This is a genomic window from Streptomyces sp. NPDC056452, assembly GCF_042796085.1.
Taxonomy (GTDB): domain Bacteria; phylum Actinomycetota; class Actinomycetes; order Streptomycetales; family Streptomycetaceae; genus Streptomyces.
Genome location: NZ_JBHTRI010000020.1, coordinates 57,672 through 114,473, shown reverse-complemented (window position 1 = coordinate 114,473; position 56,802 = coordinate 57,672). Strand labels below are relative to the sequence as shown.

Genomic DNA, 56,802 nt, shown 5'->3' with positions numbered 1-56,802 from the left:
CCCGCTCCATGAAGGTGATCGGCACCTCGACCACGTGGTAGCCCGCCTCGACCGCCCGACGGGCCAGGTCGACCTGGAAGCAGTAGCCCTGCGAGGCGACCTCTTCGAGGCCGAGGCCGTCGAGGGTCGGGGTGCGGAAGGCGCGGTAGCCGCCGGTGACGTCGCGCACCGAGAGGCCGAGGAGCATCCGGGAGTAGAGGCTGCCGCCGCGGGAGATCATCTCGCGATGCCTGGGCCAGTTGACCACCCGGCCGCCGGGCACCCAGCGCGATCCGAGGACGAGATCGGCGCCCTTCAGCGCTGTCAGGAGCCGGGGAAGCTCCTCGGGCTGGTGGGAGCCGTCCGCGTCCATCTCGACCAGAACGCCGTAGCCGTTCTCGGAGCCCCAGCGGAAGCCCGCCAGATAGGCGGCCCCGAGCCCTTCCTTGCCCTTGCGGTGCAGGACGTGCACCTGCTCGTCGCCCGCCGCGAGCTCGTCGGCGACCTTGCCGGTGCCGTCGGGGCTGTTGTCGTCGGCGACCAGGATGTCCGCTTCCGGAACGGCGGCGCGCACCCTGGCGACGATCAGCTTGATGTTCTCGGCCTCGTTGTAGGTCGGAATGATCACCAAGACTCTGCCGAGCGGGCCGAACTGCCTCTGACCGCCGTCGTTCACTACTGCCCCTTAAAGTCCGTACGCAGGTGCACACCATATCCAGCGCGCCGCGGCCGGACTCCGACGCGGTCACGAGGTGACACGCGAGGCGCCCCCGCGGGACCGGACAGAAGCGTGGAACTGCGGACAGAACTGCGGATCGGGGCCCGGCGTCCTTCGGGCCGACCTGGGACCCGCTGGCTGCGGGTCGACCGAATGCCGTTGTCTACTGAACCTCCGGGCCCCACCCGGGTCGCACCCGCCGTCCGGCCGAAACCTTCCCTCGCCCCCGAGGCGCGGGCGCTGAACCTGGCTGTCAGTGGTGGTGCGCCGGTGCGGCACACCACCCCATGACCCAGCGGCGTTCGACGACTGCGTGGAGGTTTGACCGGGCGGACGTCCAGTGGTGGACCCGGCCGAACCTACCGGCCCGTGGGCGCTGTCTGTCAACAGCCGTTTGACCTGCGGCTTTTACCTAAAACGCCTGGTCAGTGCCGAGGGCCCACAGGTCGCGGCAGAGTGCGCGCAACTTCGATCGGCGGTACGAAACGCAGCGACGTCACTCGTTCGGCCTTACGTAGACAGTTTGTCCGAAGACCACGGTGCGCAGGCATACGGGAAGCTCACTCCCGGGAGTGAGATCGGGCAGGCCAGGGGTGCCGGAACGGGGGTCGGTCGACCAACGGGAGACCCTGTCGTCGGGGGCCTGGACCACCAGCTCACCGGTACGCCAGACGGCGTAGTCGGCAGGTGCACCGGGGACGAGGACTCCCGCGTCGTCGCGGCCGACCGCCCGCCAGCCACCGCGGGTGTGGGCCGTGAAGCCCGCCCGTACGGAGATGCGGTGCTCCGGCGTCCGGTGGAAGGCCGCGGCGCGCACGGTCCCCCACGGGTCCAAAGGGGTGACCGGGCTGTCCGAGCCGAAGGCGAGGGGCACACCGGCACGCAGGAGTGCCGCGTACGGGTTGAGCGTGCCGGCCCGCTCGGCACCCAGCCGCCCGGCGTACATACCGTCCGGGCCGCCCCAGGCGGCGTCGAAGGCGGGCTGGACGGATGCGGTGAGTCCCAGCTCGGCAAAAGCGGCGATGGTCTCGGGGGTGAGCATCTCGGCGTGTTCCACCCGGTGCCTGGCGGCGCGGATCCGGGCGAGTCCGAGAGCCTCGGAGGCGGCCCGTACGCCCGCCACCACCGCGGAGACCGCGGCGTCGCCGATGGCGTGGAACCCCGCCTGCAGTCCCGCCTCGGTGCAGGCCGTGACATGCGCGGCGATCTGCGCCGCGTCCAGGTGGGCGGTGCCGGTGTGGGGCGCGTCGGCGTACGGCTCGTGGAGGAAGGCGGTGTGCGAGCCCAGGGACCCGTCGACGAAGAGGTCCCCTGCCGCGCCGACGGCTCCGAGCTCCTGGATCCGGGCGGCACCCTTCGCGTCCTCGATCCGCTCGGCCCAGTATCCGAAGACCCGGGGGCCCGACTGTTCGGCGGCGATCTTCAGCAGCGCGGTGAAGTCCTCCTCGTCCGAGATGTCGGGGCCGGCGCACTCGTGCACCGTCCCGATACCGAGCGAGGCCGCCTGCGCGAGCGCGGCACGCTGGGCCTCGGCACGCTGCTGCGGAGTGATAGCGCCGTGGGCCGCGGCGCGCACCGCGTGGTGGGCGGCGCCCGTCAGTGGAGCATCGGGGTGGTAGCCGGTGAGCGCGGTGACGCCGGGGACGAGGTCCAGGAGCGCCGTGGTGACCACTGCGGAGTGCACATCGACACGGGGCAGGTAGACCGGCAGCCCGGCGGCCGCCGCGTCGAGTTCCGCGCGCGAGGGGGGCCGCTGTTCGGGCCAGCGCGTCGCGTCCCAGCCATGACCGAGGACGACCCGCTCCCCCGGGTGGCTGTTCACGTACGCACGCACGAGCCCGAGGGCGTCGGCGAGCGTGCGCGCGCCCGAGAGGTCCAGCCCCGTGAGGGCGAGCCCGGTCGACGTGGTGTGGACGTGGGAGTCGGTGAACGCCGGGGTGACCAGGGCCCCTTCCAGGTCGATCACCTCGTCGACGCCGCTCGCGAAGGCGTCGGCAGCCCCTTCGGAGCCCACCCAGGCGACATGCCCGCGTTCGACGACCATCGCGGTCGCGAAGGGGTCGGCGGGGCTGTGGACGTCTCCACCGCGCAGCAGCACGGTGCGGTGGTCGCTCTGAAGGGCGGTGCTCTCGGTCATGGGACCAGTCTCGCGCCTGCCCGGACCGCTTCGGTCCGCGCCCCCCTCGACCGAGGGCCGCGCTCCCCTCGACGAAGGGCAGCACCTTCCCCGGCGGAGGGCAGCACTCCCGAGCCCCGCGCGCCTCAGATACGCGGAGGGCGGGCCTCGTACGGCGTGGAGAGGGCGACGGTCGTACGGGTGGAGACACCGGCCAGCGAACGGATCCGGGTCAGCAGGTGCTCCAGCTCCAGGGGAGTGGCGACCCGCACCTTGAGGATGTAGTTCTCGTCGCCCGCGACGCTGTGGCAGGCCTCGAGCTCAGGGACACCGGCGAGACGTTCGGCGATGTCGTCGGGCGCGCTCGGATCGAACGGCTTCACCGAGATGAACGCGGTGAGGGGCAGGCCGACGGCTTCGGGATCGACGACCGCGGCATAGCCGCGGATCACCCCGCGCTGCTCCAGCCTGCGGACACGCTGATGAACGGCCGAGGTGGACAGGCCCGTGGCCTTGCCCAGGTCGGTGTAGCTCATCCGCCCGTCCTTGACGAGCAACTCCACGATCTGACGGTCCAGCTCCTCCATGCGGATCAACCTATGGCCCCAGGTCCCTCCAAGCACAGTCGTGGAGGCTCCGGAACTGCACGTTCGGGGGCCATGTGACGAATGCCACAGGTTTACGGGTGGGTAGCCGACGGCCTCGCGGTTACCGCCCACTTCCGACGGGAAGTGCTTGCTGTGGTCGAGGCCGTGGCGCCTTGCCGGCCCACCCGAGGGGGGAACAACCCATGCAGAGCCTGAAGCTCACCGGACGTACCGAACCGGAGCCCGTCGATTCCGACGAGGACACCGCTCCCGACGCGTACGACACATTCGAGATGTACCGGGTGATCTGCCCGGACTGCTCCCAGCCGATCGCCCTGCTGGCGGACGAGGACGTCCTGCCCGAGCACGCGCTGTGCCCCACCCCGTGGAATCCGTTCGTCCTCACCGTGTGCGCGGGCACGAGCCGTGCCGCCGCGGACGCGCGTCCGGCCGATGAGTCCCTCGATGCCCAGGAGCAGGAGACAGCACTGCTGCTGACACTCCCTCAGGGGCTCGACTGGCGGATGCAGCCCTTCTCGCACGCCGGCGGTCCCGGATCCCGCCCCCTGCGGGTACCGCAGATGCGGCGAGACGCCGCCTGACGTTCCCTGCGCGTCGTACATCTGTGCCGCACCACGACGGCATGCCGTCGTGGTGCGGACGGTTCCACCGGCCGGTTCCTGCGCCTGTACAGCCCGGACATCCCCGGGGGCAATCGCACGCGCCCTCCGGGGCCCGTGCACCCGAGGAACGGGCGCACGAATCGCCCGGACAGTGACCCGGCACCCTGCCCGGGCGTTGTTTCTGTATGAGCATGCTGCACTCGACAGCCGGACCGGTTCGCCGCCGCCTGACCGCTCCGACGCCCGAAGAATCGGTTCCTCAGCCCGGCCCCGCGTCCCGGGAGGCGGCACAGCAGCCCGTGCCGCACACGACCGACCCGCCCATCTACCGGGCGATGCTGCGCCATTGGGAGAGTACGGGCCGGACGCTGCCGGGCCGCCAGGACCAGGAGTGGAACCGGATCATGACGACGCCGGTGTGGTCGGACCGGCCCGTACGGATCAGCGCGTCTCGGGACCCGCGAGATGGCGGGCGATGACCATGCGCTGGATCTGATTGGTGCCCTCGACGATCTGCAGCACCTTGGCCTCACGCATCAGGCGCTCGACGGGGAAGTCGAGGGTGTAGCCGTAGCCCCCGAGCACCTGGACGGCGTCGGTGGTCACCCGCATGGCCGCGTCGGTGCAGAACAGCTTCGCCATCGCCGCCTGCCGTGAGAACGGCAGGCCCGCGTCGCGCAGGCGCGCCGCCTCCAGGTAGAGCGCCCGTCCGGCCTCGATCTGGGTGGCCATGTCGGCGAGCATGAAGCGCAGTCCCTGGAAGTCCGCGATGGGACGGCCGAACTGGCGTCGCCCCGTCGCGTATCCGACGGCCTCGTCCAGGGCCGCCTGGGCGACCCCGATGGCGCAGGCGGCGATCCCGAGCCGCCCCGAGTCGAGCGCGGACAGGGCGATGGCGAAGCCCTGCCCCTCGTCACCGATACGGCGGTCGCCGGAGATCCGTACACCGTCGAAGTGCAGCTGGGCGGTCGGTGAGCCCTTCATGCCCATCTTCTTCTCGGGTACGGCCGCGTTGAGCCCCTCCGCGTCCCCCGGGACGAGGAACGCGGTGATCCCGCGGGCGCCCTCCGCCCCGGTCCTTGCCAGCACCGTGTAGAAGTCGGCGATGCCGCCGTGCGTGATCCAGGCCTTGGTGCCGGTGAGCACCCAGTCGTCGCCGTCCCGTACCGCCTTCGTGCGCAGCGAGGCGGCGTCGGAGCCCGAGGCGGGCTCGGAGAGGCAGTAGGCGCCCAGCAGACCGCCCGAGAGCATCGCCGGGAGGTGGGTGGCCTGCTGCTCCTTGGTGCCGTATCCGGCGAGCGCGTGGCAGGCCAGGGAGTGGACGCTGACGCCGAGCCCGACGGTGAGTCTGGCCGCGGCCAGTTCCTCCAGCACCTGGAGGTACACCTCGTACGGCTGGTCGCCACCGCCGTGTGCGGAGTCGTACGGCAGTCCGAGCAGTCCGGACTCGGAGAGCAGGGTGAAGACCACGCGCGGGAAATGGCCCGCTTCCTCCTCCTCCGCCGCCCTGGGAGTGATCTCCTTGGACACGATGTCGCGGACCAGCTCGATGAGCTGCCGGGACTCCTCGGTGGGCAGGCGGCGTTCCACCGGCTGCGGGGCACTGTCGGACATGACGGCGCTCTCCTCCCTGTCGGGCGTTGCGGCGGTCGCGCGCGCGGGGTGTGAGCGGCGCCGCCGGGTGGTCCCGGGCGATGCCCGGAAATCTATGACTCCCCAGCCGATCCTGCCTTCTCGGATCACGAGAGGCGCTGGCCAGCGGCTGTGGCGCGTTGAGTATGCCCGATCGGAGCGCTTGCGTCACCGGGTACCTGGCGTCCTTGATCAGGGAAATTGGTCCGAACCATTGACCCAACTGGTCTAGTCCATCTACGGTTCCCCCACTGCTTATCGCGTCCATGCCAAAGCATGGATTCGGTCCGCACCCCCACACGTCAAGCCCTCCCCCACGAGGAGCCACAATGACCGGACTTCACCGTCCACGCGCCCGCTTCCGGGCGCTCGCAGCGACCGTCTGTACCGCCGCGCTCGGAGCCGCCCTTCTCGGCGTCACCGGTATGTCGTCGGCAGGTGCGGCCCCCACCGCCTCCGCACCTGCAGCCGCCGAGGCCGCCCCCTCCGCCGCCGGCGGCAAGGTGGTCGGATACTTCACCAACTGGGGTGTCTACGAGCGCAATTACCACGTCAAGAACATCGAGACGTCCGGCTCGGCCGACAAACTCACGCACATCAATTACGCCTTCGGCAACGTCCAGGGCGGCAAGTGCACCATCGGCGACAGCTACGCCGACTACGAGAAGGCGTACACGGCCGACCAGTCCGTCGACGGCGTCGCGGACACCTGGGACCAGGAACTGCGCGGCAACTTCAACCAGTTGCGCAAGCTGAAGAAGCTGCACCCGGACCTGAAGATCATCTGGTCCTTCGGCGGCTGGACCTGGTCCGGCGGGTTCGGTGAGGCCGCGCAGAATCCGGCCGCCTTCGCCGAGTCCTGCTACAACCTGGTCGAGGACCCCCGCTGGGCCGACGTCTTCGACGGCATCGACATCGACTGGGAGTACCCGAACGCCTGCGGCCTGAGCTGCGACACCAGCGGGCGTGACGCCTACGGCAACCTTCTGTCCGCGCTGCGCACCAAGTTCGGCACCGGCAACCTGATCACCTCGGCGATCACGGCCGACGGCTCGGACGGCGGCAAGATCGACGCCGTGGACTACGCCGGTGCGGCGAAGTACCTCGACTGGTACAACCCGATGACGTACGACTTCTTCGGCGCGTTCGCGGCCAAGGGGCCGACCGCCCCGCACTCCCCGCTGACCTCCTACCCGGGCATCCCGACGGAGGGCTTCAACAGCGACGCGGCCATCTCCAAGCTCAAGGGCCTGGGCATCCCCTCGGAGAAGCTGCTGCTGGGCATCGGCTTCTACGGCCGCGGCTGGACGGGCGTCACGCAGTCGGAGCCCGGCGGCACGGCCACCGGGGCCGCCCCGGGGACGTACGAGGCGGGCATGGAGGACTACAAGGTCCTGAAGAACACCTGCCCGGCCACGGGCACGGTCGCCGGCACCGCGTACGCCCACTGCGGCACCAACTGGTGGAGCTACGACACCCCGGCCACCATTGCCACGAAGATGGCCTACAAGAACCAGCAGGGCCTGGGAGGCACCTTCTTCTGGGAGCTCAGCGGTGACACCACGAACGGCGAGCTGATCAAGGCGATCAACTAGCCGCGACGGGGTAGACGCACGACAGGGCGGGCGAGGGGCGGGGTGCCGGGCGGGCGCCTCGCCCCTCTCGCGCGCCCCCGCGCCGCGATCGTCCGCGTCACATGAGTCCGGCCTGGGTGACGAACATGGCGAGCACGACCACGAGCGTCCAGCCCAGGATGTGCTCCAGCACCTTCGGCCCGTCCTTGGGGCCGCCCGTGCGGGCGCGGCGGGCGTGGGTCGTGGTCTCGGCTGCGGTCGCGCTCATGGCATCTCGCTCGGTCGTTCGGCAGTGGTCGTCCCCCGTGACCCGACCACAGTGCCAGCGCGGCCGGATCACGGGTAGAGACCCGGATCACTCCCCCACGGCCCGAGGGCCGCGCGTGCGGCGGCCCTCCGTCCCGAATCCCCGCTGCCGTACGGGATCCGGGACGGGGCGGGCTCGGAGGGAGCGTGCCGACTGTGCGGGACACCACACGGCACCTCGGCGCCGGAGCAGGTCCCCGAGCGCGAGGACCTTCGCGGTCCGCACGGCCTGCGGCTCACACGGCTGAATCGGTGCCGAGTCCCGTCCGCGTCCGTTCCGGCCCGCCCGGGTCCTGATCCTTGCATTTTCGCCATATCTGCTTACAGATCGGCCCGGAAACGGCAGACTGCACAGTGCGTGGGATGCCTTGGGGGGTGCCTGTGAGCCGTGCACTGTCACGTCTGCGTCCGGCCGGCGCACCGAGTGCGCCACGTGTGCGACCGGAAGACGTCAACGACATCTACCAGTACAGGATCGCGGCGCCATGACCTCTGCGACAGTCGACTTCTTCATCAGCTACACAGGTGTCAACGCGGACTGGGCGGCGTGGATCAACGACGCCCTCGAGGACGCCGGCTACCGGACCGTTGTCCAGTTGCTGGACTTCACGGCGGGCGGGAACTTCGTCGCCGACATGGACATGGCCCTGCACAACGCCGAACGGATCATCCTCGTCCTCTCCCCCGCCTTCCTGAAGTCCGGGATGACGAGCGCCGAGTGGACGGCTGTCTTCAGGCGGGATCCCGACGGCTCGCGCCGCCTGATCGTCCCGGTGATGGTGGAGCCCACGTCGGTCGAGGGACTGCTCGGTCCCCGCACGCGCATCTCGCTTGTCGGGCTGGACTCGGACACCGCCCGTCGCACCCTTCTGGACGGCCTGCGGCCCGCCCGCTCCCGCCCCCGTTCCCGCGCTCCCTTCCCGGGTGCTCGATGACAGTCGACTTCTTCATCTCCTACGCCGACGACGACCTCACCTGGGCCGAATGGATCGGCTGGCAACTGGAGAACGAGGGATACACCGTCCGCCTGGGGGCCTGGGACCATGAGATCGCCGGGGGCAACAGCGTGCTGGCACGTGACCGGGACCTCCAGGTGGCGAAGCGGCTGATCGCCGTTGTTTCGCCCTCCTACCGCCTCTCGCCGCAGAGCAGCGCGGAGTGGTCGTCCTTCCTGCGTGACGACCCGTCCGGTGAAGGCCTCACCGTCGTTCCGGTGCAGGTCGAGCCTGTCTCTCGAAGTGCGTTGCTGGGCAATCTCACCCCCGTGGTCCTGCACGGCCTGTCCGAGAAGCAGGCTTCGGCCGCACTCGGAGAAGCCGTCACCCGGACACGCCTCAAGCCCTCCCAGGAACCGGGATTCCCGGGACGCGGGGCACCGCAGTTCCCCCGGCGCGGCATTCCTGCCCGCATGCGCGCCGACACGAAGTTCCTACTGGCCCTGCTGCTCTTCGACGGCGCCTTCTTCTTGTACGGCGCAACCAGTTACAACGGTGACGGGGGCAGCGGCGACCTGAAGCGGGCGGTCTTCGCGATCGTGGCGTTCGTCTTCACCATCGGCACTGTCAAACGATGGTTCACACGCCGCTTTTGACCCCGGATCGACCGCGTACGGCGGCGTGGCGATCGGATCACCTGGGATCCCGGCTCTATTCCGCGGAGGGCAGGATACGAATCAGCGCACCGTCTTCGGAGTAGTACGAGTACTCACCGAGCGGGATACCGCAGTCGCCCCGTTCATCGGTGAAGGAAATCTGATCCCCGGTTCGTGGATCGATCACCACCAACTGGCCGTTCGCCTTTACGGCCACACCTGAGGCGTTCGCCGCGCACACCTCGATGCCGGGCAGGCTCCACAGCTTCTTCCCGTCGGCCAGGGAGACACCCAGGTCCTTCTGCACTTCAGGGCCCAGCCCGTCCTTGTTGACGGCCGCCAGATCAGGGATCACCACGACACCGGCCTTCTCGGCGAGGGTCACCTGCTGACTGACCGGCCCGGTGTACGACGTTCCCTTGATCTCCCAATTCACCTTGCCGTCGGCCAGTGACCGGGACTGCAGCGCAAAGGACATCGGGCTGCCGGAGATGCGGCGGGCGAGGAAGAGAGTGGACCCGTCGGCCGAGGTGGCGAACTCTCCTGGCACATCGGACAGGTCGGAGATGATGTCGTGGTCCGGGAAAGAGAAAAGTTCTCGCCCGGTTGCCGGATCGGTGACCGGTACCGAGTCCATCCCGTTCAAGCAGTTGGCGCACACCCCGTCGTACACCAGGATGGTGTTTCCTACAGCACGGGGAAAGATCCCGTACCCGAGCGCCCGCGAGGTGCCGTCGGTGAGACTGACGACCCATTCGCCATAGGCCAGCCACTTCTCGTTCTTGGTCACCGTGGCGTCCTCCGCGTACTGGCAGCCCGCGAACTCGTCAGAATCAGCGACGAGCGGCCTGCGCCACCGCTCCTTGTACGTCTTCGCGTCGGTGGCGACGATCGACAGCGACTGGCTCGCCGGTTCCAGACCGGCGGCCGGCTTGTCCGTGACCTGGGCCCAGATCAGCGCACCCGAATCAGCCGCCGAACCGATGACGCCGAGGACACAGCCACCCGCGAATTCCGTGACACTCGACCGCGCGATTTCTTTCCCGTCCGCCGCATGGGTGATGATGTTCTCATCACCGACGGACACGAAGAAATTATGGGCCGGATGAACCTGCTTGACGTCATCGAGCACAGCGGATTCCGCGAACAATGCTTCTCCGCCGGATCCGGAATTACCCGCGCCCCCGGAGCCTTCGGAATCCTCGGATGCACCGGACGTCGTCCCGGAAGAGGCGGAATCCGCAGTCGGAGGACTCTTGTCGCCCTCCTCCTGGGAGCCACATGAAACCAAGAGGAGAAGTGCTGCCACAACGACAGGAATAGTTCTTTTGTGTGCCACTGCGGCACTCTAGCAGTGCAACTGGGCGGACGTGCAGGAAAGTTCAAAGTTCACTTTCCATGACGCCACACCGATCACGATGCCTTTTACATCCGGCGGAAAATGGTGCTGGAGTTACGCCCGGGTCACGCGGGGCCCTTGGGGCATTCGGGTTTCTCGCGCTGCCCGAATTCAATCCGCACGGCCTGCGCCACAAATCAAGCACTGTGAGAGTCAAGGTGACGGCGGGCCGGTACGGCCACCTCGCCCTGGACGGCCGGGAGCGCTGCCGTCAGGTCGTCGAGGCGGCCGTACGCCTCACCTCTCAGACCAGGCCCAGCGACCTCAGAACCCGCCGCTGACTCGATGTCGGGTCCGTCGGCCAGTAGACGTAGCAGACGCCGCCCGTACCGCTCCTGACCGCGCCGTTCGCGTCGTAGCGCTTCGTCCGCAGCCAGATATTTTCCCACTCGCGCCGAAGGTAGACGCGGCGCACGGCCCCGTTGTCCGGCGAGGCGGGGTCGTTGGCGATCCCATCGCCGTCGGCCGTGAAGCCGATGACGGTCATCAGATGGCCGGAGGTGCCGTAGCCCGCCCCGGTCAGCTCCGTCTTGAGGAACGACTGGGACGTTATGACCGGGACGCCGGCACCGACCAGCTTCTCCAGGTCCTCGAGCGACCCCAGCCGCGTGACGACCGCGTTCATGTCCTTGTACGTGGCCGCGTAGGCGGCGTTGAAGGGCCAGTTGCCGCAGCCGTCGTACTGGTAGTCGAAGGTGTAGCGGGCCGCGTGGCAGACCTGGGGGTCGGCGAGGCCCGGCTTGACCCAGGACAGGTCGTCCGCGGTGGGCTTGCGTCCCCAGTACTCGATGATCATCTGCGAGGAGGTGGGGCTGCACCAGGCCTCGCCGCCGTTGTCGTACTCGGGGTACTGCCCCACGTGGACGTTCTGCGAGTAGCGGGGCACCGGCAGCTCGCGGACGAGCCCGGGCGCGGCAGCCGGGACGGTGAAGCGGTCCGGGACGTCCGAGGCCATCGCGCCGACGCGGTGGACCGTGGGCGTGAGGCGGCTGCCCGGGGTCCGGTGGAGGGTGAGCCGGAGCCGGTACGAGACCAGGCGCAGCCCGCTCGCGGCGTCGTCCACCGAGAAGGTGTCGGTCCAGACCGTGCTTCTGCCGTCGGTCTGGTCGTCGACGGAGGTCCGCCGGATGTCGGTGTCGCCCGAGGCCCAACGGCCCATCACGTACCAGGGGGTGTCGGTCCCGTCCGAGTACCGGCCGCGCAGCTCGACCTGGATCCATGTACCGGCCGGGGTGCGGGCGTTCCAGGAGGCGATCACCTCGGTGGCCGGCACCGTGGAGCGGTGGACGGGTGAGGTCCAGGTCGCGTACTCCCAGGTGGTGGTCCTGCCGGTGTGCGGGTCGGCGTAGTCGGTGGTCCCGGCGGGGGCCGAGATCACCAGCCCCGGCCTGCGGCCGGCGACGGCGCGCGTGCCCTCGGAGGAACCGAAGCGCCAGTCGGTGTAGGTGTTCCAGAATCGGTTGTCGACGAGCGAGGTGACCGCCGGGGTGGGAGAGGTGCGGGCGGGAGCGGCTGCCGCGGAGCCTGCGGCGGACACCGCACCTGCCCCGGCCGCGAGCGCGGCGGTCAGCACGGTTCTGCGCGAAGTCGGTCTGGTCATGGGCGAGACCCCCTGTCGTGAGCGGATATGGGGCTGCGGATGCCGATCGGTGCGCCAACTATTGCGGGTCCGGACCGGATCCGGCCAGCGATTCGCGCCGCGTCGCGTGATCAATATTGGTCTGGTCCACTGGCGTGACCTGCGAGGGCTCGGGCCGGCTGCGGGGCGTCGCCTAGGCTGGAGACATGAACGACCTGGCGGACCACGCCCGCCGCCTGCGCTCCCTTGCCCCCTCCTGCGGGCCGGTGCGGCTGATCGCGGTCGACGGCCACGCGGGCTCGGGCAAGACGACCTTCGCGGGCCGGCTCGCCGCGGCTCTGGACGACGCCCCCGTGCTGCATCTGGACGACCTCGCCACCCATGACGAGCTCTTCGCCTGGACCGACCGGCTGCGGGCGCAGGTCCTCGGCCCGCTCTCGCGCGGGGAGACGGCGCACTACACCCCGTACGACTGGACCGGCCGGCGCTTCGGGCCGCCGCGGGCGCTGGCGCCCGCCCCGGTGATGCTGATCGAGGGGGTGGGCGCGGGCCGGACCGCGGTGCGTCCGTTCCTCGCGGGGCTGCTGTGGCTCGAAGGGGACAGCGACAGGTCCTGGGAGCGGGGCCGTCGCCGCGACGGCCCCGCTCTCTCGGAGTTCTGGGACGGCTGGACCGTCGCGGAACTCGAGCATTTCGCCGACGATCCCTCGTACCCCTTCGCGGATGCGCTGATACGGCAGTTGCCCGAGGGGTACGCGTGGCTGGAAGCGCCTCACGCGACAGCGGGAACGAGTCGCATCATCACGCACAGTGAAGGTTGAGGGTCGCCATACCGAGCAGTCGGAATTCGCTCCCGGAGTGCTCCAACTCGGCTTGACCGAGGGGCCGTACAGGTCTTACGTTCTCAATGTGCGGCTTTTCGGAGCCCTCACAGACGCGGAGCCCCCGGTTGTTCCCCCGTGATCGGGGGCTTCGTTCTGCCCTCGGGCACCCTTTCCCGCCGCCCGGTGGCGCGTTCCGCTCACACTCGGTCACGACCCCGATGCGCCGGTAACGCCCTTCGCCGCTCACTCCCTGTGCAGGTACGATGCATCTCGGTGCGGTCAATTCCCGTCCCCGACACAGTGATTCGGCACGCTCCGATGGGCATGCTGTGCGGGCGGGACATTCTGGGGGCACGGTTTGTGGGGGACCTGATGGACATCGGCACGCAGGGCGCACAAGCCCCCGCCGACCTTGCCTGGCTGCGCGGCGTGGACGCCTACACAATGGGCGCCTACCCGCAGGCCGAAGAGGAATTCAGAACGGCGGTGCGCTTCGATCCCGGCATGGCGGACGGCTGGCTCGGCCTCCATGCGCTGCGGATCGACACCACCACCGCACTCTTACGCATGTACCGCCATCGAGACCGGTTCGGTGAGCAACGGGCGCGCCACCGGCGCACGCTCAACTCCTGGTACTGGCTGGGCTGGTGGGTGCAACCGGTGCTGGAGAGCCCGCGCGACCTGCTCCTCGCGCACGCCTCGCACTGGCTGGACGGCCGCCACGTACCCGAGCTGGACCGGGCGCTCGCGGGCCTCCCCCCGATCGACACGGATCCGCACGTGCGGTTCCTCCACGCGTGCCGCGCCTACCTGGTCAAGGACTGGGAGCAACTCGTACGCACCACGGAGCAGTTGGTCGACGATCCGCTGCTCGGCATCGAGGCCGGGCTCTTCGGCGGCATGGCTCGGGTGCGCCTGGAGATGTACGGGCACGCGGAGCCGCTGCTGTCCGCGGCCCTGATGCGCTGCCGCAGCGAGCAGCCGCAGCGCAAGGAGCTGCGCTACTGGCTCGCGCGGGCCCATGAGGGCACCGGGCGCAGCGCGGCGGCGCTGCCGCTGTACCGGGCGGTGCATCGCGTGGATCCGGCTTTCATGGACACCTCGGCCCGTCTCGCGGCCATCTCCGAGGGAGACGGGTACGACGAGGCGGCCGATCTGGCCGCGGTGTCGATGGCGGGCTTCGGACCGGACGGAACGGGCACGGAGGCCCAGGCCGACGGGGACTCGCTGCTGGGCACCGATCTGGTGGACGGGCGCGAACCCTGGCTCGGCGGGGACCCGCAGGACCTGCCGGGGGCCGGTGCGGCGCCGCGTGCCGACGGGGTGAGGGAGAAGTCTGCGGGACAGCCGGCGCCTGCCGCCTTCCCGTCGGGGCCGAGCGATCCGGGGCTGCTCGCCGAGGCCTTGGCGGAGCTGGAGCGCATGGTGGGCCTCGAACCTGTGAAGCGCCAGGTCAAGGCCCTGTCCGCGCAGCTCAACATGGCGCGGCTCCGCGCCGAGCAGGGTCTTCCCGTCCAGCCGCCGAAGCGTCACTTCGTCTTCTCCGGCCCGTCCGGGACGGGCAAGACCACGGTCGCTCGCATTCTCGGCCGGGTGTTCTACGCGCTCGGGCTCCTGGGTGGTGACCATCTGGTGGAGGCCCAGCGGTCCGACCTCGTCGGTGAGTTCCTCGGGCAGACGGCCGTGAAGGCCAATGAGCTGATCGACTCGGCGCTCGGCGGGGTGCTCTTCGTGGATGAGGCGTACAGCCTCTCCAACTCCGGTTACAGCAAGGGCGACGCGTACGGCGACGAAGCCCTGCAGGTCCTGCTCAAGCGGGCCGAGGACAACAGGGACCATCTCGTCGTCATCCTCGCGGGCTACCCGGAAGGCATGGACCGGCTGCTCTCCACCAATCCGGGCCTCTCCTCACGCTTCACGACCCGGGTGGACTTCCCCAGCTACCGCCCTCTGGAGCTCACCGCGATCGGCGGGGTGCTGGCCGCCGAGAACGGCGACGTGTGGGACGAGGAGTCCCTGGACGAGCTGCGCAGCATCAGCGGGCACGTGGTCGACCAGGGCTGGATCGACGAGCTGGGCAACGGCCGCTTCCTCCGCACGCTGTACGAGAAGAGCTGCGCCTACCGCGATCTGCGGCTCTCCGGCTACGCGGTCGCGCCGACCCGGGACGATCTGGCCACGCTCCGGCTGCCGGACCTGATGCAGGCGTACGGCGAAGTGCTCTCCGGGCGGGGACCTGTGGACCGCGGGAAGCCGGAGCCCGGGACGGTGTGAGAAGCAGGCCGGCGCCGGGCGGGGTGTACCCGCCCGGCGCCGATCCGGTTCTGTTCAGTGGTGACCGACCTGTCAGCCCAGTGGGGCCATGGCCTTGTGCTCCGTCGGCACCTTCACCGTGCGGCGGGGCACCGAGACGCGGTGCGCCGGGTCCCGGACCTCGCCGACGAGCATTTCCAGGACGTCCTCCATGGCGACCAGGCCGAGCACCTTGCCCGTGGCGTCGGCGACCTGGGCCAGGTGCGTCGCGGCGCGGCGCATCACGGTCAGGGCGTCGTCCAGCGGGAGTTCCGCCCGCACGGTCGCCATCGGGCGCCAGATCTGCTGCGGGACGGCCCGCTCGCCGTCCTCCAGCTCGAGGACGTCCTTGACGTGCAGATAGCCCATGAAGGGGCCGCCGCCCTCCGCACGGACGGGAAAGCGCGAGAAGCCGGTCCGTACGGTCAGCTCCTCGACCTGGCGCGGGGTGACGGACGGGTCCACCGTCACCAGGGACGCCCGGTCGAGAAGCACGTCCGTGACGGGCCGGCTGCCCATCTCCAGTGCGTCCCCGAGCCGTTCCTGCGCCTCGGGTTCGAGCAGTCCGGCCTGTCCGGAGTCCTCCACCAGGCGGTTGAGCTGTTCGCTGGTGAAGACGGCCTCGACCTCGTCCTTCGGCTCGACCTTGAAGAGCCGGAGCACGAGCCGGGCACAGGCTCCGAGCGCCGAGGTGACCGGCCGGCAGAGCCGGGCGAAGCCGACCAGGCCGGGGCTGAGCCACATCGCGGTCTTCTCGGGAGCGGCCATCGCCAGGTTCTTCGGGACCATTTCGCCGATGACGAGATGGAGGAAGATCACGGAGACGAGGGCCAGGGCGTAGCCGAGGGGGTGAATGAGCCCCTCGGGCATGTGCACCGCGTGGAAGACCGGCTCCAGGAGGTGGGCGACGGTCGGCTCGGCGACGGCGCCGAGGGTGAGCGAGCAGACCGTGATGCCGAACTGCGCGGCGGCCATCATCTGCGGCAGGTTCTCCAGGCCGTAGAGCACCTGTCCCGCCCTGCTCGATCCGTTGGCGGCCAGGGGTTCGATCTGACTGCGACGCACGGACACCAGAGCGAATTCGGCGCCGACGAAGAAGCCGTTCGCCAGCACCAGGAGTCCGGCGAAGAGCAACTGGACGAGACTCATCGCACAGCCTCCACCAGCGCACGGACGGGCTCCTGCGCCGCCGGTTCCGCCGCGCCCGTCAGCCGGACGAAGCGGACCTGCTCGGCGCGGTAGTGGCCGACCTGGCGGACGGAGATCCGCCAGCCGGGCAGCTCGGCCCGGTCACCGGGAGCGGGGATGCGTCCCAGCAGGTCGGCGACCAGTCCTGCCACGGTCTCGTACGGCCCTTCGGGCACGTCGAGGCCTATCCGCAGCAGGGTCAGTACCCGGCAGCTTCCCTCCACGTCCCAGCCGGGACGTCCGTCGTCGGCGACGACGGACGTCAGCTCGGGGCGGTCGGCGCCTTCCGCGTCGTGCTCGTCCCTCACCTCGCCGACGAGTTCCTCGATGATGTCCTCGAGGGTGACGACACCGGCGGTGCCGCCGTACTCGTCGACCACGACGGCGATCGGCTGCTCGTTGCGCAGCTGCCGGAGCAGCTGCTCGACAGGCAGCGTCTCCGGTACCAGGAGCGGCGGTACGGCGATCCGGCCCGCCGGGGTCCGCAGCCGGTCCTGGGCGGGGACGGCGAGGGCGTCCTTGAGGTGCACCATCCCCACGACCTCGTCGATGCGGTCCCGGTAGACGGGAAAGCGGGAGAGCCCGGTGGCCCGGGTGAGGTTGAGGACGTCCGCGGCGGTCGCCGACGACTGCAGGGCACTGACCTTCACCCGCGGGGTCATCACGTGTTGCGCGGTGAGGCCGGCGAGCGACAGGGTCCGCACGAAGAGATCGGCGGTGTCCTGCTCCAGGGTGCCGGCCTCGGCCGAGTGACGGGCGAGCGAGACCAGTTCGCCGGGGGTGCGCGCGGAGGCCAGTTCATCGGTGGGCTCGACACCGAGCAGCCGCACCAGCCGGTTGGCGACGGTGTTCAGCACAGTGATCACCGGCCGCAGGAGGGTGGCGAACCGGTGCTGGGGACCGGCGACGAACCGGGCGACCTGGAGCGGCCGGGAGACTGCCCAGTTCTTCGGTACGAGCTCGCCGATGACCATCTGGACGGCTGAGGCGAGCAGCATGCCGATCACGACGCTCACCCCGGGGACGGCCCCCGCGGGCAGCCCGGTGGCGGTGAGCGGTCCGGCGAGCAGCTGGGCGAGTGCGGGTTCGGCGAGCATGCCGACGACCAGCGAGGTGATGGTGATGCCGAGCTGGGTGCCGGAGAGCTGGAAGGAGAGTTCACGCAGGGCCGCGACGACGGTGCGGGCCCGGCGGTCGCCTTCGGCGGCGGCGCGTTCGGCGTCCGGCCGGTCCACCGTGACGAGCCCGAATTCGGCTGCCACGAAGAACCCGTTGGCGAGGATGAGAAGGAATGCCGCGCTGAGAAGCAGCAGGGGGGTGGTCATGCCGCCGCCTCCGGGGAGAGGGCGGCGCAGGTACTACCGGACGATCCGTCCATTGCTGGAGGGAGTCACTCCTTGGGTCGCAGGAATGCCCCGCAGGCCTGGGGGCCTCTGGTGCGGGGCGGGGCGCTCAGGGCGCCGCCGCCCTCCAGAGTAATCAAGATGCGGCTCTTCGGGGCAGGGGGCTCAGACGTTCTCCGTGGCGTCGTCCGTTCCGGTGCCGTGGAATTCCACGAGCGCGCGGAGTGTCCGTGCGTCACGAATGGCTTGTTCCCTGGCGATTCCGGGCTGGATTCCGAGGGCGGGCATGCTGGTGCCGTCGCTCAGGTCGAGGAAGACCCAGGGGTCGCCCGCCCGCAGATTGACGCGCAGGATCTCCGCCCAGGCCAGTCGGCGGGTCCGGGTGATGTTGACCACCCTGATCCCGGCCTCGTCGGCGACGATCTTCGGCCTGCTGAGCAGGGTGAGGACACCGAGGAAGAGCAGCGCGACGAAGACGAAGCTGGTCCGCTCCCCCGGGCTCAGGTGTTCGAGGATCAGGGCCACGGCGGTGATGACGACGAACATGGCCAGCCCCACGGTCAGCAGGACCACCCGGGTGAGGGTGGGCCTGAAGGTGACCGGGAGAGCGGGGAGTTCGGTCCGGGACGCGGGGGCGGACATGAGACTGTCGTCCTTCGGTGTGCGCTGGTCGGTCCGGGCCGTCAGAGGCGGCAGGCGTGGATGGCCGTGGTGAGGATGGCGCGGGCGCCGAGCTCGTACAGGTCGTCCATGATCCGCTGCGCCTCCTTGGCGGCGACCATGGAGCGGACGGCCACCCAGCCCTCGTGGTGCAGCGGGGAGATGGTCGGCGATTCGAGGCCCGGGGTGAGGGCCACGGCGCGCTCCAGGTGCTCCACGCGGCAGTCGTAGTCCATCATCACGTAGCTGCGGGCGACCAGGACACCCTGCAGGCGGCGCAGGAACTGCTCCACCTTGGGCTCGTCGGCGGGGGCGCCCTTGCGACGGATCACGACCGCTTCGGACGACATGATCGGCTCGCCGATGACTTCGAGTCCGGCGTTGCGCAGGCTGGTGCCGGTCTCCACCACGTCGGCGATGATCTGGGCGACACCGAGCTCGATGGCCGTCTCGACCGCGCCGTCGAGGTGCACGACCGAGGCCTTGACGCCCTCCTCGGCGAGGTGCTTGGCGACGATGCCCTCGTAGGAGGTGGCGATCGTCATGCCCTCGAAGTCCTGCGGGCCGGTGGCCGTGCCGGGCTTCGTGGCGTAACGGAAGGTGGAGCGGGCGAAGCCGAGCTGGAGGATCTCCTCGGCGTCGGCACCGGAGTCCAGCAGCAGGTCGCGGCCGGTGATGCCGATGTCCAGGCGGCCGGAGCTGACGTAGATCGCGATGTCGCGCGGCCGCAGGTAGAAGAACTCGACCTGGTTCGTCGGGTCGACGAGGACGAGTTCCTTCGACTCCTTGCGCTGCTGGTAGCCCGCCTCATGGAGCATCGCCATCGCAGGCCCGGAGATTGCACCCTTGTTGGGGACGGCGATGCGCAGCATGAGGTCAGGTTTCCTTTGTGCGGAGGGAGTTCCGGGAACGTGCGGGGGCGTGCTCAGAGGTGGGCGTAGACGTCGTCGAGGGAGATTCCGCGGGCGACCATCATCACCTGGACGTGGTACAGCAGCTGCGAGATCTCCTCGGCGGCGGCTTCCTTGCCCTCGTACTCGGCGGCCATCCAGACCTCTGCGGCCTCCTCGACGACCTTCTTGCCGATGGCATGCACACCCTTGTCCACCAGTTCGGCGGTGCGGGAGGTGGAGGGGTCGCCGTTGGCGGCCTTGAGCTGCAGCTCGGCGAAGAGCTCTTCGAAGGTTTTGTTCGCCATGATGGTCCTTAGAATACGGGGTCCCGGACCGTCTCTCAGCGCCAGGGTTCGCTGACGGTGCGCAGCGTGGCCGCGGTGGCGACGGCGGCGGTGACCGCTTCGTGCCCCTTGTCCTCGTTGGAGCCCTCGAGTCCGGCCCGGTCCAGCGCCTGCTCCTCGGTGTCGCAGGTGAGGACGCCGAAGCCGACGGGGACGCCGGTGTCGACGGTGACCTGGGTGAGGCCGTTGGTGACGCCCTGGGACACGTACTCGAAGTGGGGGGTGCCGCCACGGATGATCACTCCGAGGGCGACGATCGCGTCGTACCCGCGTCCCGCGAGGACCTTGGCGACCACCGGGAGCTCGAAGCTGCCGGGGACCCTGAGAAGGGTCGGTTCGTCGATGCCCAGGTCGTGCAGGGCGCGCAGGGCCCCGTCGACGAGTCCGTCCATGACCTTCTCGTGCCACTGGGCAGCGATCACTGCCACCCGCAGGTCACCGCAGTTGCGTACGGACAGTTCGGGTGCGCCCTTGCCGCTCATGTCTCTCCTACTGTTCGTCTGTGCTTACTGGTTGCCGCAGGTCGACGCGGTGGTCGCGTCGAGCCAGGGCAGGTCGTGCCCCATACGGTCCCGCTTGGTGCGCAGGTACCGCAGATTGTGTTCACCGGCCTGGACGGGCATGGGTTCGCGCCCGGTGATACCGAGCCCGTGCCGTACGAGCGCGGCGGTCTTGTCGGGGTTGTTGGTCATCAGCCGGAGCGTGCGGACGCCGAGGTCCTCGAGGATCTGGGCACCCGCCGCGTAGTCCCTGGCATCGGCCGGCAGGCCGAGCTCGAGATTGGCGTCGAGGGTGTCGGAGCCCCGCTCCTGGAGTTCGTACGCCCGCAGCTTGGACAGCAGGCCGATGCCACGGCCCTCGTGACCGCGCAGATAGACGACGATGCCGCGGCCCTCGGTCGTGATGCGTTCCATCGAGGCGTGCAGCTGGGGGCCGCAGTCGCAGCGCTGGGACTGGAAGATGTCCCCCGTCAGGCACTCGGAGTGGACCCGGACGAGGACGTCCTGGCCGTCGCCGATGTCCCCGTGGACGAGTGCGACGTGCTCGACGCCGTCGACGGTGGAGCGGTAGCCGAACGCGGTGAACGCGCCGAACGCGGTCGGCAGCCGTACCTCCGCCTCACGGCGGACGGTCGGTTCCGAGCTGCGCCGGTAGGCGATCAGGTCCTCGATGGAAATGATCGTCAATCCGTGCTTGCGGGCGAACGGGACGAGCTCGGGCAGCCTGAGCATCACCCCGTCCTCGCCGGCGATCTCGACGATCGCCCCTGCGGGGCGCAGCCCGGCGAGCCGGGCGAGGTCCACCGCGGCCTCGGTGTGGCCGTTGCGGACGAGGACACCGCCGGAGCGGGCGCGCAGCGGGAAGATGTGGCCGGGCCGGACGAAGTCGCCGGGGCCCGCCCTGCCGCCCGCCAGCATCCGCAGTGTGGTGGCCCGGTCGGCGGCGGAGATCCCGGTGGTCACACCGTGCGCGGCCGAGGCGTCGACGGAGACGGTGAAGGCGGTCTTCATCGACTCGGTGTTGTTGTCGACCATCTGCGGGAGCTCGAGCCGTTCCAGCTCGTCGTTCTCCATGGGCGCGCAGATCAGCCCACGGCACTCGCTCATCATGAACGCGACGATCTCGGGGGTCGCCTTCTCGGCGGCGATGACGAGGTCGCCCTCGTTCTCCCGGTCCTCGTCGTCGACGACCACGACGGGTCGGCCGGCGGCGATGTCGCGGATCGCCTGCTCCACGGGGTCGAGGGAGAGGTCCTCGGCCGTGCGGTCGTGCAACCAGGTGGGCTGGGCAGTCATGCCGTGGCTCCTTCCAGAGCGGGTGACCGCGTACGCAGCCACCAGTCGCGCATGCCCCACAGGACGAGGGCGCCGTAGACGACGTAGATGAGACCGGAGAAGGCGAGTCCGCTGTGGAAGTTGAGCGGTACGCCGACGAGGTCGACGAGCAGCCACGCGAACCAGAACTCGACCATGCCGCGGGCCTGGGCCAGCATCGCGACGAGCGTGCCGGCGAAGATGTACGCGTCCGCCCACGGGCTCCAGGAGAGCGAGGGGAAGGCGGTGAACAGGCCGCCGACCGCGAGGGTGCCGACCGCGGCGCCGCCCGCCAGGTACGCCCGCTCGCGCCAGGTGGCGAAGCGCACGGCGATGGAGCCGTCCTGGGCCTGCTGCCTGCCGCGGGTCCACTGCTGCCAGCCCCATACGGCGACGGCGATGACGATCAGCTGCTTGCCGACGCTCCCCGCCTGCTGCACGGAGACGTTGGCGGCGACCAGGACGACGCCGGACAGGAGCTGGGCGGGCCAGGTCCAGACCGAGCGGAGCCAGCCCAGGGCCAGGGCTATCAGACCGATCGTGTTGCCGATCAGGTCCGACCAGATGATGTGCTGGCCGAAGGCGGTGAACGCCTCCGAGTTCAGCCAGTCCAGGGCGCTCATGCGACCGGCCCTCCGGCTTCCGGCGCGGCCGTCCCGCCGAGCAGGCGCTCGACGTACTTCGCGATGACGTCCACTTCGAGGTTGACCGGGTCGCCGGGCTCCTTCACGCCCAGTGTGGTCAGCGCGAGGGTGGTCGGGATGAGGCTGATGGTGAAGTAGTCGGGGCCCGCGTCGACGACGGTCAGGCTCACGCCGTCGACCGTGATCGAGCCCTTCTCCACCACGTAGCGGGTGAGATCGGCGGGCAGGGAGATCTTCACGATCTCCCAGTTCTCGGAGATCTTGCGCTCGATGATGCGGCCCGTGCCGTCGACGTGGCCCTGGACGATGTGTCCGCCGAGCCGGCCGCCGAGCGCCATGGGGCGCTCCAGGTTGACCCGGGAGCCCGTCTCGAGTGCTCCGAGGCTGGAGCGGTTCAGCGTCTCGGCCATCACGTCGGCGGTGAACTCGTGTTCGCCGAGGTCCACGACGGTGAGGCAGACGCCGTTGACGGCGATGGAGTCGCCGTGCTTGGCGCCTTCGGTGACAACGGGGCCGCGCAGTCGGAAGCGGGAGGCGTCGCCGAGTTTCTCGACGGCGGTGACCTCACCCAGTTCTTCGACAATTCCGGTGAACACTCAGTTTCCCTTCCGAGCAGGGACGGGGACGGCGGTGATGCGCAGATCGGGGCCGATACGGACGGTCTCGGTCACATCGAGGCGCAACGCCTGGGAGATGGTGGTGATTCCGGCGTCGGCGAGGGCTGCCGGGCCCGCGCCGAGGAGGACCGGGGCGAGATAGCCGACGACCTTGTCGACTGCTCCCGCGGCGACGAAGGAACCGGCGAGGACCGGTCCGCCTTCGAGCAGTACGGAGCGGATACCGCGCCCGTGCAGGGCCGTGAGCAGGGACGGGATGTCCAGGCCGGGGCCGGTGGCGGCGCGGGGCAGCCGGAGCACGGTGTCTTCGGGGAGGTGTGCGGTGTCGGCGTCGCCGGCGACCGCGATCAGGGTGGGCGCCGTGCCGTCGAGCACCCGGGAGCCGGCCCGTACGGCGGTGGCGCCCGTGTCGACGACCACCCGGAGCGGCTGGTCGGCGCCTTCGATGCCGCGTACCGCGAGCTGGGGGTCGTCGGTGCGGGCCGTGCCGGCACCGACCACGACGGCGTCGGCCTCGGCACGCAGCCGGTGGACGTCGGCGCGGGACTCGGCCGAGGTGATCCAGCGGCTCGTGGCGTCCGCGGCGGCGATCCGGCCGTCGAGGGTCGCCGCGTACTTCCACAGGACGTACGGGCGGCCGAGCCGCACGGAGGTCAGCCAGGCCGTGTTGCCCGCCTCGGCCTCTTCGGCGAGGAGGCCCTGCTCCACCTGGATCCCGGCGGCGCGCAGGGTGTCTGCGCCCCCGGTGGCCTGCGGGTTCGGGTCACCGACGGCGTACACCACCCGCTCGACACCGGCTGCCACGAGGGCTTGCGCGCAGGGACCGGTGCGTCCGGTGTGGTTGCAGGGTTCGAGGGTGACGTAGGCGGTGCCGCCCCTGGCCTTCCCACCGGCCTCGCGCAGGGCGTGGATCTCGGCGTGCGGCCCGCCGGCGCGCCGGTGGAAACCCTCGCCGGCCGGCTGTCCGGAGGCGTCGAGAATCACGCACCCGACAACCGGGTTGGGGCTGGTGGAGCCGAGTCCGCGGGCTGCGAGCGTGATCGCTCGCCGCATGGCGGTGATATCGGCTGCGGTGGCCACCGGGTCCTCCTGCCTCTTAGGGCACGGACTCCGGGGCCTGTCGATGACGACAGATGAAGCGGAACGCAACAGGGGAACGCCGAGCCGGGGGCACGGATGCGTGGTCCCGGAAGATCCCGGAACGCATCCGCCCGAAGCGGCGTATCTGTGACGGACCGCCGCGCACTGCCTCCCATCCGGACTTTCACCGTCGGTCCAGGAATCTCACCTGGTCAACCGGCCGCTGGATGCGGACGGGTCGCGGACTATAACCGCCGGTTCGGAATTACACCGACCCCGGAGTGCGCTGCTACTGGTACAGCACACATTCTGCCACGGCTGGACTTCGGCCATGCGGGTGCGCCCTGTGGGGTGGATCACAGACAGCTACCGGGCGCCACCCGGAGCGAACAGAGCCTCCTGCGCGGCCTCGCGCGCGGCGAGCAGCGCGCCGCGCAGGACGGCGCCGCCGCCCAGCTCCCCCGCCCTGACCTCCGTGGGCAGGGGCGACATACGGGCGAGCCGTTCCTCGACCCGTGCGGCGAGCGTGTCGCCGCCCGCCCTGCCGACCTCGCCGGCCAGGACGAGGCAGCCGGGGTCGAGCACCGAGACGACGGCTGCGGCACCGAGCGCGATCCGGTCGGCGAGCGCCTCCAGGAAGGCATCGCCCTCCGGGCCGTCCGCGGCCAGCGCGGCGCGGACGACGGACGCGGCGGCGAGGTACTGCTCCTGCTCCCCGTCGCCCGCGGGGCCCTGCGCCTTGATGCCGTGGTCGGCCGCCAGTTCGCAGACGGCGACGGAGCCGGCCAGCGAGTGGTAGCCGCCGTCGCAATTGAGTGCCGAGGGCACCCTGCTGGTGCCGGGTACGGGCAGGAATCCGATCTCGCCCGCCCCGCCGGACGCGCCGCGGCGCAGCTTGCCGTCCAGCATGACGGCGGCTCCGATGCCATGGCCGAGCCAGAGCAGGACGAAGGTGTCGCGGTCGCGTGCGGCGCCGATGCGGTGTTCGGCGACGGCCGCCAGATTGGTCTCGTTCTCCACGAGGACGGTCGCGGGCAGCCGCTGCTGGAGCACCTTGACCAGCCCGCGGTGCCAGGCCGGGAGGCCTGTCGTGTCACGGAGTTCGCCGGAGACGGGGTCGATGAGGCCGGGGGCTCCGATGCCGACGCTGTGCAGTGGGGCGGTTCCCGCGGCGCGGGCGGTGCGCTCCAGCAGGGCGACGGCCTGTTCCACCGCGGGCTCGGTCGCGGTGTCGCTGCCGATCGGCAGGGTGGCCTCGGCGAGCGTGACACCGAGCAGATCGGCCACGACCACGGCGACGCTGTCGGTGCGTACGTCGAGAGCGGCCAGGTGCGCGCGGTCGGCCACGATCCCGTACAGCCGGGCATTGGGACCCCGGCGGTCCGATCCGCTCTCGCCGACGACCCTGACCAGACCGGCGTCCTGCAGCCGTTCGACCAGGTCGGCGACCGTGGGGCGGGACAGTCCGGTCAGGGTCTTGAGCTGAGTGGCCGTCAGCGGGCCGTCCTGCTGGAGCAGTCGCAGGGCGAGCCGGTCGTTGATGGCCCGGGCTGTGCTCGGGGATGCGGGCATGCCGGGATCCTTCCAGATCGCTGCCGGTCCGCCGTGGTGGACTATTTATCAGGCAGGGTTCCTGATAGTTTACGGGCCGCACCGCGCGGACGGGCACCCGAGTGGCCGGTCGGCGAGGATTTCCAGGGGAGGGCACGGCGTGATGACGATGGATCCAAAGGTCCGGGTGTTCGGCACGGAGCAGGTCAGGCGGGCCAGGTACGCGGTCGCCGCGGTCTTCGCCGTGCACGGAGCGGTGACCGGCAGCTTCGCGACCCGGGTCCCCTGGATCCAGGACCATGCCTCGGTGAGCGCCGGACAGCTCGGCCTCGCCCTCGCCTTCCCGGCCATCGGCGCGTCCCTGGCCATGCCGCTGGCCGGCCGGGTCAGCCACCGGTTCGGCGCACGGACCGCCCTGCGCGGGCTGCTGGCGCTCTGGACACTGGCGCTGATCCTTCCGGCCCTGGCCCCGAACCTGTTCACGCTCTGCGCCGCGCTCTTCGTGTACGGGGCGACCGCCGGGATGTCGGACGTCGCCATGAACGCGCTCGGCGTCGAGGTGGAGAACCGGCTCAACAAGTCGATCATGTCCGGACTGCACGGCTGGTGGAGCGTGGGCGCGCTGGTCGGTTCCGCGGCCGGCACGGTCGCCGCGCACATCGGCGCCGACGCCCGGCTCCATCACACCCTGGCCGCGCTCGTGCTCACCGTGCTCGGCCTGATCGCGTGCCGGCACGTGCTCGACCTGCACAGCGAGCCGGACGAGGAGCCGCCGCCGCGCTTCACCCTGCCGCCGAAGTCCGCGCTGGTCATCGGCGCGGTGGGTTTCTGCGCCGTGTTCGCCGAGGGGGCGAGCCTGGACTGGTCGGCGGTCTACCTCCGGGACATCACGGGCAGTTCCGCCGGGCTCGCCGCGGCGTCGACGACCGCGTTCGCCCTGACGATGGCGATCGCCCGGATCGCCGGCGACCGCGTCGTCGACCGGTTCGGCGCGGTGCGGACCGTACGGGTCGGCGGCGTACTGGCCACCGTCGGCGGGCTGCTGGTGGTCCTGGCGCCGAACGCGGCGCTGGCCCTGTGCGGCTTCGGCCTGCTGGGGCTGGGCGTCGCGGTCGTCGTGCCGCTGGCGTTCGCCGCGGCCGGGCGCAGCGGGGACAACCCGAGCCGGGCCATCGCGGGCGTCGCGACCATCACCTACACCTCGGGGCTCATCGCCCCGTCCGCGATCGGCTCCCTGGCGGAGGCGACCTCGCTGCTGGTGTCGTTCGGCCTCGTGACGGTGCTGGCCTTCGGACTGGTGCTGGGCGCCGGGGTGCTGAGGGCCGGCGATCGCAAGGTGGCGGAGGGCGCCACGCCCGACGCGGCACCCGCCACGGCACCGTCCGGGAGCACCGCCGCCCAGTGACACCGGGCGGCGTACGGACCCCGCGGACGGCGCGGGGCCCGTACCCCTCAGGTCAGCCGGCGATCGAGTCGAGCTGTTCGGCGGCGGGGCGCAGGGCCCACAGGTCACCGTTAGGGGGAGCTTCGAGGCGGGGAACCGCCGCCCGGGCCTGCCGGTCGCCCGCGTCGGCGGCCGCGTGCACGATGTCGCTCGCCGCGTACCGGTAGAACTCCAGCTCGGGGTGCGGCCACGGGGCGGACCCGGTCGCGGCGGGCAGCAGGTAGCGCACGGCCTTGAACAGGCTCTGCCCCTGCGGTCCTTCGTAGTCCCAGAGGTCCACCCCTACGTGTCTGCCGATGGCGGCGAGCCGGGTGTAGGCGACCAGGTCGAAGGTCGAGTAGTGCCAGCTCCTGGTGCGTGCGAGCTCCTGGGGCTGGCTGCCGTCCTCGCCGATCTGCGGGTCGATCCGCAGGGCCCGCGCGTCCAGGACGGTTCTGCGGGCGAGTTCGCGGTCGCCGGTGGCGAGGGCCAGTCCGGCGATCTGCATGTCCTGGAAGGTGCCGTGGTTGTTCTTCGCGGCGGACTCCTGCTTGCCGAACTCCGAGTTCACCAGCCAGTCCAGGAAGTCGGTGTTCCAGGCCCGCATGGCGGCCCGGTCGCCCGTGGACCAGCCGGGTGCTCCGGCGTCGAGCAGGGCGACGGCGTCGAGCACGCTGGTGTACTGCTGCGAGAAGTCGATGATCCCGATGGCCCGGCCGTCGTACTTGCAGGGGATGAACTGCCCGTGGTCGAGGTTCGGGTTCATCCGGGTCGCCGGGTCGAGGAACCAGGTGCGCAGGATGTCCCCGGCGTGCTCGGCGTACCGCTCGCGGCCCGTGTAGTACCAGGCGAGGCTGAGCGAGGTGACCGAGTTGAAGACCTTGCCGACGTCGGGGCGGTCGGTGCCGGTGTCGACCTCGGGATTGCGCTCGCCGTCCCGCTGGACGTACGGGCAGCCCCAGGGGTTCTCCTCGGTTCGCGGCTGGGACGGCCACCAGTAGGGCGCCTGGCTGAGGTAGTCGTGGACATCCCCGCCGGGTGCCGGTTCGGGCTTGTCGACCACCGTCCACGGGCCCTGGCCGAGCCAGCCGTCCGCCTGCGCGGTGAGCTTCTCGACAGCCCGGCGGAGCGCCGGATCGCCCCGGTCGAGCCGGTCCTTGGTCCGCTGCATGCGCTGACCGTCGATCACCACGGTCCTGGGCGGCGCGGCGTGCGGACGATCGCCCCGCGCGGTGGCCGCGGCCGGTGAGGCGGTGGGTACGAGTGCGGCGCCCAGTGCGGTCACGGTGGCGAGCAGCACACCGAGGCGTCGACGGCGTCTTCCGTTCATCGAGCACTCCTCAATTTCAGGTATGTGAACACTGTTCATGAGCAGGACCGTGCGAGCGTAGATGTGACTGTTCGGGCTGACAATGCTTCGCGCACGATTCACGGATGGGACCCGTCGGGCCGTCAGGGTGCACCGGTGCCGGGACGGGCCGGCGGCGGTGGCCCGCTCGCGGCGGCACTAACATGACGCTGATCATCTCCGCGGGTGGACACACCGCACACACATGACAGGGAGCGACCATGGGCCTCGGCGTGCGCTGGACCTTGCACGGCGACGGGAAGACCCCCGAACCGGGGGCCGTGGTCCGCCCCGACGAACGGCTCTCCTGGCCCCGGACCTTCGGACTCGGCGCCCAGCACGTGGTGGCCATGTTCGGTGCGTCGTTCGTCGCGCCCGTCCTGATGGGCCTGGACCCGAACCTCGCCATCATGATGTCCGGTGTCGCGACCGCCATCTTCCTGCTGGCCACGCGCGGCAGGGTCCCCAGCTACCTGGGCTGCTCGCTCTCCTTCGTGGGGGTCGCCGCCACGATCCGGGCCGGCGGAGGCAGCAGTGCCACCGTCACCGGCGCGGTTCTCGTGGTCGGTGCCGTGCTGTTCCTGGCGGGGCTCGCCGTGCAGCGGTTCGGCGCGCGGATCATCCACGCAGCCATGCCTCCGGTGGTGACCGGCGCCGTCGTCATGCTGATCGGCTTCAACCTCGCCCCGGTCACCGCGTCGACGTACTGGCCGCAGGACCAGTGGACGGCTCTGCTCGTCATGCTGTTCACCGGACTGGCCGTGGTCTGTCTGCGCGGCTTCCTCTCCCGTATCGCGATCTTCCTCGGGCTCGTCTTCGGCTACGTCCTGTCCTGGGTGCTCGACCGGATCTTCGGGAAGATCCACTCACCGGCCGGCGGCCCCGAGGCCGTCGACCACTGGCGGCTGAACCTGTCCGCGGTGGGCGACGCCGACTGGGTCGGGCTCCCGTCCTTCCACGCGCCGAGCTTCGAGTGGTCGGCGATCCTGGTCGCGCTGCCCGTCGTGATCGCCCTGATCGCCGAGAACGCGGGGCATGTGAAGGCTGTCGGCGAGATGACCGGCGAGTCCCTCGACGACAAGCTGGGCACGGCGATCGCGGCCGACGGCGCCGCGTCGATGCTGTCCACCGCCGTCGGCGGCCCGCCGAACACCACGTACTCCGAGAACATCGGCGTGATGGCCGCGACCCGCGTCTACTCCACCGCCGCCTACTGGGCCGCCGCGTGCTTCGCGCTGCTCTTCGGCCTGTGCCCCAAGTTCGGGGCGGTCGTCGCCGCGATCCCCGGCGGTGTACTCGGCGGCATCACCGTCATCCTCTACGGCATGATCGGCCTCCTGGGGGCCCAGATCTGGACGAACGCCAAGGTCGATCTGCGCAATCCGCTGAATCTCGTACCGGCCGCGGCGGGCATCATCATCGGCATCGGCGGGGTCAGCCTGAAGATCTCCGACGACTTCGAACTGAGCGGCATCGCGCTCGGCACCATCGTCGTGATCACCGGCTACCACGTGCTGCGGGCCTTCGCCCCCGCCCACCTCAAGACCCAGGAGCCCCTGCTGGACTCGGGCACCTCCGCGTACGACGAGGAATCGCCCGAGCGCTGAGGCTCAGCCGGTCGCCAGGGCGTAGGCGTAGTCCGGGGTGAAGGATCCGGCCGCGCCCTTGCAGCCGTCGGACTCCCCCGGCAGCTTCACCCACAGGTAGGCGTCGATCCGGGACGCGCCGGTCCTCGTCGTCGGGGTCCGGCCGAGAGCCCTGCCCCCCGGGTCGCACCAGTCACCGGCCTGCGGCGCCCCGTTGCCGTTGCGGCTGGTGTCGATGACCGCGCCGAGGCGGGCCGGGCCGCCGAGGGCAGCCAGTACCCGGCGGGCATAGGCCGCTTCGTCCGCCGTGCTGTGGAAGTTCGACACATTGGTGAAGATGCCGTCCCCGCTGGTGGCGGCGCCCGCCTCCTTGAGCGCCGCTGCCTGCTTGGCGGCGGCGTGCCAGCCGGAGTGCCCACCGTCGAAGTAGACCCTGGCCCGCGGGTTCGCGGCGTGCAGGGTACGGCCCGCTCTGGCCAGCGACGCGAAGCGGGCTGCCCGCTGCCCGGCCGAGAGGCAGTCCGAGAGCGCGATCGCGTCCGGCTCCAGGATCACGATCACCGGTCCGCTGCCCAGCCCTTCGGCGAACCTGTCCATCCACGTGTCGTACGCCGCCAGTCCGGGCGCCCCTCCCTCGGAGGCTCCGCCGCAGTCCCGGTCGGGTATCGCGTAGGGCACGAGCACGGGAGTGCGGCCCGCGGCCGCGGCGCCCGACGTCACGCCGCGGACCTGCGCGGTCACCGCCGACGGGTTGTAGGCAGCGAACCAGACCGCGGCCGGCTGGGCCGCGATCCGGGACTCGATGAGCGGACGGCGCGGATCGTCCCGGTGGCCGCGGACCCAGTCCAGGACCTGCGACTCGGAGTGGCGGTAGAGCCCTGCGACCGTCGCGGTTCGCTGCGGGGACTTCTTCTCCGGCGGCGCCGGAGCGGCTCTCTTCACGGCCGTCCGGGAAGGACTCGGCGAGGCGGAGGGGGACACGGTGCCCGGTGACGCGGTGGGCACCGCGGGCAGCGGTTCCAGGACCGGCGAAACGGTCGTGTCGGGGCGGGCGGTCGTCCGCTCGCCCTCCCCCGCGACTGCGGTGATCACGCCGGTCGCCGTGCCGACGGCGACCACGGCCGATGCGGCGACCGCCATGGCGTGCCGGCGTGCGGTACGCCTCCGCTGTCTGGTCTCGGTCCTGCGTTGTGCGCGTGCGCCCGACACTGTTCGTTCCTCTCCCCCGGCGCCCCTCGTTCGTCCGTTCCGATGAACCTCCGGCCGGTCGGCGCCGTGGCGAGCCTACGGCTGGGACGCTGCCCGCATGGCCCAGTTCGAGCAGTTCGCAGACCCGGCCGGCGCATCCTGCCCACGCGCGGACGGTGCGGTGGCCGATGTGGGCACGGTGATCGAGCGGATGCGCACCTACCGCTCCCACTGGCCGCCGGGGGACGGCGTAGCCGTGTTCAATCAGGTCTATCTGACGGTCACGGAGGCCGTCGGCGGGCGGATCCAGGGCGGTTCCTTCCCGGACCGGGACACCGTGTCCGCCCTGGATGTGCGGTTCGCCGAGCACTATCTGGGCGCCGTCGACACCGCCGCGGCGGGCGGTCGGCCGCCCGCCTGCTGGCGTCCGCTGTTCCAGTTCCGGCGCCATCCCGGCGTACGCCCGCTGCAGTTCGCGCTCGCCGGTATCAATGCGCACATCGGTCACGATCTCGCGGTGGCCGTGGTGGACACCTGTCGTACGCTCGGCTGCGCTCCGGCGGACCTGGAGGAGGAGTTCGACCGGGTGGGAGATCTCCTCGTGATGCTGGAGGAGCAGATCCGCGAAGAACTGATGCCGGGTCCCGACCTGCTGGAGGTCGCCGACCCTCTCACGCATCTGGCGGGTTCCTGGAGCTTGGAGAGGGCCCGTGAGGCCTCGTGGTCGGCGGCGCGGATGCTGTGGCGACTGCGTGGAGTACCGCTGCTGGCCGAGGAGTTCAGGGCGCGTACGGATGCGGGGATCGGCCTGGTGGGGCGGATTCTGCTCACCCCGTGCCGCTGATCCCGTTCACCCGGACGGCGGGTCATACCCTGGGGTGTCCCTCGACCTCTTCCCTGCGGAGCTCCTCATGTCCGATCCGGCCGGCCGCCCCCGCGTGGTCGTCTCCGTACCCCCGCACCTGCGCGCCGAGTTCTTCACCGCCGAGGTCTGGCAGCAGCTGGACACGGCGGCCGAGCTGACCGTCCTGGACGAGCACCGGGACCGTACGGCGCTGGCCGCGGCCCTCCCCGGGGCACGGGCACTCATCACCTCGTGGCGCAGTCCGCGCGTCGACGCCCAACTCCTGGACTCCGCGGATGGGTTGGAGCTCGTCGCGCACACGGGCTCGGCCGTGGCCCCGTACGTCGACGAGGAGGTGTTCCGGCGCGGCATCCATGTCACGCAGGCGGGCGACGAGATGGCGCGGCCGGTGGCCGAGGTGGCCCTCGCGTTCACCCTGTCCCTGCTGCACCGCATCCACCGCTTCGATCACGCCCTGCACGGCGGCGCGACGTGGGCCGAGGCCGTCGAGGCACCGCCGTCACATGAGATCCACGGCAGCGACATCGGGGTGATCGGCGCGTCCCGCACCGGTCGCGCGTACATCGCCATGGTGCGGGCGATGGGGGCGCGGGTCCGTGTCACCGACCCGTTCCTGTCCGAAGCGGACGCGGTGGCGCTCGGGGTGGAGTCCGTGCCGCTGGAGGAGCTGCTCACGCGGAGCAGGATCGTCGCCGCGCACGCCCCCGTGACCGAGCAGACGCACCGGATGATCGGTGCCGCCCAGCTGGCGCTGATGCCGGACGGCGCGGGCCTGGTGAACACCGCCCGGGCCTGGCTGGTCGACGAGAAGGCACTGCTCGCGGAGCTGGACTCGGGGCGGCTGGACGCGGCGATCGACGTGTTCGACGAGGAGCCGCTCCCGGTGGACCACCCCTTCCGCACCCTGCCGAACGTGCTGCTGACCCCGCATCGGGCCGCCGGCAGCGTCGAGGTCAGGCAGCGGCTCGGGGCGAGCGCCGTCGGGGAGGTCGTGCGGCTGCTCGCCGGGCAGCCACTGCTCCACACGGTGACCGCCGACGCCCTGGAACGCCTGCGCTGACGGCCGGGCCGGCGGGGCTCAGTCCTCCGGAAGCTCGACCGGCGCGATCTCGTCGAAGACATCGCCGGGGCCGGGGTTCGTCGGGTCCGTGGCGCCGCCGAACTGGCTCATGACACCCCATACGGCGTTGAGCGCGGTCTGCACGGCGCCCTCGGCCCAGCCGGCCGTCCACGAGATGTCGTCGCCTGCCAGGAAGAGGCCCCGCTTGTCCGAGGGCAGCCGGTCCTGCATGAAGTGGGTGAACAGGCGCCGCTGATAGCGGTAGTGGCCCGGCAGGTTGGCCTTGAACGCGCCCATGAAGTAGGGCTCGTTCTCCCAGGAGACGGTGACCGGGTTGCCGATGATGTGCTTGCGGATGTCGACCTTGGGATAGATCTCGCCGAGCGACTTGAGCATGACGTCCATGCGCTCCTTCGGGGAGAGCGGCAGCCACTTCAGGCTGTCGTCGCACCACGTGTAGGAGAGGCAGATGACGGCCGGCTTGCCGGGTCCGTCGTCCAGGAGGTACGTGCCCCGGGTCATCCGGTCCGTGAGCGTCATCGACATGGTGTCGCGGCCGGTCGCTTCGTCCTTGTCCAGCCAGAACGGCCGGTCGACGGGCACGAACAGTTTGGACGACTCCATGTAGTGGGTGCGCTCCATCGCCGTCCAGTGGTCGATCGGGAAGAGCGCGTCGTCGCAGGCGATCTTGGAGAGCAGCAGCCAGGACTGCCCGGTGAAGACCGCGGCCCGGTAGGAGCGGATGTCGCCGGTGGCGTCCGTGACCGTGATCCTGTTGCCCGCGGTGCGGTCCAGGCGGGTCACTGCGGGGCGCGGCTGCCCGTCGTGCAGGGAGGCCAGCGACGTACCGAGCGGCCAGTGGACGATCTTGCGCGGTTCGCGGTCCCACAGGCGCAGCGGCAGCTGCTGGCTGCCGCCGACGATCCCGCGGTGGTGGTCGTCGGCCTCGGTGTAGACGACGCGGAGGATCTCCAGGATGGAGTTGGGGAAGTCGGTGTCCCAGCCGCCGGTCCCGAAGCCGACCTGGCCGAAGATCTCGCGGTGCCGGAAGGACTTGAAGGCGTCCGAGGCGCAGAGGAACCCGTAGAAGGTCTGGTTGTCGAGCTTCTCGACGAGCTTCGCCCAGATCTCGCGGATGCGCGGGACATCGCGCTCGCGCATGGCCCTGTTCATGTCGGAGAAGTCGGCGCCCTCTTCCAGGCACGAGTTCCAGGCGTCCATCACGTCGCGGTAGACCTGCGGCAGATCGGCGATGGTCTCGGCGTAGTGGGACTCGCCCTTGAGGTCGACGACGGTCGACGGAGTGGCCGGGGAGAGCGGGTTGGGGAACGGCTCGGTCTCCAGGCCCACCAGGTCGATGTAGTGCTGCAGCGCCGTGGACGAGGGCGGGAAGCGCATGGCGCCCATCTCGGCGGTCAGCGAGGGGTCGCAGCCCTCGAAGCCGACCGTACGCAGCCGGCCGCCGATCTGGTCCGCCTCGTAGACGACGGGCCGCAGCCCCATCTTCATCAGTTCGTACGCGGCGATGATGCCGGAGAGACCGCCGCCGATGACGGCGACCTCGGATCCGTGCTCGGTCGCCGGTATCTGGCCGATGCCCGCCGGGTGCGTGAGGAAGTCGTCGTACGCGTAGGGGAAGTCCGGCCCGAACATGGTGATCGGCGGCTGCGCGTCGGTGTGCTGGACGGCGTTGGGCACCGTGGACGTCATGGGGTACGGACTCCTTGCACAGGTGAGAAGGGGGACGAAGGGGAGGGCTCGGGTCAGGCGAGGGAGCCGTACAGACCGGGACGGCGGTCCTTCAGATACGGGTTGGCCGCCCGCGAGGCGCCGAGGAACCCGGGGTCCACCTCACCGATGACGAGCTCCTCGCCGCGGCCGGCACGGGTCCGCACGGTGCCGTCGGGGCCCGCCAGGCAGCTCAGCCCGACGAACTCGAACTCGCCCTCCGGACCGGTCCTGTTGACGTACGCGACGTACATCTGGCTCTCGAAGGCACGGACCGGGACCACCGACTCGGCGACGAACTGGAAGGGGTGCATCTGCGCGGTCGGCACCAGCAGCAGACCGGTCCCGGCCAGGGCGTGTGCCCGGACGTTCTCCGGGAACTCGACGTCGTAGCAGATCAGCACGCCGATCCGGACGCCGTCGAGGTCGGCCTGCACCACGGCCTGCTCGCCGGGGGTGAACCACTTCTGCTCGAAGCTGCCGAACAGATGGGTCTTGCGGTAGTTCGCGAGGGCGGTCCCGTCCGGGCCGATGAGCTGCGCCGCGTTGAAGATCAGCTCGCCGTCGCGCTCCGGGTAGCCGTACAGGACGGCGATGCCGTGCCGCGCGCAGAGCTCGGCGACCGCCTGCGCTCCGGGGCCGTCCGCGGGTTCGGCGAGCGTGGGGACGGCGTCGCCGACGGCGTATCCGGTGAGGAAGAGTTCCGGGCAGACGAGCAGTCGGGCACCTGCCTCGGCGGCGCGTCCTGCGGCCTCGTCGAGCACCTTGATGTTCTCGTCCACGGAGCCGGGTCGTCCGGAGCTCTGGAGCAGGGCGGTACGCAGCGGCGGCATGGCTGACCTCGGGCAGTGCGGGCGGAGTACGGGGAGACGTATTGAAGGTACGGGGCGCCGATCGGGCCGGACAAGGCGCGAGTGTTGCGCACACACCATCGATTTATTGCGTCGGACAGGGCTGTCGCGGTGATTCGTTGCGTAGGGCGTCGACGCAGGTCAGAAGGGTGATTTCGGTCTCCCGTACGAGCGGGGCCGGCCCCGGGCAGCCTCAGGCGGGCGAGCCCGAGGCGTACCGTCGCAGCAGCGGGGACAGGACGAGCACCGACTTGGTGCGCTCCACGTACGGCTCGCCCGCGATGCGCTCGAGCACCTGCTCGAAGTGCCGCATGTCGGCGGCGAAGACCTGCACGATCGCGTCGGCGTCTCCCGTCACGGTGGACGCGGACGCGATCTCCGGATAGCGGGCGAGGCCCTGCTTGATCGCTTCCGGTGCGGTGTTGCGGCTGCAGTAGATCTCGATGAAGCCCTCGGTGTGCCAGCCGAGCGCCGCCGGGTCCACCCGCACGGTGAAGCCCGTGATGGCGCCCTCGGCGCGCAGCCGGTCCACGCGGCGTTTCACGGCGGGGGCGGACAGTCCGATGATCGCGCCGATGTCGGCGTAACTGCGCCGGGCGTCTTCGGCAAGGGCGTGGACGATGCGTTCGTCGAGGTCGTTCAGGCGCACTTCAGAGGGATCACTTCTCTGCGACGGTCGGATTCGGGGGCGGCACGGGCCGCCCCCGAAGTAGACCACGCGCGCCCGCGCGGGGCGCGCTCACCGCGGAGGGCTGCCGGTCAGAAGGGGAACTGCGAGCGGCCGTGCTGCACCGAGATCCACTTCTGGGTGGTGAAGGCCTCGATCGTCGAGTCGCCGTTCAGTCGTCCCAGGCCCGAGGCCTTCTCGCCGCCGAAGGGGACGATGGGCTCGTCGTGGACCGTGCCGTCGTTGATGTGGATCATGCCGGTGCGGATGCGCTGCCCCACGCGCACCCCTCGCTCGATGTTCCCGGTGTGCACCGCGCCGCTCAGCCCGTACGGGGTGTCGTTGGCGATCCGGACCGCCTCGTCCTCGCCGTCGAAGGGCACGAGGAGGGCGACGGGCCCGAAGATCTCCTGCTGCAGGACGGGGGAATCGGCGGCTATCGCGGTCAGCACGGAGGGGCTCACGAGGTTGCCCTCGGCCCGGCCGTGCAGCAGCGCCGTCGCGCCGGCCTCCACGGTCTGGTCGACGATCTTGGACACCGCTTCGGCCTGCGAGGAGTTGATCAGCGGGCCGATCTGGGTCGAGGGGTCGGACGGGTCCCCGACGCGCAGGGAGGCGACCTTGGCGACGAACTTCTCGGTGAACTCCTTCTCGATCGCGCGGTCGATCAGGATCCGGTTGGCGGCCATGCACACCTGGCCCTGGTGCACGTACCGGCTGAAGACGGCCGCGTCGACGGCGTAGTCCACATCGGCGTCGTCGAGGACGATCAGCGCGCTGTTCCCGCCGAGTTCGAGCACGGACTGCTTGAAGTGGGACGCGCACACCGTCGCGACGTGGCGTCCCACCTTGTCGGAACCGGTGAAGGAGATGAGCCGCGGGACGGGGTGCTCCAGCAGCGCGTCGCCGATCTCGGCGATGTCGGTGACCACGACGTTCAGCAGCCCGGCCGGCAGACCGGCGTCCTCGAACACCTTGGCCAGCAGCGTGCCGCCGCAGATCGGCGTGTTCTGGTGGGGCTTGAGGACGACGGCGTTACCGAGGGCCAGTGCGGGCGCGACCGACTTGAGCGACAGCAGGAAGGGGAAGTTGAAGGGGCTGATGACACCCACGACGCCGACGGGCACGCGGTAGACACGGTTCTCCTTGCCCTCGGTCGGCGAGGGCAGGATCTGCCCGGAGGGCCGCAGTGCGAGCTGAACGGCCTCGCGCAGGAACTCCTTGGCGAGGTGCAGTTCGAATGCGGCCTTCAGCCGGGTGCCGCCGAGCTCCGCGACGATCGCATCGGAGATCTCGGGCTCGCGCTCCTCGACGATCCGCAGCGCCTTCTCCAGTACGGCCCGGCGGGTGTAGGGATTGGTGTCCGCCCATTCCTGCTGGGCCCGCTCGGCCGCGCGGTAGGCCTGGTCGACCTCGGCCGCCGTGGCGACGGTGATGGCCGCGAGCTTCTCACCGTTGTACGGGTTGAAGTCGATGATGTCCCAGGACCCCTTCCCCGGCCTCCACTCGCCGTCGATGTACTGGTGGGCCAGGTCAGTGAAGAAGGACATGAGATCCCTTACCGCAGAGAGGCGGGCAGCTGATTGCGACTCATATTACTTACAATTCAACAGAGTTGAAGATGGTCAATTGTGCCCGACAGTCGACTAGAAGCGGTCGTATTCAGTCATCCAACGACACCTGAACACACAGGTGCCCCTCCCGGCACGAACTCCCGGGAGGGGCACCTGTGATGCGTGGACCGCTCGGTCAACTCCAGCTGGCGTGGAGCGGCTTGCCCTCCGCGTATCCCGCGGCGCTCTGCACACCCACGATGGCCTTCTCGGCGAACTCCTCGAGGGAGGCCGCACCCGCGTAGGTGCAGGACGAACGCACACCGGCGATGATCGAGTCGATCAGGTCCTCCACACCGGGGCGCGCCGGGTCCAGGAACATCCGCGAGGTGGAGATGCCCTCCTCGAACAGCCCCTTGCGAGCCCGGTCGTAGGCGGACTCCTCCGACGTGCGGTTCTTCACCGCGCGCGCGGAGGCCATCCCGAAGGACTCCTTGTAGTAACGGCCGTCCGCGGACTGCTGGAGGTCACCGGGCGACTCGTACGTGCCGGCGAACCAGGAGCCGATCATCACGTTCGACGCGCCGGCGGCGAGCGCCATGGCGACATCGCGCGGGTGGCGGACGCCTCCGTCCGCCCAGACGTGCTTGCCGTGCTTGCGGGCCTCGGCCGCGCACTCGAGCACGGCGGAGAACTGGGGCCTGCCCACACCGGTCATCATCCGGGTGGTGCACATGGCGCCGGGGCCGACCCCGACCTTGATGATGTCCGCGCCGGCCTCGATCAGGTCGCGCACGCCTTCGGCCGCGACGACGTTGCCCGCCACGATCGGCACGCGCGGGTCGAGCGCCCGCACCGCGGCGACCGCGCTGATCATGGACTCCTGGTGGCCGTGCGCGGTGTCGACGACGAGCGTGTCCACGCCCGCGTCGAGGAGCTGCTTGGCCTTGCCCGCGACATCGCCGTTGATTCCGACGGCCGCGGCGATGCGCAGCCTGCCCTCGGAGTCCGTCGCCGGGGTGTACAGCGTCGCGCGCAGCGCGGCCTTGCGGGTGAGGATGCCGACGAGCCTGCCGTCCGCGTCGACCGCGGGGGCGAGCTTGCGGTTGGCGCCGTCGAGCTTGCCGAAGGCGTCGCGGGGGTCGATGTCCGCGTCGAGCAGCACCAGGTCCTTGGACATGACCTCGGACAGCTGCGTGAAGCGGTCGACACCGGTCAGGTCGTGGTCGGTGACGACACCGACCGGCCTGCGCTCGGCGTCGACGACGACACCCGCTCCGTGGGCCCGCTTGTGCAGCAGGGACAGGGCGTCGGCAACGGTCTGGCCCGGGGACAGCTCGATGGGCGTGTCGAGCACGAGGTGGCGCGTCTTGACCCAGCTGATGACCTCGGTGACCACCTCGATCGGGATGTCCTGGGGGATGACGACCAGTCCGCCGCGGCGGGCGATCGTCTCCGCCATCCGGCGCCCCGCGATCGCGGTCATGTTCGCGACGACGAGCGGGATGGTGGTGCCGGTGCCGTCGGGCGAGGAGAGGTCCACGGCCTGCCGGGAACCGACCGCGGAGCGGCCGGGGACCATGAAGACATCGTCGTACGTGAGGTCGTAGGGGACCGAGGGGGACGCCGTGTAGCGACCGGTGCCGGGCTCAAGAAAACGCATAACACTCATTTTTTCATACGAAACGGTGCAGGTCGTTTCCACGAAGACACAGCAATGGACCCCCGCGTTCGTGAGTTCCTCCAAGGAGGTGCTCCGGGGGGCCTGGCAAGTGGAACCTGCCTTACTCGAAGACCCTACCCGAACGCCTTTCAACCATTCGTGATCACGATCCCTGGACCGGGTGACAGGGGGTCAGGTAGCTTCAAATCCGCAGGTCTCGGGGGTGACCGCGACACCGTGCACGAGAGCGCGGCGAAACCCGTCACGTCTGTGGCCGGAGAGGATTCGGATCCGTCTGTGGAGAGCGAACTGCCCGACATCTACTGCCCGTTCCCTCAGCGGACGAACCCGCACGTAGGGCAGACGCGCGAGCACATCGACGCGTGGACGCGCCGCACCGGACTGGTGCACCGGGAGTCAGCGAGGCGTCGTTTCGAGCAGGCCGACTTCGGCGCGTTCGTCGGCATGGTCTACCCGACGGCAGGCAGTGAGCACCTCGACCTGGTCGCCGACTGGTTCGTATGGCTCTTCCTCGTCGACGACCAGCTGGACGACGGCCACCTCGGCCGCAACCCCGAACGGGTACGCGACGTGGTGGCCCGGATGCGCTCCGTGGTGGAGGGAGCGGCTCCCGGCCCCCTGCCGGGCGAGGAGCCGCCCGCCGCCGTCGTCGCCCTGGCCGATCTGTGGGAACGCACGATCCCGCAGGCGGCCCCGCACTGGCGCACACGTTTCGCCTGGCACCTCATGACGTACCTGATGACCGCCACCACCTGGGAGGCCGGGAACCGGGCCGACGGCGTCGTGCCGGCCGAGGAGACCTATGTGGCCCAGCGCCGGCACACCGGGGCGATCCATGTGTGCATGGACCTGATAGAGATCGTGGCGGGCATCGAGGCGCCCGAGTCGGTCCACAACGACCCGCGGTTCATCACGGCTCTGGAAGCCTCGTGCAACGTCGTCTGCTGGGCCAACGACGTGTACTCCTTCGAGAAGGAACAGGTGCTCGGCGAGATCCACAATCTCGTTCACCTCGTACGACACCACCGGGGCTACGGGGAGCAGCAGGCACTCGACCACGTGTGCGCCGAGATAGCCACCGAGACCGAGCGCTTCCTCACGGCCGAGGACGAGCTGCTCGACATGTATCCGCAGCTGTCCGCGCTGCTCGTCCCCTATCTCGACGGGATGCGGAGCTGGATGCGCGGCAATCTGGACTGGTCCCGGCAGACCCCCCGCTACAACCCGGCGGACGTCAGCCAGTACGCGGAGCCCGCGGAGTATCTGGAGGAGACCGTCCTCGGCGTGGCCGCGGACCCTGCGGGATCGAGCGCGTCCGACGGGCAGCGGAGCCGGTAGACGAACGGAGGCCGGGCACCTGTGCGGTGCCCGGCCTCCGTCATGTTCCGTGACTGTCAGTCGTCGGGGTCGGCGCGCTCCAGGGCGGGCCGCTGTCCGGCGGCGGACTCCGTGAGCAGGTAGTCGGCCGCGGCCGTGTCCGTCACCAGGCTGGTGACCAGGCCCGAGCGGAGCACCGCGCCGATCGCCGCCGCCTTGCGCTGTCCGCCGGCGATGGCGACCACCTCGGGGATCCGGCGCAGCCGGTCCGCCTCCACGGTGATGCACCGCTCGCCCAGGTCCCGGCCGACACGTCGGCCGTCGGAGTCGAAAAGGTGTGCGGACATCTCGGCCGCGACCCCGAGCGAGGCGTAGTGTGCCCGCTCCTCGTCCGAGAGCATGTCGTGGACGGTGGAGATGCCCGGCTCCCAGGAACCGATGGAGACCGCGGCGACCGTCACCTTGTCGAAGTACTCGAAAGCGCGGGCGATACCCGTCTGGTGCCGCAGGGCCGCCGCGGTCGCCGGGTCGGGCAGGAGCATCGGCGCGTAGATCGGATGCGCCTCGCCGCCGGACACCTGGGCCGCGCGGCGCACCGCCTCGACCGACCCGCGCTCGGCCGTACCCGCGTCGTAGACCCCGGTCAGCTGCACGACCGTGCAGGGCGGCAGCCGGTCGAGCGCAGCGGCCATGTGGATCGTGGAACGGCCCCAGGCCAGGCCCAGCACATCGCCCTCGTTCACCAGCTCACCGAGCAGTTCGGCCGCGACCTCGCCCAGGTTCTCCGGGTCGGCGGCGTCGTCCTGCTCGTCCGCCGGGGACTCGACGACGACCGCGTGGCGCAACCCGTAGCGGGCCCGGAGCGCGTCGGAGCGCTCCGCGTCCAGCTCGGCCGGTACCCGGATCTCGATCCGTACGAGATCACGCTCGAGAGCCGTCTCCAGAACCCGGGCCACCTTGAAGCGGCTGACGCCGAACTCCTCGGCGATCTGGATCTTCGACTTTCCCTCGAGGTAGAACCGACGGGCCATGGCCGCCGCCTGAACCAGCTCCGCGGGTCCCATCCGCATGGCTGACCGACCCGCCGAGATGCCAGACACCGCGATCTCCTCACTGCTGTTCACACGCCCGATACACCGTCATCCTGTCAGATCCGGCGATCCTTGATCCGGCCCGTCGGGCCGCGTTCATCTGCCCTTTGTTCAGTGGCCGCACGCCCAGGGCGCCGCAGCGGTCGCCGCGTCCGCCTGCTCGCGCAGGGCACGCACGGCCTGGGCCGGGTCCTGCGCCCCGTAGACCGCGGATCCGGCGACGAAGACATCGGCTCCGGCCTCGGCGCATCGCTCGATCGTGGTGGCGGAGACGCCGCCGTCGACCTGGAGCCAGAGCTCGAGACCGTGCTTGGAGATCAGGTCACGGGTCCGGCGGATCTTCGGCAGCATGATGTCCAGGAAGGACTGGCCCCCGAAGCCCGGCTCCACCGTCATGATCAGCAGCATGTCGAGCTCGGGGAGCAGGTCCTCGTACGGCTCGATCGGGGTCGCGGGCTTGAGCGCCATCGAGGCGCGCGCGCCCTTGGCCCTGATCTCCCGCGCCAGCCGTACGGGCGCCGCCGCCGCCTCCACGTGGAAGGTGACGGACCCCGCGCCCGCCTCGACGTACTGCGGTGCCCAGCGGTCCGCGTCCTCGATCATGAGATGGCAGTCCAGCGGAGTGTCCGTGGCCTTGCTCAGCGCCTCCACGATCGGCACGCCGAGCGTCAGATTGGGCACAAAGTGGTTGTCCATCACATCGACATGGAGCCAGTCGGCGCCTTCGACGGCCTTCGCCTCGTCGGCGAGTCGCGCGAAGTCGGCGGACAGGATGCTGGGGTTGATCTGGGCCATGCACCAAGCCTGCCATGTTCCGCGCCACTTCCCCGCCTCGGTGCCCCCCAAAGCCTCACGGGATCATTACGGTTCGCACAATCCCGGCTTTTCGCCCGGCCAGCGTGTGGGTTCGCCATACTTCCGGCGAGGTCGCGCGCGGCACGGGGCCTCCCGCCGGGGCGGCCTGAGAGTCAGCCCTGACGCGAACTCGGCCTGCCGCTGCGCGCGAGGGCGCCCACAGGCGAGCGCGATGGCATCGACTTCCGGGCGAACAGGCCTGTCCAGCCGGACGGCGTGTCCCGCGTACAGCCCTACGCCACTCTTCCCGTCCTCGTTCAGAAGGTTCGATTCGGGCATTGCCCTTCGCCCGAAGCGGTGCAACCGGTATGAATTACGTTGCCGTGGGGGGCGAGGTCGGGGAAGCGGGGGCGTCATGTCGGTACAGGGGAACGGGCCCAGGCAGCGCTGGGAGAGTGCGTCGTTGGGCGCGGGCATCATCTCCGCTGCCATTTCGATTATTTCCGTGCTCTTCAACAGGACCGACTCCTACCTGCTGCCCGTCATGCTCGTCGGAGTGCTCGCTGCGGGCATCACCGTGTGGCTGTCGTCCTACCGCTCCAGCGGCTTCCTGTCGCGGTACCTGCGGTACGTCATGGAACTCTCCGCCCCCTTGGGTTCCGGAGGCCCCACCGGGGCGCATGTGTTCGGACCTGCTGTTTCCCTGCCGGGCGACACTTTCGTCGATGTCGATCTGACCGAGGACGGCCTGCCGGGGCGGCATCCGCTCACCCGTTACCTGCGGAGCGCCAAGCCGGTCGTCCTGCTGCTCGTCGGTGCTCCGGGCACAGGAAAGACGACCCTGCTCAGGCAGACGGCCCTGACCGCGGTGGCAGGCCGGCTCAAGTCGCCGCGGCGCACGCCGGTCCTGCTGCGCCTGGGAGCCCTGGCAACCGATGTCGCCCAAGCACCCGAGTTGTCCCTGGGCGACGTCGCCCATTCCTCTCTCGGCGAGCTCCGGAGCAAGGTCGGGGCCGGCTGGTTCGAGCGCAGACTCAGGAACGGCCGTTGCCTTGTGCTCCTCGACGGCCTCGACGAGGTCCCGGACCCGGACCGGCGAAGAGCCGTGTCCGCCTGGATCGAGGCACAGACGGCACGCTATCCGCGCAATGACTTCCTGATCACCTCCCGCCCCTTCCCGGAAGCCCGGCAGTTACTGCCCGCCGCCCGGATGCTGACTCTGCAACCTCTCACTGACCAGCAGGTCGCCCAGTTCGTGAAGCGATGGCTGAGCAACAACCCCGCATCCCTCCGTCACCCTTCGACACGAGGTGCGGTACCCGGCACCGGGGTGCTGCTGGACAGACTGCGGGATCGCTCGGATCTCTTCGAACTGGCGTCGAACCCCATGCTGCTCTCGCTCCTGATGAGCAGCTTCCGCCTCACCGGTCAACTGCCCGGCAACCGCACCGCCCTCTACGGGGAGGTCTTCAAACAGGCTCTGTCACGGCACCGTTCGCCGGCCGAGGACTTTCCCGATCTGTCGCCGTCGCGGAAGGAACGAGTCGTCCGGGTGCTGGCCCTGGCCATGCTGCAGCAGGGAACGGAGTACGCGTCCGAGGCGGAGTGCTCGCGGATGATCGAGAAGACCCTGCGCCGATCCGGCGCCGTGAACACCAAGCGGTTCCTGGAAGTAATGGTCGAGGACGGCATTCTCGTACGGCGGGACGGACGGGCGTACGCCTTCTTCCATCGCGCGTTCCAGGACTTCCTCGCCGCACAGCAGATCGCTGCCCAGGGATCCTTCCGGCTACTCGTCGAGCACATGGAAAGTCCCCGGTGGCGCGACGTGATCCTCACGTGGGCCTCCTCGTCCGACGCCAGCCCCGTCATCGAGGCGTGCCTCGCGCGCGGCACGCGGCATGCCTTGGCCCTGGCAGTCGCCTGCGCGGACGTCAGCCCGCAGATCGAGCCGGGACTGCGTTCGATGCTGGCCAGGGTGCGCACCTCGCGGCAAACCGCCGGGGCGACGGCGGACGCGCTGACCGAATTCGTGGAGAAGGCGTACTCGGCACCCGCGGCCGAGCTGCTGCTACGGGCCCACGACGAACACCGGCCGGTCAGCCATGACGATATCGAAGGGCTGCCGGCCCGGAGGGACCTGCGCCCGGCCCACGAATGGTCCGAGTCCGACGCCACCGCATTTCTGTCGGCCGCCGTGCTTGCCGGCGAACTCGCCGACCACGACGAGGCGAGGGGCTACCGGTTCAAGGGGCTGATCGCCCTGTCGTATGCCCTGCGCGACCAGAGTCCCGCCTCCTCCCGGGACCTGTGCCTCTCCGCACTGCGCCAGCTCGACCCCGACGAGCCGCACGCCGCCGACGTGCGTCTGGCCTGCCTCGCCTACTTCGGCGATGTGGCGGACCCTCAGGACGAGGAGGAGTGCTTCCGGGCGCTGCGCGCCTCGTGCCGGACCGCGGGGGCTACGGCTTGCGAACTCATGATTCCCCTGGTGGCCGCGCACCGGAAGGCCGCACAGCTGGTTGTCGGCGCCCTGCGCGCGGACGAGGAACTGGCCCGTCGGATCGCGGACGGGCTCGGTACGGACCGGGCCGGTGCGACAACGACCGCCGGCTGGGACGCGGCGGTGGAGAAGTGGCGCCGCGCCCGTCGCGAACTCGTCCACCAATTCTGCGACCTGGCCCATCTGGTTCTCGTGAAGGACGAAATTCTGCATGCCCGGGAACTGGTGGCCGACCGTCTGAGGGAGGAACCGCCCCCCGTGCTCGAACTGGAGGGGCTGGACAGAGCGCTCGACCGACTCGACCACTCGCTCCGGCGGTCGCAGTTCGGCGAACGGGACGCCGCCCTGCGCGCGGCAGCGCGACACGCCAAGGCAATGCGTGCTGCCGTCCGCAGTACTCCGACGGGCCTGTCCGTCGAACTCTCCGAGCCGGCAGCGGCCCGGATCGAGGACCTCGTTCGCAGTGAGAGACGCCGGCTCGTACGGGAGCACCCCCCACGGCCCAGGCTCAGCGCGGCCCTTCCCTTCGCACGCTTGCGGAACGGGGTGGTGACCGTGCCGGTCGAGGTGGCGAACGATGGAGAGCACAGCGCCCCCATCGAAGCCGCCTCGCTCACCACGGGTGACCCGGCTCCACCCGGCGCCCCGGGAAGCGGACGGATCGAGGTGCCGTCGCCCGTGCGCGGCGGGACGGCCACGACCGTCCTGCTGAGGCTGGTGCCCACTCCGATAGCCCAGGGCACCTCCGAGATCGAGACGGAGGTGACCCTCACCTACCGGCCCCGTCACAGCTCGCGGGACGCCACCTGCACGGAGCGTCTGCGGGTCACCCTGGCCACGGAGTACGTGGCGGTCGATCCCAATCCCTTCACGGAAGGCGGTATGGGCCGGCCGGTGCACGACCCCGCCATGCTCTTCGGACGGGAAGAGCTGATCGAAAAGGTGCGCGCCGCACTCGGCGCGGCGTCGGCTCCGGGAGCGGGCATAGCGCTCTTCGGCCAGAAACGCACCGGCAAGTCCTCCATCGGTGTGGAGCTGATGCGACGGCTCGGCACATTCGACGGGCTCCCCGTCGTGGATGTGGGGAACCTCGGTGAACTGACTCCGCAGCGGAAGGCCGACGAAGATCAGTCGACACTGCTCGGCACCTTGCTGTGGCGGATTCTGGAAGGGGCCGACGCGACCATCACGGAAGGGCCCAGGCTGCTTCCCGTCGGCTTCGACCGCAAGTCGCTGATCGAGAGTCCCGACCCGGTGCTGGACTGCAACAGCCTGTTCACCCGGTACCGGGCAGCGCGGCCCGGCAGTCCGCCCTGGGTCGTGTTCATCGACGAGTTCCAGTACATGGACCAGTGGATCCGTGACGAGTTGGTGCATCCGTCGTTCCTGCGGACCTTCAAGGCCATCGTCGAACGCAGCCTGTTCCATCTCGTGCTGGTCGGGCAGGTCCATCTGGAGCGGCTGGTCGAGGAAGACCCGAACGCCTTCGGCGTCTTCGGCCTCGAACGCGTCACCTGTCTCGCCGAGGCCGATGCTCGCGCCCTCATCCAGCAGCCCGTCCAGCTCGGAACCCCGTCAGGGCCCGTCAGCCGCTATCACGAGCGCGCTGTCGAGGAGATCATCCGGCTCACCGGCGGAAACCCCTTCTACATCCAGAAGATCTGTTATGCGCTGATCGAGCACATGAACAAGGAGCGGACCGACATGATCACGGATGCCGACGTCCGAGAGGTCACGGGGCAGCTCCTCGACACGCTGCGGGCCGGGGACTTCGACGGTCTCGAGTCCCCCGACGCCGGCGATCCGCGGTGGGACGCGGCCGAACTGCGCGCAGCACTCGTCGCGGTGGCCTGGGCCTGTCGTGACAAGCCCGCCGCGCACAAGGCGATCCTCCGGTGCCACGAGGGCCCTCTCCCCGTCGAACTCCTGGACCATCTGGTCTCGCGCGAGGTCGTCCGCCGGGTGGGCGACGGGTACCAGTTCGTCGTGGGCCTGTACGAGGAGTGGCTGCGGCGGTACTTCGCAGCCCCGGAAGGACGTCTGTGAACGGGACGAATCCGTACCAGGACGCGGGCGGCGCCCCGGCCGCACCGGGTTTCATCGACCGACCGGACCTGGTCGCGGAGATCGAGTCGGTGTGGCGGTCGCCCGGACGGCCGCGGAACCTCAGCGTCGTCGGCCAGCTCCGGTTCGGCAAGACCAGTGTGGTCGAGCAGGCGCTGCGCCGGGTGGACCGGGCCGACTTGGCGGTCGTCCGCGTCTCCGTGGTCGAGCTCGACTCGGTCTTCGGACTGTTCCGCACGTTCACGAACGAGGTCACCACCCGGTTCCCCGGCGATCAAGAGCTGAACCGGCTGAACGCCACGGCGCAGAGCGCGCGGGGTTGGTACGACCTGAGGAACGCGGTCACCCGCTACTTCGAGACGGTCGCTCGGCGCGACCTGCATGTTCTGCTGGTCCTGGACGAATTCGACCGCGCCCCCTGGGTGCTGGTCGACCTGTCCGCCTACCAGCTGTTGCGTTCGCTGGTCAGCGAACGCACGTACTCGATCGGGGTCGTCACGATCTCCCGGCGTTCGGTCTTCGAGATCGAGGCGGACGCGGCCGGAGGGTCACGGCTCGACGGAGTCATGTCCCTCCGGTGTCACGTCGGCCTCCTGGAACCTCGGGAAGCGGCGTCGCTGCTGAGCATGGCCGGAACGGCCGGAGTCGACCTCCGCCCCGTGGAGTCCGAACTCCTGGCCCGGTGCGGACGTCATGCTTATCTGCTGGGGATTGTCTGCAGGCGCATGGTGGACGAGTTCCACAGGACCGGCTCGCTCGACGTGTCCAAGGCCCTGGAGCTGGAGGCGGGGGCCTTTCACGCGTACTTCGACCGGCTCATCGAGGAGATAGACCTCGATCTGTCCGGGCGCGGCACGCCGCTGCTGCACACCGTCGCCTCGGGCGGGCCCGTGTCCGAACTGCCGGCAATGGATGAGCAGGCCCTGGTCAACAGGGGTGTGCTCCTGCGCGGGCCGGAGACCGTCCGGTTGTTCTCCGACGAGTTCGCGGCCTATCTGCGGACCGCGCTCTCCGGTACGGCGGTGTCCCGGTCGAGGCCTCACGACCGGTATCGGTGCACGGCCCTGGTCGTCGCCACCGAATGGGCCTCCGGGCACGGCGGCCTGAGCACGTTCAACCGCGAGTTCTGCCGCGCGCTCGCCCGCCTGCGGGTGCGTGTCCTGTGTCTGGTGCTGAACGCAACCGATGCCGAGGTGTCCGAGGCGAAGGACTCCGGAGTCACGCTGCTGCCGTGCCGGCCTGTTGCCGGGGCGGACGAGATGGCCAGTCTGATGCGGCCGCTCCAACTGCCCGGGAACGTGGTTCCCGAGCTGGTGATCGGACATGGCCGGATCACGGGTCCGGCCGCCCAGGTGCAGGCGGAGCACTTCCAGAAGGCGAAGCCGAAGACGCTTCACTTCGTACACATGGACCCGGACGAGACCGAATGGCACAAGCTCGACCGGCGGGACGACGCGATGGGGACCGCCGACAGCCGGAAGCGGATCGAGGTCAGCCTCGGCCGTGACGCGGACCGGCTGGTCGCGGTGGGCCCACGGCTGCACGGCTTGTTCCTCGGCCACCTCTCCCGCCGCGACGACACGGACCCTCTGCGTTTCGATCCGGGCTTCGATCTCACCGACAGCCGGGCGCGCAAGGTGCCGGACGGGACACCGCTCACCGTCCTGCTCATCGGGCGCACCGAGGACTGGCACCTCAAGGGCCTGGACCTGGCAGCCGCGGCCTGCGGCCGGGTCGCGGGCTGGCGCCGGGAAGCGAAGAAGCGGGCGATCGAACTCGTGGTCCGCGGCGTCCCCGCGGAGCAGTCGGCCGAGCAGACACAACAGCTGATCGACTGGGCGGGCGATCCCCGGCTGCGTATCGTGCCGCGGCCGTACACCACGGAGGCCGAGCATCTTCAGGACGACCTCATCCGGGCCAGCCTCCTCATCATGCCGTCCCGCGCGGAGGGTTTCGGGCTTGTGGGGCAGGAGGCGATCGTTGAGGGCACACCCGTCCTGGTGAGCGAGACGAGCGGGCTCGCCGAACTGCTGCGGGAGGAGCTCGGCAACGAGCGTGCCGCGTCGTGGGTGGTCCCGATGTCGGGCGGGACCGCAGCCGACGTCGAGACTTGGGCACGGCTGATCGACGGCATGCTGACCGAGAGCGAGCAGAAGTTCACCGCCGCCGAGGCGCTGCGCGTCGAGCTGGCGGAGAAACGGCCGTGGTCGCGGTCGGTGGAAGAGCTCCTGACCGCCATGGGGCTCTGACCCCACGGCCCGGACCGCGCGTTCTGGTCCGGGCCCTGCTGCGGTACCGCCCTGCGGCAGCGGTGCGTCAGCTCTGGGCGGTGTCGTCGTCCGACTGCCCGGCGCCCTCGGCCGCGGCCGCCTTCTCGCGCATCTTCCGCACCAGCTCCGCCTTCTGGTCGGCCGCACCCTGGCGGTCGAGGTTGCGGTGCGGGCCGTTGTTCTGCCGTTCGGCGCGGGACAGCCTCTTGCGCTGGCCGCCGCCCATGCCCACGGGGTTGTTGATGTTCTTGCTGACGGTCATGGGCTCTCCCGGTAAAGATGTGAAGTGACGTACGGATTCATGGGTGGGGGCGGGGGTGCGGCCCGGGGTCAGCCCGTGCGTCGCAGCAGCGCCAGGTACATCGCGTCGGTGCCGTGCAGATGCGGCCACAACTGGACGTCGGGACCGTCGCCCAGGGCCGGTACTCCCGGCATGAGGGGGCGGGCGTCCACCCACTCCGCCTCGACCGGCGCTCCGCCGCGCCCCTTGAGCACGTCCTCGACGACGACGCGGGTCTCGGCCAGATGCGGCGAGCAGGTCGCGTAGCCGACGACCCCGCCGATCCGGACGGCCTTCAACGCCTCGCGCAGCAGGCCCCGTTGGAGCGGTGCGAAGCTCTCCAGGTCCTTCGCTCGGCGACGCCACCGGGATTCCGGGCGGCGGCGCAGCGCACCGAGGCCCGAGCACGGTACGTCCATCAGGATCCGGTCGAAGGTGCCGGGCTGCCAGGGCGGCCGGGTGCCGTCCGCGGTGACCACCTGGTAGGGGCCCGGGTTGCCGGCCAGTGCCCGCTCGACGAGCCGGGCGCGGTGCGGCTGCTTCTCGGCGGCGAGCAGCGCCGCTCCGCGTCCGGCGGCGAGCGCGGCCAGCAGGGCCGCCTTGCCGCCGGGTCCGGCGCAGCCGTCGAGCCACCGTGTGTCGCTGCCCTCCACGGGCGCGTTGGCGAGGGCGGTGGCGACGAGCTGGCTGCCCTCGTCCTGCACACCCGCGCTGCCGTCCTGCACCGCGGTCAGGGCACCGGGCTCGCCGCCCTCGGCCATCCGTACGGCGTAGGGGGACCAGCGGCCCGGCAGGCCGCTCTCCTCACCCAGGGCAGCCAGCAGCTCGTCGGTGGTGGAGCGGCCGGGGCGGGCCACGAGAGTCACCTCGGGGCGTTCGTTGTCGGCTTCGAGGAGGTCCTCGATCCCGGCGCGGCCACCGCCCAGGGCGTCCCACAGCGCGGAGACGATCCACCGCGGATGGGAGTGGACGACCGAGAGGTGCTGCTCGGCATCGTCGTCGTACGACGGCGCGACGCGCTCCACCCAGGTGTCGAGATCGTGCGCCGAGACCTTGCGCAGCACGGCGTTGACGAACTTGGCCCGCCCTTCACCCAGCACGACGCGGGCCAGCTCCACGCTGGCGGAGACGGCCGCGTGGGTCGGGATGCGGGTGCCGAGCAGCTGGTGCACGCCCATGTTGAGCACGTCCAGCACGGGCGGGTCGACCTCGCGCAGCGGCCGGTCGATGCAGGCGGCGACGATCGCGTCGTACGTGCCCTGGCGGCGCAGGGTCCCGTAGACCAGCTCCGTCGCGAGCGCCGCGTCCCGGCCGTCGAAGTCGCCCTTGGCGCGTGCCTTCTTCAGCAGCGGGGGCAGGACGAGGTTGGCGTACGCGTCGCGTTCGTCGACGGCCCTGAGCGCTTCGAAGGCGAGGAACCGGACAGGGTCCTTCTGCGGGCGGCGATGCGGCTTGGCGGGACGGCGACGCTGCTGGTCGTTCACGTGAAAGGTGCTCCGCTGATGGTGAGAGTGGCGAACCCACCCAGCGTACGTCGCCGCCCGGGCCGGCGGCGCGGGCCCCGGAAGCGCGGGGGCCTGCCCGTCGTCAGAGCCCCAGGAGCTCGCCCGGGACGATGCGGACACCACGCGCCCAGTCGGCGGCCTTCATCGGCTTCTTGCCCTGGGGCTGGACCCAGAGGAGCTCCACGGCGTGCGACCCGGTGCCCACGTACACGTTGTTCTTGCCCGCGGACAGCTCGCCCGGCGCCAGGTCGGCACGGTCCAGGACGGGCGCGGCCTGGACCAGCTTGAGGCGCTCGCCCCGGAAGAGGGTCCACGCACCGGGGGCGGGGGTGCAGCCGCGCACGATGCGGTCGACCCGCAGGGCGGGTGCGGACCACTGCACCTGGGCGTCCTCGACGGTGATCTTGGGCGCGAGCGTGATGCCTTCGGCGGGCTGCGGTACGGCGTGCAGGGTGCCGTCCTCGATGCCGTCCATGGTCGCGGCGAGCAGCCCGGCGCCGGCGAAGGCCAGCCGGGTGAGCAGGTCACCGCTTGTGTCCGTGGGCCGTACCTCTTCGGTCAGAACGCCGTACACCGGTCCGGAGTCCAGGCCCTCCTCGATCAGGAAGGTCGACGCGCCGGTCACCTCGTCCCCGGCCATCACCGCGTGCTGCACCGGGGCGGCGCCGCGCCAGGCGGGCAGCAGGGAGAAGTGCAGATTGACCCAGCCGCGGGCGGGCACGTCCAGGGCCGTCTTGGGCAGCAGCGCACCGTAGGCCACCACGGGGCAGCAGTCCGGGGCGATCTCCCGCAGCCGCGCCAGGAAGGCCTCGTCGCGCGGGCGTACCGGCTTGAGCACCTCGATCCCCGCCTCCTCGGCGCGCTCGGCCACCGGGCTGGCGACGAGCCGGCGGCCTCGCCCGGCGGGTGCGTCGGGACGGGTGACGACGGCGGCCACCTCATGGCGGCCGGAGGCGATCAGGGCGTCCAGGGCGGGGACAGCAACCTCGGGGGTGCCTGCGAAGACGAGCTTCATGGGTGGCGGACTGCCTCTCGGGCCGAAACGTACGGTGTGGCGAGCAGCACACCAGTCTAGGGGCTGTCCCGTTGTCCTCCGCGGGCGCACACCCGGGACGACGGGACGGCCCCCGGGCCGGGCCGCCGGGGGGCGTACGCACGCCCGTGCGCCCCGCGCATATGCGCATACGCCCCTGTTGCGTGACCACATGGCCGGGTGAGGCGTTGGTCAAGAGAGATTGACCGAAGTGGGCCGCCGCGATGCGGTCCGATCCCTTTCAACGCCGGTTCGAGAGGCTTGTTCATGGCCGACCACGCAACCCACGACGCCCAGGCGCGTGCCAGTCTGCACCTGCTGGTGCGGGACATCGAGCGGGTCCGGCGGCAGGTGGACGCGCTGCGCACCCTCACTGCGCAGCTGGGCAACGTCTACCGTCCGCGCCGCTCCGGCCCGTCCGCGGGCTTCGTCGTCTACGGCAGGGCCCCGGCGCCCACCGTCCGGCTGGCTCAGGAACTGCGGGACAGCGTCGAGACGCTGGTCACGGCGGCGGTGGACTTCGACCGCTCGCTCGGCTTCTCGTGGGACGCGGTGGGCTCGGCCCTCGGGGTGACCAAGCAGGCGGTGCACCGCCGTTACGGTGCCCGGCGCAACACCCCGCAGCCGGGTGCCGCCGAGGTCGCCCCGGAGTCCGCGCCCCGTCCGCTGTCCGCGCCGCCCGGTTCCTCCCCCGTGCTGCCCGCGGTGCCGGCGGCCCGTTCCATGCCGCCGCAGCCTTCGGCGGACCGCCCCTCGCCGCGCGAGGAGCTGCGCCCCGGCGCCTTCCCCGGCCCCCGCAACGGCTGAACCCGAGCGCCCCTCACCGCGTCCGCACGGCGGGGGCGGCGGACAGGGCGGCGGGGCCCGTACGGCCTCGTCAGCCGATGTCCGGCGGGTCGATCCTGATCCGTACCGGATCTCCGGTCCCCCGGGCCGTCCGCGCCGCCTGAGCCGCCTTCAGGGCGGCCGCGAGCGCCGCCCCGCGCCCCGGCGGCACCCTGACCAGCGCCCGCTCCCAGGTCTCGCCCGGCGGCGCGTCCCCCTGCCTGCGGGGCCTGCCCGAGACGGCCCCCGGCAGCGGTACCGGTCCGAGGATCTCCGCCTCCGACGGCAGTTCCACCGCGGCCAGGTACGCGGCGATCGCCTCCGGCGGCCCGGTCACCGAAGCCATCCTGGACACGGGCGGAAAGCCGAGTTCGGCGCGCTCCGCGAGCTCGCGGCGGGCATGGCCGACGGGGTCCCAGCGCACCAGGGCCTGGACGGGCCGCAGGGTCGGCTCGGCCACGATCACCACGGTGCCCCCCTCCGGCTGCCCCCGTACCAGTGAGGCGGCGGCCGTCCAGCGCCGCAGCGCCTCCTCACCGGCCCGCAGGTCGGGCCGGCCCACCATCGCCCAGCCGTCCAGCAGCAGCGCGGCCGCGTAGCCGCCCTCCGCCACGGGTTCGGCCCCGGGTGTGCTGACCACCAGGGCGGGCTGGTCCGGTACGGAGTCGAGCACATGGTCCCGGCCCGACGTACGCACCGGGACGGCGGGGAACGCCCGGCCCAGCTCCTCGGCGGTCCGCCGGGCACCGACGATCCGGGCCCGCAGCCGCCCTGTGCCGCAGGCGGAACAGCTCCAGGCGGTCTCGGCGCGTCCGCACCAGGCGCAGTTGAGGTCCTGCTGGTCCGGAGCCTCCAGCGGCCCCGCGCAGTGCCTGCACCGCGCGGGTTCGCGGCAGCGTTCGCAGGCCAGCCGGGGTGCGTACCCCCGGCGCGGCACCTGGATCAGCACGGGGCCGCTGCGCAGCCCGTCCCGTACGGTCTGCCAGGCGAGGCTGGGGAGCCGGGCGGAACGCGCCGCCCCGTCCCTCGCGAGCTCTCCGTCGCCGACGGTACGCACCAGGGGCGCCGCGATCCGCAGCTGCTCCCGGTCCGCGCGCAGCGGCAGCGCCCAGCCGCTCTCGACCAGCTGGGCGGCTTCCACGGTGCAGTTCGTCCCGCCCAGGAGGAACGCGCACCGGCCGTGCGCCGCCCTCAGCTCCAGGACTTCCCGGACGTGCGGGAACGGGGCGTTGTCGTCGCTGTGACTGGAGTCCCCGTCGTCCCAGACGGCCACCAGGCCCAGATCGGCGACGGGGGCGAACATGGCGGCCCTGGTCCCGACCACCGCGCGCACCGAACCACGCCGGACGGCGAGCCACTCCCGGTAGCGCTTCTCGGGCCCCGAGTCGGCGGTCAGCAGCGCGTGGCGCCCCTCCCCCATCACCTCGGTGAGCGCGGCGTCCACCCGCCCCGCGGTCCGCCCGTCCGGTACGACGACGAGTGCGCCCCGTCCCGAGGCCAGCGTGGCGGCGACGGCCCTGGCGATCTCCTCGGGCCAGTGCGGCCCGGGCAGTGCGGTCCAGACGGCTCTGGGCGCCCCGCCCTCGGCCAGCGCGCCGAGGAACGCGGGCCCCTGTGCGTACCGCTCCCAGGTCCCGGGCTCCGGGGCCGGGGGCGGTGGCAGCGGCGCGGGTGACGCCTTGGACTCCGCCCGGCCGTTCCTGGGCGGCACGGCGAGCTGCAGCACATCGGCGAGGCTGCCCGCGTACCGGTCGGCGACGGCCCGCGAGAGCGCGAGCAGCTCGGGCCCGAGCACCGGCTCGGGCGAGACGACGTAGGCGAGCGCCGCCAGGGCGCCCTGGTAGTCCGACTCGGCACGCCGCTCGATCAGGAATCCGTCGATCAGCCCACCGCCCTCGCGCCGCCCGCCGCGGACCTGACGCCCCCCGGCCCCGAACCGCACCCGCACCCGGACACCGGGCTGTGCCTCGGCGTCGAGCTCCTCCGGGACGGCGTAATCGAAATACTGATCGAGGTGGAGCGCGCCCTTGTTCACCAGGACCCGGGCGACCGGCAGCTCCTCGGCGAGCGTCGCACCCCGCCAGGTGCGGGGCTTGGCCCGCGGCACCTTGGCCTTGCGCACGGTCTCCCGGATGAGCGCAAGCTGCTCCGGTGCCCCGGCCTCGGGCTCGTCGGACCGCTCGTTGTCGCTGCTCACAGCCAAATTCCTACCAGACGCCACTGACACCGGTTGCGGCTCCCGCAGCGCACGCACCGGGGCCCGGACACCGTGTACGGCATCCGGGCCCCGGAGTACGGGCTGACGTCGGCGGGCTCTAGAGCCCGGCCGCCGTACGCAGCGCGTCCACGCGGTCGGTGCGCTCCCAGGTGAAGTCGGGCAGCTCACGGCCGAAGTGGCCGTACGCGGCGGTCTGGGCGTAGATCGGGCGGAGCAGGTCGAGGTCGCGGATGATCGCGGCCGGGCGGAGGTCGAAGACCTCGCCGATCGCGTGCTCGATCTTCTCCGTCTCGACGGTGGCGGTGCCGAACGTCTCGACGAACAGGCCCACCGGCTCGGCCTTGCCGATCGCGTACGCGACCTGGACCTCGCAGCGGGCCGCGAGACCGGCCGCCACGACGTTCTTGGCCACCCAGCGCATGGCGTACGCCGCCGAGCGGTCGACCTTCGACGGGTCCTTGCCGGAGAAGGCACCGCCGCCGTGGCGGGCCATGCCGCCGTAGGTGTCGATAATGATCTTGCGGCCGGTCAGACCGGCGTCACCCATGGGACCGCCGATCTCGAAGCGGCCGGTCGGGTTCACCAGGAGCCGGTAGCCCTCGGTGTCCAGCTTGATGCCGTCCTCGATGAGCTGCGCCAGGACGTGCTCGACGACGAACTCACGGATGTCGGGCGCGAGGAGCGAGTCCAGGTCGATGTCCGACGCGTGCTGCGAGGAGACGACGACCGTGTCGAGGCGGACGGCCTTGTCACCGTCGTACTCGATGGTGACCTGGGTCTTGCCGTCGGGACGCAGGTACGGGATGGTCCCGTTCTTCCGGACCTCGGACAGCCGGCGGGAGAGCCGGTGCGCCAGGTGGATCGGGAGCGGCATCAGCTCGGGCGTCTCGTCGCAGGCGTAGCCGAACATGAGGCCCTGGTCGCCGGCGCCCTGCTTGTCGAGCTCGTCCTCGTCGCCCTCGACGCGCTTCTCGTACGCCGTGTCGACACCCTGCGCGATGTCCGGGGACTGCGCGCCGATGGACACCGACACGCCGCAGGAGGCTCCGTCGAAGCCCTTCTTGGAGGAGTCGTAGCCGATCTCCAGCACCTTGTTGCGCACGAGGTTGGGGATGTCGGCGTAGGCCTTGGTCGTGACCTCACCCGCGACATGCACCAGACCAGTGGTGATCAAGGTCTCGACGGCGACACGCGAGGAAGGGTCCTCACGCAGGAGCGCATCGAGAATCGTGTCGCTGATCTGGTCAGCGATCTTGTCGGGGTGGCCCTCGGTAACGGACTCCGAGGTGAAGAGACGGCGGGACACATCGCTCCCTGGGGTTGCAGCGGCTGCTGGCTGATCATTGATGGACCTCCGGGAGCTGCGCCCGGCACGTTCCGTCGACCAGTTTATCGGTCGCTTCCGGTGAATGGGCCACGCGTCTCGCCCCTTGGGAGCTCTGTGACCTGCGGCACTGTTGACGGCAGTACGACAATCGCTCCTTCCGGGTGTGACAAATGACCGAATTTCTTGAGCTTCCATCCCGCCGGAGCGGCAATTACGCAATCTAGCCGAAGCGTGCCGCAACCAGGTCCCAGACCGTGTCGGCGAGTG

Annotated in this window: 47 protein-coding genes and 1 riboswitch (2 of these 48 running past the window's edge); of the genes, 14 read left to right on the top strand and 33 right to left on the bottom strand. The window is 70.6% G+C overall.

All coding sequences use genetic code 11. From position 1 onward, the window contains the following. The 3 genes from ACFQ6X_RS20680 to ACFQ6X_RS20670 all read right to left on the bottom strand — a co-directional run. Positions 1-655, bottom strand: the 5' portion of a protein-coding gene (locus ACFQ6X_RS20680; protein WP_383183390.1) for a polyprenol monophosphomannose synthase. 113 nt of this gene lie to the left of the window's left edge; 655 of the gene's 768 nt are visible here — the first part of the coding sequence; it begins with the start codon at positions 653-655; its stop codon lies beyond the left edge, outside the window. Positions 656-1,193: 538 nt separating this feature from the next. Next, complete coding sequence (locus ACFQ6X_RS20675) at positions 1,194-2,834, bottom strand: amidohydrolase (protein ID WP_383183388.1); 1,641 nt, start codon at positions 2,832-2,834, stop codon at positions 1,194-1,196. 125 nt (positions 2,835-2,959) lie between these two features. Next, the gene (locus ACFQ6X_RS20670; RefSeq protein ID WP_329213058.1) at positions 2,960-3,400 is read right to left on the bottom strand and encodes an Lrp/AsnC family transcriptional regulator; all 441 of its coding nucleotides are present in this window, start codon (positions 3,398-3,400) and stop codon (positions 2,960-2,962) included. A gap of 203 nt (positions 3,401-3,603) precedes the next feature. Between ACFQ6X_RS20670 and ACFQ6X_RS20665 the strand changes: the two genes are divergently transcribed. Next, complete coding sequence (locus tag ACFQ6X_RS20665) at positions 3,604-4,002, top strand: hypothetical protein (RefSeq protein WP_329213056.1); 399 nt, start codon at positions 3,604-3,606, stop codon at positions 4,000-4,002. A gap of 462 nt (positions 4,003-4,464) precedes the next feature. Here the strand turns inward: ACFQ6X_RS20665 and ACFQ6X_RS20660 are convergent, their stop codons facing one another. Further along, positions 4,465-5,637 carry an acyl-CoA dehydrogenase family protein gene (locus tag ACFQ6X_RS20660; protein ID WP_383183385.1) on the bottom strand — a complete coding sequence of 391 codons (1,173 nt, stop codon included), beginning with the start codon at positions 5,635-5,637 and terminating at the stop codon, positions 4,465-4,467. A 347-nt stretch (positions 5,638-5,984) separates the two neighbouring features. Here ACFQ6X_RS20660 and ACFQ6X_RS20655 point away from each other — a divergent pair, with 347 nt between their 5' ends. Next, positions 5,985-7,250, top strand: a complete 1,266-nt coding sequence (locus ACFQ6X_RS20655; RefSeq protein WP_383183383.1) for a glycoside hydrolase family 18 protein — start codon at positions 5,985-5,987, stop codon at positions 7,248-7,250. A gap of 97 nt (positions 7,251-7,347) precedes the next feature. Here the strand turns inward: ACFQ6X_RS20655 and ACFQ6X_RS20650 are convergent, their stop codons facing one another. Then, positions 7,348-7,497 (bottom strand): SCO1431 family membrane protein, encoded by a 150-nt coding sequence (locus tag ACFQ6X_RS20650; RefSeq protein WP_383183381.1) that lies wholly within the window; start codon positions 7,495-7,497, stop codon positions 7,348-7,350. A 523-nt stretch (positions 7,498-8,020) separates the two neighbouring features. On the opposite strand from ACFQ6X_RS20650, the gene ACFQ6X_RS20645 reads away from it, so the two are divergent. Both ACFQ6X_RS20645 and ACFQ6X_RS20640 read left to right on the top strand, forming a co-directional pair. After that, positions 8,021-8,470 (top strand): toll/interleukin-1 receptor domain-containing protein, encoded by a 450-nt coding sequence (locus tag ACFQ6X_RS20645; protein ID WP_383183379.1) that lies wholly within the window; start codon positions 8,021-8,023, stop codon positions 8,468-8,470. Continuing rightward, entirely contained in the window at positions 8,467-9,126 is a 660-nt protein-coding gene (locus tag ACFQ6X_RS20640; protein WP_383183377.1) for a toll/interleukin-1 receptor domain-containing protein, read from the top strand. Before ACFQ6X_RS20645 ends, ACFQ6X_RS20640 begins: the two co-directional genes overlap by 4 nt. 55 nt (positions 9,127-9,181) lie before the next feature. On the opposite strand, the gene ACFQ6X_RS20635 is transcribed toward ACFQ6X_RS20640, so the two are convergent. Continuing rightward, positions 9,182-10,465, bottom strand: coding sequence for a hypothetical protein (locus ACFQ6X_RS20635; RefSeq protein WP_383183375.1), 1,284 nt, complete (start codon positions 10,463-10,465; stop codon positions 9,182-9,184). Positions 10,466-10,769: 304 nt separating this feature from the next. Continuing rightward, the gene (locus ACFQ6X_RS20630) at positions 10,770-12,125 is read right to left on the bottom strand and encodes a peptidase C39 family protein (RefSeq protein ID WP_383183373.1); all 1,356 of its coding nucleotides are present in this window, start codon (positions 12,123-12,125) and stop codon (positions 10,770-10,772) included. 185 nt (positions 12,126-12,310) lie between these two features. Here ACFQ6X_RS20630 and ACFQ6X_RS20625 point away from each other — a divergent pair, with 185 nt between their 5' ends. Both ACFQ6X_RS20625 and ACFQ6X_RS20620 read left to right on the top strand, forming a co-directional pair. Beyond that, positions 12,311-12,925, top strand: a complete 615-nt coding sequence (locus ACFQ6X_RS20625) for a uridine kinase (protein ID WP_383183371.1) — start codon at positions 12,311-12,313, stop codon at positions 12,923-12,925. Positions 12,926-13,300: 375 nt separating this feature from the next. Next, positions 13,301-15,202, top strand: coding sequence for an AAA family ATPase (locus ACFQ6X_RS20620; RefSeq protein WP_383183369.1), 1,902 nt, complete (start codon positions 13,301-13,303; stop codon positions 15,200-15,202). Between the two features lie 72 nt (positions 15,203-15,274). On the opposite strand, the gene ACFQ6X_RS20615 is transcribed toward ACFQ6X_RS20620, so the two are convergent. From ACFQ6X_RS20615 to ACFQ6X_RS20565, 11 genes are all read right to left on the bottom strand, one after another. Beyond that, complete coding sequence (locus ACFQ6X_RS20615) at positions 15,275-16,369, bottom strand: hemolysin family protein (protein ID WP_383183367.1); 1,095 nt, start codon at positions 16,367-16,369, stop codon at positions 15,275-15,277. Continuing rightward, entirely contained in the window at positions 16,366-17,733 is a 1,368-nt protein-coding gene (locus ACFQ6X_RS20610; protein ID WP_383183365.1) for a hemolysin family protein, read from the bottom strand. Before ACFQ6X_RS20610 ends, ACFQ6X_RS20615 begins: the two co-directional genes overlap by 4 nt. 183 nt (positions 17,734-17,916) lie before the next feature. Next, complete coding sequence (locus tag ACFQ6X_RS20605; protein WP_383183363.1) at positions 17,917-18,393, bottom strand: PH domain-containing protein; 477 nt, start codon at positions 18,391-18,393, stop codon at positions 17,917-17,919. A gap of 41 nt (positions 18,394-18,434) precedes the next feature. Next, positions 18,435-19,283: an ATP phosphoribosyltransferase gene (gene hisG, locus ACFQ6X_RS20600; protein ID WP_329213012.1), complete on the bottom strand. Its 849-nt coding sequence runs from the start codon at positions 19,281-19,283 to the stop codon at positions 18,435-18,437. Positions 19,284-19,336: 53 nt separating this feature from the next. Further along, positions 19,337-19,609, bottom strand: coding sequence for a phosphoribosyl-ATP diphosphatase (locus tag ACFQ6X_RS20595; RefSeq protein WP_056787177.1), 273 nt, complete (start codon positions 19,607-19,609; stop codon positions 19,337-19,339). 35 nt (positions 19,610-19,644) lie between these two features. Then, the gene (gene ribH / locus ACFQ6X_RS20590) at positions 19,645-20,130 is read right to left on the bottom strand and encodes a 6,7-dimethyl-8-ribityllumazine synthase (RefSeq protein WP_307128077.1); all 486 of its coding nucleotides are present in this window, start codon (positions 20,128-20,130) and stop codon (positions 19,645-19,647) included. Positions 20,131-20,154: 24 nt separating this feature from the next. Next, positions 20,155-21,444, bottom strand: a complete 1,290-nt coding sequence (locus ACFQ6X_RS20585; RefSeq protein ID WP_383183360.1) for a bifunctional 3,4-dihydroxy-2-butanone-4-phosphate synthase/GTP cyclohydrolase II — start codon at positions 21,442-21,444, stop codon at positions 20,155-20,157. Next, positions 21,441-22,085: a nicotinamide riboside transporter PnuC gene (locus ACFQ6X_RS20580; RefSeq protein WP_383183358.1), complete on the bottom strand. Its 645-nt coding sequence runs from the start codon at positions 22,083-22,085 to the stop codon at positions 21,441-21,443. Before ACFQ6X_RS20580 ends, ACFQ6X_RS20585 begins: the two co-directional genes overlap by 4 nt. Continuing rightward, a complete protein-coding gene (locus ACFQ6X_RS20575; RefSeq protein WP_329213005.1) occupies positions 22,082-22,702 on the bottom strand; it encodes a riboflavin synthase in 621 nt (206 codons plus the stop codon). The genes ACFQ6X_RS20580 and ACFQ6X_RS20575 overlap by 4 nt, the downstream gene beginning before the upstream one ends. After that, complete coding sequence (gene ribD, locus ACFQ6X_RS20570) at positions 22,703-23,803, bottom strand: bifunctional diaminohydroxyphosphoribosylaminopyrimidine deaminase/5-amino-6-(5-phosphoribosylamino)uracil reductase RibD (RefSeq protein ID WP_383183356.1); 1,101 nt, start codon at positions 23,801-23,803, stop codon at positions 22,703-22,705. A gap of 158 nt (positions 23,804-23,961) precedes the next feature. After that, a riboswitch (FMN riboswitch) is annotated at positions 23,962-24,092 on the bottom strand. Between the two features lie 77 nt (positions 24,093-24,169). Continuing rightward, on the bottom strand, positions 24,170-25,375 hold the full coding sequence (locus tag ACFQ6X_RS20565; protein WP_383183354.1) for an ROK family transcriptional regulator: 1,206 nt from the start codon (positions 25,373-25,375) through the stop codon (positions 24,170-24,172). A 142-nt stretch (positions 25,376-25,517) separates the two neighbouring features. Between ACFQ6X_RS20565 and ACFQ6X_RS20560 the strand changes: the two genes are divergently transcribed. Beyond that, a complete protein-coding gene (locus ACFQ6X_RS20560; RefSeq protein ID WP_383183352.1) occupies positions 25,518-26,759 on the top strand; it encodes an MFS transporter in 1,242 nt (413 codons plus the stop codon). 52 nt (positions 26,760-26,811) lie between these two features. On the opposite strand, the gene ACFQ6X_RS20555 is transcribed toward ACFQ6X_RS20560, so the two are convergent. Beyond that, entirely contained in the window at positions 26,812-28,107 is a 1,296-nt protein-coding gene (locus ACFQ6X_RS20555; RefSeq protein WP_383183350.1) for an alginate lyase family protein, read from the bottom strand. A gap of 239 nt (positions 28,108-28,346) precedes the next feature. Here ACFQ6X_RS20555 and ACFQ6X_RS20550 point away from each other — a divergent pair, with 239 nt between their 5' ends. Continuing rightward, a complete protein-coding gene (locus tag ACFQ6X_RS20550; protein WP_383183348.1) occupies positions 28,347-29,732 on the top strand; it encodes a uracil-xanthine permease family protein in 1,386 nt (461 codons plus the stop codon). A gap of 3 nt (positions 29,733-29,735) precedes the next feature. On the opposite strand, the gene ACFQ6X_RS20545 is transcribed toward ACFQ6X_RS20550, so the two are convergent. After that, positions 29,736-30,851, bottom strand: coding sequence for a glycoside hydrolase family 6 protein (locus ACFQ6X_RS20545; protein ID WP_383183346.1), 1,116 nt, complete (start codon positions 30,849-30,851; stop codon positions 29,736-29,738). A gap of 166 nt (positions 30,852-31,017) precedes the next feature. Here ACFQ6X_RS20545 and ACFQ6X_RS20540 point away from each other — a divergent pair, with 166 nt between their 5' ends. Continuing rightward, complete coding sequence (locus tag ACFQ6X_RS20540) at positions 31,018-31,743, top strand: DUF5995 family protein (protein ID WP_383183344.1); 726 nt, start codon at positions 31,018-31,020, stop codon at positions 31,741-31,743. A gap of 67 nt (positions 31,744-31,810) precedes the next feature. Continuing rightward, positions 31,811-32,824 carry a hydroxyacid dehydrogenase gene (locus tag ACFQ6X_RS20535; RefSeq protein ID WP_383183342.1) on the top strand — a complete coding sequence of 338 codons (1,014 nt, stop codon included), beginning with the start codon at positions 31,811-31,813 and terminating at the stop codon, positions 32,822-32,824. A gap of 18 nt (positions 32,825-32,842) precedes the next feature. Here the strand turns inward: ACFQ6X_RS20535 and ACFQ6X_RS20530 are convergent, their stop codons facing one another. The 5 genes from ACFQ6X_RS20530 to ACFQ6X_RS20510 all read right to left on the bottom strand — a co-directional run bounded on the left by ACFQ6X_RS20530 (position 32,843) and on the right by ACFQ6X_RS20510 (position 39,286). Continuing rightward, positions 32,843-34,534 (bottom strand): NAD(P)/FAD-dependent oxidoreductase, encoded by a 1,692-nt coding sequence (locus ACFQ6X_RS20530; protein WP_329212987.1) that lies wholly within the window; start codon positions 34,532-34,534, stop codon positions 32,843-32,845. Between the two features lie 53 nt (positions 34,535-34,587). Beyond that, positions 34,588-35,385: a carbon-nitrogen hydrolase family protein gene (locus ACFQ6X_RS20525; protein WP_383183340.1), complete on the bottom strand. Its 798-nt coding sequence runs from the start codon at positions 35,383-35,385 to the stop codon at positions 34,588-34,590. 211 nt (positions 35,386-35,596) lie between these two features. Continuing rightward, entirely contained in the window at positions 35,597-36,052 is a 456-nt protein-coding gene (locus ACFQ6X_RS20520; protein WP_329212983.1) for an Lrp/AsnC family transcriptional regulator, read from the bottom strand. A 110-nt stretch (positions 36,053-36,162) separates the two neighbouring features. Next, positions 36,163-37,620 (bottom strand): aldehyde dehydrogenase family protein, encoded by a 1,458-nt coding sequence (locus tag ACFQ6X_RS20515; protein WP_383183337.1) that lies wholly within the window; start codon positions 37,618-37,620, stop codon positions 36,163-36,165. A gap of 199 nt (positions 37,621-37,819) precedes the next feature. Continuing rightward, positions 37,820-39,286: a GuaB1 family IMP dehydrogenase-related protein gene (locus ACFQ6X_RS20510; RefSeq protein ID WP_329212979.1), complete on the bottom strand. Its 1,467-nt coding sequence runs from the start codon at positions 39,284-39,286 to the stop codon at positions 37,820-37,822. A 297-nt stretch (positions 39,287-39,583) separates the two neighbouring features. Between ACFQ6X_RS20510 and ACFQ6X_RS20505 the strand changes: the two genes are divergently transcribed. Beyond that, positions 39,584-40,645: a terpene cyclase gene (locus ACFQ6X_RS20505; RefSeq protein ID WP_383183335.1), complete on the top strand. Its 1,062-nt coding sequence runs from the start codon at positions 39,584-39,586 to the stop codon at positions 40,643-40,645. 56 nt (positions 40,646-40,701) lie between these two features. Here ACFQ6X_RS20505 and ACFQ6X_RS20500 read toward each other — a convergent pair whose 3' ends face one another. Both ACFQ6X_RS20500 and rpe read right to left on the bottom strand, forming a co-directional pair. Beyond that, a complete protein-coding gene (locus ACFQ6X_RS20500; RefSeq protein WP_329215455.1) occupies positions 40,702-41,688 on the bottom strand; it encodes a sugar-binding domain-containing protein in 987 nt (328 codons plus the stop codon). Positions 41,689-41,826: 138 nt separating this feature from the next. Then, positions 41,827-42,510, bottom strand: coding sequence for a ribulose-phosphate 3-epimerase (gene rpe / locus ACFQ6X_RS20495; protein WP_329212974.1), 684 nt, complete (start codon positions 42,508-42,510; stop codon positions 41,827-41,829). Positions 42,511-42,925: 415 nt separating this feature from the next. On the opposite strand from rpe, the gene ACFQ6X_RS20490 reads away from it, so the two are divergent. Both ACFQ6X_RS20490 and ACFQ6X_RS20485 read left to right on the top strand, forming a co-directional pair. Then, complete coding sequence (locus ACFQ6X_RS20490; RefSeq protein ID WP_383183333.1) at positions 42,926-47,059, top strand: NACHT domain-containing protein; 4,134 nt, start codon at positions 42,926-42,928, stop codon at positions 47,057-47,059. Then, a complete protein-coding gene (locus tag ACFQ6X_RS20485) occupies positions 47,056-49,326 on the top strand; it encodes a glycosyltransferase (RefSeq protein WP_383183331.1) in 2,271 nt (756 codons plus the stop codon). Before ACFQ6X_RS20490 ends, ACFQ6X_RS20485 begins: the two co-directional genes overlap by 4 nt. A 67-nt stretch (positions 49,327-49,393) precedes the next feature. Here the strand turns inward: ACFQ6X_RS20485 and ACFQ6X_RS20480 are convergent, their stop codons facing one another. The 3 genes from ACFQ6X_RS20480 to fmt all read right to left on the bottom strand — a co-directional run bounded on the left by ACFQ6X_RS20480 (position 49,394) and on the right by fmt (position 52,147). Beyond that, the gene (locus tag ACFQ6X_RS20480) at positions 49,394-49,609 is read right to left on the bottom strand and encodes a DUF6243 family protein (RefSeq protein ID WP_383183329.1); all 216 of its coding nucleotides are present in this window, start codon (positions 49,607-49,609) and stop codon (positions 49,394-49,396) included. A gap of 68 nt (positions 49,610-49,677) precedes the next feature. Continuing rightward, complete coding sequence (locus ACFQ6X_RS20475; RefSeq protein ID WP_383183327.1) at positions 49,678-51,111, bottom strand: RsmB/NOP family class I SAM-dependent RNA methyltransferase; 1,434 nt, start codon at positions 51,109-51,111, stop codon at positions 49,678-49,680. Positions 51,112-51,214: 103 nt separating this feature from the next. Next, positions 51,215-52,147 carry a methionyl-tRNA formyltransferase gene (gene fmt, locus ACFQ6X_RS20470; protein ID WP_356415379.1) on the bottom strand — a complete coding sequence of 311 codons (933 nt, stop codon included), beginning with the start codon at positions 52,145-52,147 and terminating at the stop codon, positions 51,215-51,217. 285 nt (positions 52,148-52,432) lie between these two features. Here fmt and ACFQ6X_RS20465 point away from each other — a divergent pair, with 285 nt between their 5' ends. Next, positions 52,433-52,972 (top strand): hypothetical protein, encoded by a 540-nt coding sequence (locus ACFQ6X_RS20465; protein WP_383183325.1) that lies wholly within the window; start codon positions 52,433-52,435, stop codon positions 52,970-52,972. A 70-nt stretch (positions 52,973-53,042) separates the two neighbouring features. Here the strand turns inward: ACFQ6X_RS20465 and ACFQ6X_RS20460 are convergent, their stop codons facing one another. The 3 genes from ACFQ6X_RS20460 to coaBC all read right to left on the bottom strand — a co-directional run. Beyond that, entirely contained in the window at positions 53,043-55,187 is a 2,145-nt protein-coding gene (locus ACFQ6X_RS20460; protein ID WP_383183323.1) for a primosomal protein N', read from the bottom strand. 118 nt (positions 55,188-55,305) lie between these two features. Continuing rightward, entirely contained in the window at positions 55,306-56,514 is a 1,209-nt protein-coding gene (gene metK / locus ACFQ6X_RS20455) for a methionine adenosyltransferase (protein WP_329212958.1), read from the bottom strand. Positions 56,515-56,755: 241 nt separating this feature from the next. Beyond that, a protein-coding gene (gene coaBC / locus ACFQ6X_RS20450) for a bifunctional phosphopantothenoylcysteine decarboxylase/phosphopantothenate--cysteine ligase CoaBC (RefSeq protein WP_383183320.1) crosses the window boundary here: on the bottom strand, positions 56,756-56,802 show its 3' end. The gene runs 1,156 nt beyond the window's last position; 47 of the gene's 1,203 nt are visible here — the last part of the coding sequence; the start codon falls outside the window, past its right edge; the stop codon is at positions 56,756-56,758.

Excerpts from the sequence above, each read along its gene's own strand:
- ACFQ6X_RS20675 (WP_383183388.1), bottom strand. The coding sequence starts at position 2,834 with ATGACCGAGAGCACCGCCCTTCAGAGCGACCACCGCACCGTGCTGCTG.
- ACFQ6X_RS20670 (WP_329213058.1), bottom strand. The coding sequence starts at position 3,400 with ATGGAGGAGCTGGACCGTCAGATCGTGGAGTTGCTCGTCAAGGACGGG.
- ACFQ6X_RS20665 (WP_329213056.1), top strand. The coding sequence starts at position 3,604 with ATGCAGAGCCTGAAGCTCACCGGACGTACCGAACCGGAGCCCGTCGAT.
- ACFQ6X_RS20660 (WP_383183385.1), bottom strand. The coding sequence starts at position 5,637 with ATGTCCGACAGTGCCCCGCAGCCGGTGGAACGCCGCCTGCCCACCGAG.
- ACFQ6X_RS20655 (WP_383183383.1), top strand. The coding sequence starts at position 5,985 with ATGACCGGACTTCACCGTCCACGCGCCCGCTTCCGGGCGCTCGCAGCG.
- ACFQ6X_RS20650 (WP_383183381.1), bottom strand. The coding sequence starts at position 7,497 with ATGAGCGCGACCGCAGCCGAGACCACGACCCACGCCCGCCGCGCCCGC.
- ACFQ6X_RS20645 (WP_383183379.1), top strand. The coding sequence starts at position 8,021 with ATGACCTCTGCGACAGTCGACTTCTTCATCAGCTACACAGGTGTCAAC.
- ACFQ6X_RS20640 (WP_383183377.1), top strand. The coding sequence starts at position 8,467 with ATGACAGTCGACTTCTTCATCTCCTACGCCGACGACGACCTCACCTGG.
- ACFQ6X_RS20630 (WP_383183373.1), bottom strand. The coding sequence starts at position 12,125 with ATGACCAGACCGACTTCGCGCAGAACCGTGCTGACCGCCGCGCTCGCG.
- ACFQ6X_RS20625 (WP_383183371.1), top strand. The coding sequence starts at position 12,311 with ATGAACGACCTGGCGGACCACGCCCGCCGCCTGCGCTCCCTTGCCCCC.
- ACFQ6X_RS20620 (WP_383183369.1), top strand. The coding sequence starts at position 13,301 with ATGGACATCGGCACGCAGGGCGCACAAGCCCCCGCCGACCTTGCCTGG.
- ACFQ6X_RS20615 (WP_383183367.1), bottom strand. The coding sequence starts at position 16,369 with ATGAGTCTCGTCCAGTTGCTCTTCGCCGGACTCCTGGTGCTGGCGAAC.
- ACFQ6X_RS20610 (WP_383183365.1), bottom strand. The coding sequence starts at position 17,733 with ATGACCACCCCCCTGCTGCTTCTCAGCGCGGCATTCCTTCTCATCCTC.
- ACFQ6X_RS20605 (WP_383183363.1), bottom strand. The coding sequence starts at position 18,393 with ATGTCCGCCCCCGCGTCCCGGACCGAACTCCCCGCTCTCCCGGTCACC.
- hisG (WP_329213012.1), bottom strand. The coding sequence starts at position 19,283 with ATGCTGCGCATCGCCGTCCCCAACAAGGGTGCAATCTCCGGGCCTGCG.
- ACFQ6X_RS20595 (WP_056787177.1), bottom strand. The coding sequence starts at position 19,609 with ATGGCGAACAAAACCTTCGAAGAGCTCTTCGCCGAGCTGCAGCTCAAG.
- ribH (WP_307128077.1), bottom strand. The coding sequence starts at position 20,130 with ATGAGCGGCAAGGGCGCACCCGAACTGTCCGTACGCAACTGCGGTGAC.
- ACFQ6X_RS20585 (WP_383183360.1), bottom strand. The coding sequence starts at position 21,444 with ATGACTGCCCAGCCCACCTGGTTGCACGACCGCACGGCCGAGGACCTC.
- ACFQ6X_RS20580 (WP_383183358.1), bottom strand. The coding sequence starts at position 22,085 with ATGAGCGCCCTGGACTGGCTGAACTCGGAGGCGTTCACCGCCTTCGGC.
- ACFQ6X_RS20565 (WP_383183354.1), bottom strand. The coding sequence starts at position 25,375 with ATGCCCGCATCCCCGAGCACAGCCCGGGCCATCAACGACCGGCTCGCC.
- ACFQ6X_RS20560 (WP_383183352.1), top strand. The coding sequence starts at position 25,518 with ATGACGATGGATCCAAAGGTCCGGGTGTTCGGCACGGAGCAGGTCAGG.
- ACFQ6X_RS20555 (WP_383183350.1), bottom strand. The coding sequence starts at position 28,107 with ATGAACGGAAGACGCCGTCGACGCCTCGGTGTGCTGCTCGCCACCGTG.
- ACFQ6X_RS20550 (WP_383183348.1), top strand. The coding sequence starts at position 28,347 with ATGGGCCTCGGCGTGCGCTGGACCTTGCACGGCGACGGGAAGACCCCC.
- ACFQ6X_RS20545 (WP_383183346.1), bottom strand. The coding sequence starts at position 30,851 with ATGGCGGTCGCCGCATCGGCCGTGGTCGCCGTCGGCACGGCGACCGGC.
- ACFQ6X_RS20540 (WP_383183344.1), top strand. The coding sequence starts at position 31,018 with ATGGCCCAGTTCGAGCAGTTCGCAGACCCGGCCGGCGCATCCTGCCCA.
- ACFQ6X_RS20535 (WP_383183342.1), top strand. The coding sequence starts at position 31,811 with ATGTCCGATCCGGCCGGCCGCCCCCGCGTGGTCGTCTCCGTACCCCCG.
- ACFQ6X_RS20530 (WP_329212987.1), bottom strand. The coding sequence starts at position 34,534 with ATGACGTCCACGGTGCCCAACGCCGTCCAGCACACCGACGCGCAGCCG.
- ACFQ6X_RS20525 (WP_383183340.1), bottom strand. The coding sequence starts at position 35,385 with ATGCCGCCGCTGCGTACCGCCCTGCTCCAGAGCTCCGGACGACCCGGC.
- ACFQ6X_RS20515 (WP_383183337.1), bottom strand. The coding sequence starts at position 37,620 with ATGTCCTTCTTCACTGACCTGGCCCACCAGTACATCGACGGCGAGTGG.
- ACFQ6X_RS20510 (WP_329212979.1), bottom strand. The coding sequence starts at position 39,286 with ATGCGTTTTCTTGAGCCCGGCACCGGTCGCTACACGGCGTCCCCCTCG.
- ACFQ6X_RS20500 (WP_329215455.1), bottom strand. The coding sequence starts at position 41,688 with ATGGGACCCGCGGAGCTGGTTCAGGCGGCGGCCATGGCCCGTCGGTTC.
- rpe (WP_329212974.1), bottom strand. The coding sequence starts at position 42,510 with ATGGCCCAGATCAACCCCAGCATCCTGTCCGCCGACTTCGCGCGACTC.
- ACFQ6X_RS20490 (WP_383183333.1), top strand. The coding sequence starts at position 42,926 with ATGTCGGTACAGGGGAACGGGCCCAGGCAGCGCTGGGAGAGTGCGTCG.
- ACFQ6X_RS20480 (WP_383183329.1), bottom strand. The coding sequence starts at position 49,609 with ATGACCGTCAGCAAGAACATCAACAACCCCGTGGGCATGGGCGGCGGC.
- fmt (WP_356415379.1), bottom strand. The coding sequence starts at position 52,147 with ATGAAGCTCGTCTTCGCAGGCACCCCCGAGGTTGCTGTCCCCGCCCTG.
- ACFQ6X_RS20465 (WP_383183325.1), top strand. The coding sequence starts at position 52,433 with ATGGCCGACCACGCAACCCACGACGCCCAGGCGCGTGCCAGTCTGCAC.